General features: G+C 48.2%; 55 protein-coding genes, 1 tRNA gene and 1 pseudogene. 29 read left to right on the forward strand and 28 right to left on the reverse strand.

What is annotated here, in order from left to right:
- Positions 1–402, forward strand: a 402-nt coding sequence (locus P8P30_01005) for a hypothetical protein (protein MDG1286124.1), incomplete at its 5' end; no start/stop codon positions are given.
- 53 nt (positions 403–455) lie between these two features.
- Here the strand turns inward: P8P30_01005 and P8P30_01010 are convergent.
- Positions 456–1,217: a M23 family metallopeptidase gene (locus tag P8P30_01010; GenBank protein ID MDG1286125.1), complete on the reverse strand. Its 762-nt coding sequence runs from the start codon at positions 1,215–1,217 to the stop codon at positions 456–458.
- Between the two features lie 120 nt (positions 1,218–1,337).
- Here P8P30_01010 and P8P30_01015 point away from each other — a divergent pair, with 120 nt between their 5' ends.
- Genes P8P30_01015 through P8P30_01025 form a run of 3 tightly spaced genes read left to right on the forward strand, consistent with a single transcriptional unit; the run spans position 1,338 to position 6,010 of the window.
- Complete coding sequence (locus P8P30_01015) at positions 1,338–3,701, forward strand: tetratricopeptide repeat protein (protein ID MDG1286126.1); 2,364 nt, start codon at positions 1,338–1,340, stop codon at positions 3,699–3,701.
- 36 nt (positions 3,702–3,737) lie between these two features.
- Positions 3,738–4,832: a type IV pilus twitching motility protein PilT gene (locus P8P30_01020; protein MDG1286127.1), complete on the forward strand. Its 1,095-nt coding sequence runs from the start codon at positions 3,738–3,740 to the stop codon at positions 4,830–4,832.
- The gene (locus P8P30_01025) at positions 4,832–6,010 is read left to right on the forward strand and encodes a PilT/PilU family type 4a pilus ATPase (GenBank protein ID MDG1286128.1); all 1,179 of its coding nucleotides are present in this window, start codon (positions 4,832–4,834) and stop codon (positions 6,008–6,010) included. The genes P8P30_01020 and P8P30_01025 overlap by 1 nt, the downstream gene beginning before the upstream one ends.
- On the opposite strand, the gene P8P30_01030 is transcribed toward P8P30_01025, so the two are convergent.
- Both P8P30_01030 and acs read right to left on the reverse strand, forming a co-directional pair.
- Positions 5,999–6,427: a DUF1294 domain-containing protein gene (locus P8P30_01030; GenBank protein MDG1286129.1), complete on the reverse strand. Its 429-nt coding sequence runs from the start codon at positions 6,425–6,427 to the stop codon at positions 5,999–6,001. The genes P8P30_01025 and P8P30_01030 overlap by 12 nt on opposite strands.
- The gene (acs, locus tag P8P30_01035; protein ID MDG1286130.1) at positions 6,428–8,326 is read right to left on the reverse strand and encodes an acetate--CoA ligase; all 1,899 of its coding nucleotides are present in this window, start codon (positions 8,324–8,326) and stop codon (positions 6,428–6,430) included.
- A gap of 57 nt (positions 8,327–8,383) precedes the next feature.
- Between acs and P8P30_01040 the strand changes: the two genes are divergently transcribed.
- Together P8P30_01040 and msrB are read left to right on the forward strand one after the other, a co-directional pair.
- Positions 8,384–9,613 (forward strand): NADP-dependent isocitrate dehydrogenase, encoded by a 1,230-nt coding sequence (locus P8P30_01040; protein MDG1286131.1) that lies wholly within the window; start codon positions 8,384–8,386, stop codon positions 9,611–9,613.
- Between the two features lie 142 nt (positions 9,614–9,755).
- Positions 9,756–10,160 (forward strand): annotated as a pseudogene (gene msrB / locus P8P30_01045) (peptide-methionine (R)-S-oxide reductase MsrB).
- Between the two features lie 5 nt (positions 10,161–10,165).
- Here the strand turns inward: msrB and P8P30_01050 are convergent.
- From P8P30_01050 to P8P30_01075, 6 genes are read right to left on the reverse strand one after another with little or no spacing between them, the layout of a single operon-like run.
- Positions 10,166–10,702, reverse strand: coding sequence for a DUF2155 domain-containing protein (locus P8P30_01050; GenBank protein ID MDG1286132.1), 537 nt, complete (start codon positions 10,700–10,702; stop codon positions 10,166–10,168).
- A 2-nt stretch (positions 10,703–10,704) separates the two neighbouring features.
- Positions 10,705–11,178: an outer membrane lipid asymmetry maintenance protein MlaD gene (gene mlaD, locus P8P30_01055; protein MDG1286133.1), complete on the reverse strand. Its 474-nt coding sequence runs from the start codon at positions 11,176–11,178 to the stop codon at positions 10,705–10,707.
- 3 nt (positions 11,179–11,181) lie between these two features.
- Complete coding sequence (locus P8P30_01060) at positions 11,182–11,541, reverse strand: NADH:ubiquinone oxidoreductase subunit NDUFA12 (GenBank protein ID MDG1286134.1); 360 nt, start codon at positions 11,539–11,541, stop codon at positions 11,182–11,184.
- Positions 11,542–11,572: 31 nt separating this feature from the next.
- The gene (locus P8P30_01065; protein MDG1286135.1) at positions 11,573–12,115 is read right to left on the reverse strand and encodes a hypothetical protein; all 543 of its coding nucleotides are present in this window, start codon (positions 12,113–12,115) and stop codon (positions 11,573–11,575) included.
- 22 nt (positions 12,116–12,137) lie between these two features.
- Complete coding sequence (locus tag P8P30_01070; GenBank protein ID MDG1286136.1) at positions 12,138–12,629, reverse strand: hypothetical protein; 492 nt, start codon at positions 12,627–12,629, stop codon at positions 12,138–12,140.
- Positions 12,629–13,291: a response regulator gene (locus tag P8P30_01075; GenBank protein ID MDG1286137.1), complete on the reverse strand. Its 663-nt coding sequence runs from the start codon at positions 13,289–13,291 to the stop codon at positions 12,629–12,631. The genes P8P30_01070 and P8P30_01075 overlap by 1 nt, the downstream gene beginning before the upstream one ends.
- A 36-nt stretch (positions 13,292–13,327) precedes the next feature.
- Here P8P30_01075 and P8P30_01080 point away from each other — a divergent pair, with 36 nt between their 5' ends.
- Positions 13,328–13,774: a low molecular weight phosphotyrosine protein phosphatase gene (locus P8P30_01080; protein ID MDG1286138.1), complete on the forward strand. Its 447-nt coding sequence runs from the start codon at positions 13,328–13,330 to the stop codon at positions 13,772–13,774.
- On the opposite strand, the gene P8P30_01085 is transcribed toward P8P30_01080, so the two are convergent.
- The 6 genes from P8P30_01085 to P8P30_01110 all read right to left on the reverse strand — a co-directional run bounded on the left by P8P30_01085 (position 13,767) and on the right by P8P30_01110 (position 18,621).
- Positions 13,767–14,681, reverse strand: coding sequence for an FAD:protein FMN transferase (locus P8P30_01085; protein ID MDG1286139.1), 915 nt, complete (start codon positions 14,679–14,681; stop codon positions 13,767–13,769). The two genes, P8P30_01080 and P8P30_01085, sit on opposite strands and share 8 nt — an antisense overlap.
- On the reverse strand, positions 14,678–15,061 hold the full coding sequence (locus tag P8P30_01090; protein MDG1286140.1) for a PepSY domain-containing protein: 384 nt from the start codon (positions 15,059–15,061) through the stop codon (positions 14,678–14,680). Before P8P30_01090 ends, P8P30_01085 begins: the two co-directional genes overlap by 4 nt.
- Positions 15,054–15,569, reverse strand: coding sequence for an FMN-binding protein (locus P8P30_01095; GenBank protein ID MDG1286141.1), 516 nt, complete (start codon positions 15,567–15,569; stop codon positions 15,054–15,056). The genes P8P30_01090 and P8P30_01095 overlap by 8 nt, the downstream gene beginning before the upstream one ends.
- Positions 15,570–15,586: 17 nt before the next feature.
- Positions 15,587–16,840 (reverse strand): porin, encoded by a 1,254-nt coding sequence (locus P8P30_01100; GenBank protein MDG1286142.1) that lies wholly within the window; start codon positions 16,838–16,840, stop codon positions 15,587–15,589.
- 221 nt (positions 16,841–17,061) lie between these two features.
- Complete coding sequence (locus tag P8P30_01105; protein MDG1286143.1) at positions 17,062–17,505, reverse strand: hypothetical protein; 444 nt, start codon at positions 17,503–17,505, stop codon at positions 17,062–17,064.
- A 111-nt stretch (positions 17,506–17,616) separates the two neighbouring features.
- The gene (locus tag P8P30_01110) at positions 17,617–18,621 is read right to left on the reverse strand and encodes a polyprenyl synthetase family protein (GenBank protein MDG1286144.1); all 1,005 of its coding nucleotides are present in this window, start codon (positions 18,619–18,621) and stop codon (positions 17,617–17,619) included.
- Positions 18,622–18,670: 49 nt separating this feature from the next.
- Between P8P30_01110 and P8P30_01115 the strand changes: the two genes are divergently transcribed.
- The gene (locus tag P8P30_01115) at positions 18,671–19,537 is read left to right on the forward strand and encodes a S49 family peptidase (protein MDG1286145.1); all 867 of its coding nucleotides are present in this window, start codon (positions 18,671–18,673) and stop codon (positions 19,535–19,537) included.
- An 11-nt stretch (positions 19,538–19,548) separates the two neighbouring features.
- Here P8P30_01115 and P8P30_01120 read toward each other — a convergent pair whose 3' ends face one another.
- From P8P30_01120 to petA, 5 genes are all read right to left on the reverse strand, one after another.
- Positions 19,549–20,658: a thiolase family protein gene (locus P8P30_01120; protein MDG1286146.1), complete on the reverse strand. Its 1,110-nt coding sequence runs from the start codon at positions 20,656–20,658 to the stop codon at positions 19,549–19,551.
- A gap of 109 nt (positions 20,659–20,767) precedes the next feature.
- The gene (locus P8P30_01125; GenBank protein ID MDG1286147.1) at positions 20,768–22,756 is read right to left on the reverse strand and encodes a fused MFS/spermidine synthase; all 1,989 of its coding nucleotides are present in this window, start codon (positions 22,754–22,756) and stop codon (positions 20,768–20,770) included.
- A gap of 80 nt (positions 22,757–22,836) precedes the next feature.
- On the reverse strand, positions 22,837–23,664 hold the full coding sequence (locus P8P30_01130) for a cytochrome c1 (protein MDG1286148.1): 828 nt from the start codon (positions 23,662–23,664) through the stop codon (positions 22,837–22,839).
- A gap of 15 nt (positions 23,665–23,679) precedes the next feature.
- Entirely contained in the window at positions 23,680–25,095 is a 1,416-nt protein-coding gene (locus P8P30_01135) for a cytochrome b/b6 (GenBank protein MDG1286149.1), read from the reverse strand.
- 6 nt (positions 25,096–25,101) lie between these two features.
- Entirely contained in the window at positions 25,102–25,653 is a 552-nt protein-coding gene (petA, locus tag P8P30_01140; GenBank protein MDG1286150.1) for a ubiquinol-cytochrome c reductase iron-sulfur subunit, read from the reverse strand.
- Positions 25,654–25,696: 43 nt separating this feature from the next.
- On the opposite strand from petA, the gene P8P30_01145 reads away from it, so the two are divergent.
- A complete protein-coding gene (locus P8P30_01145; GenBank protein ID MDG1286151.1) occupies positions 25,697–26,137 on the forward strand; it encodes a tRNA (cytidine(34)-2'-O)-methyltransferase in 441 nt (146 codons plus the stop codon).
- Between the two features lie 5 nt (positions 26,138–26,142).
- Here P8P30_01145 and P8P30_01150 read toward each other — a convergent pair whose 3' ends face one another.
- Entirely contained in the window at positions 26,143–26,451 is a 309-nt protein-coding gene (locus P8P30_01150; GenBank protein ID MDG1286152.1) for a hypothetical protein, read from the reverse strand.
- A gap of 87 nt (positions 26,452–26,538) precedes the next feature.
- Between P8P30_01150 and rpmE the strand changes: the two genes are divergently transcribed.
- From rpmE to P8P30_01220, 14 genes are all read left to right on the forward strand, one after another.
- Positions 26,539–26,817, forward strand: coding sequence for a 50S ribosomal protein L31 (gene rpmE / locus P8P30_01155; protein MDG1286153.1), 279 nt, complete (start codon positions 26,539–26,541; stop codon positions 26,815–26,817).
- Positions 26,818–26,922: 105 nt separating this feature from the next.
- Positions 26,923–27,759, forward strand: coding sequence for an MBL fold metallo-hydrolase (locus P8P30_01160; protein MDG1286154.1), 837 nt, complete (start codon positions 26,923–26,925; stop codon positions 27,757–27,759).
- A 136-nt stretch (positions 27,760–27,895) separates the two neighbouring features.
- Complete coding sequence (locus P8P30_01165; protein MDG1286155.1) at positions 27,896–29,353, forward strand: UDP-N-acetylmuramoyl-L-alanyl-D-glutamate--2,6-diaminopimelate ligase; 1,458 nt, start codon at positions 27,896–27,898, stop codon at positions 29,351–29,353.
- Positions 29,350–30,699 (forward strand): UDP-N-acetylmuramoyl-tripeptide--D-alanyl-D-alanine ligase, encoded by a 1,350-nt coding sequence (gene murF, locus P8P30_01170; protein MDG1286156.1) that lies wholly within the window; start codon positions 29,350–29,352, stop codon positions 30,697–30,699. Before P8P30_01165 ends, murF begins: the two co-directional genes overlap by 4 nt.
- Positions 30,700–30,712: 13 nt before the next feature.
- A complete protein-coding gene (gene mraY / locus P8P30_01175) occupies positions 30,713–31,801 on the forward strand; it encodes a phospho-N-acetylmuramoyl-pentapeptide-transferase (GenBank protein ID MDG1286157.1) in 1,089 nt (362 codons plus the stop codon).
- Positions 31,802–33,193: a UDP-N-acetylmuramoyl-L-alanine--D-glutamate ligase gene (gene murD / locus P8P30_01180; GenBank protein MDG1286158.1), complete on the forward strand. Its 1,392-nt coding sequence runs from the start codon at positions 31,802–31,804 to the stop codon at positions 33,191–33,193.
- Between the two features lie 51 nt (positions 33,194–33,244).
- A complete protein-coding gene (ftsW, locus tag P8P30_01185) occupies positions 33,245–34,363 on the forward strand; it encodes a putative lipid II flippase FtsW (protein MDG1286159.1) in 1,119 nt (372 codons plus the stop codon).
- Positions 34,360–35,457, forward strand: a complete 1,098-nt coding sequence (locus P8P30_01190; GenBank protein ID MDG1286160.1) for a UDP-N-acetylglucosamine--N-acetylmuramyl-(pentapeptide) pyrophosphoryl-undecaprenol N-acetylglucosamine transferase — start codon at positions 34,360–34,362, stop codon at positions 35,455–35,457. The genes ftsW and P8P30_01190 overlap by 4 nt, the downstream gene beginning before the upstream one ends.
- Positions 35,458–35,466: 9 nt before the next feature.
- Positions 35,467–36,909 (forward strand): UDP-N-acetylmuramate--L-alanine ligase, encoded by a 1,443-nt coding sequence (gene murC / locus P8P30_01195; protein MDG1286161.1) that lies wholly within the window; start codon positions 35,467–35,469, stop codon positions 36,907–36,909.
- 6 nt (positions 36,910–36,915) lie between these two features.
- On the forward strand, positions 36,916–37,809 hold the full coding sequence (gene murB, locus P8P30_01200; GenBank protein ID MDG1286162.1) for a UDP-N-acetylmuramate dehydrogenase: 894 nt from the start codon (positions 36,916–36,918) through the stop codon (positions 37,807–37,809).
- A 34-nt stretch (positions 37,810–37,843) separates the two neighbouring features.
- Entirely contained in the window at positions 37,844–40,129 is a 2,286-nt protein-coding gene (locus tag P8P30_01205; protein MDG1286163.1) for a CHASE2 domain-containing protein, read from the forward strand.
- Positions 40,130–40,230: 101 nt separating this feature from the next.
- Positions 40,231–41,727, forward strand: a complete 1,497-nt coding sequence (locus tag P8P30_01210; protein MDG1286164.1) for a M23 family metallopeptidase — start codon at positions 40,231–40,233, stop codon at positions 41,725–41,727.
- A gap of 4 nt (positions 41,728–41,731) precedes the next feature.
- A complete protein-coding gene (ruvC, locus tag P8P30_01215) occupies positions 41,732–42,217 on the forward strand; it encodes a crossover junction endodeoxyribonuclease RuvC (GenBank protein MDG1286165.1) in 486 nt (161 codons plus the stop codon).
- A 62-nt stretch (positions 42,218–42,279) separates the two neighbouring features.
- Entirely contained in the window at positions 42,280–43,323 is a 1,044-nt protein-coding gene (locus P8P30_01220) for a lipid A deacylase LpxR family protein (GenBank protein MDG1286166.1), read from the forward strand.
- Here the strand turns inward: P8P30_01220 and P8P30_01225 are convergent.
- Entirely contained in the window at positions 43,320–45,791 is a 2,472-nt protein-coding gene (locus tag P8P30_01225; GenBank protein ID MDG1286167.1) for a valine--tRNA ligase, read from the reverse strand. The genes P8P30_01220 and P8P30_01225 overlap by 4 nt on opposite strands.
- A 106-nt stretch (positions 45,792–45,897) precedes the next feature.
- Between P8P30_01225 and P8P30_01230 the strand changes: the two genes are divergently transcribed.
- Positions 45,898–45,982: transfer RNA gene (locus P8P30_01230), tRNA-Leu, on the forward strand.
- Positions 45,983–46,011: 29 nt separating this feature from the next.
- Here the strand turns inward: P8P30_01230 and P8P30_01235 are convergent.
- Positions 46,012–47,703 (reverse strand): flagellin, encoded by a 1,692-nt coding sequence (locus P8P30_01235; GenBank protein ID MDG1286168.1) that lies wholly within the window; start codon positions 47,701–47,703, stop codon positions 46,012–46,014.
- A gap of 236 nt (positions 47,704–47,939) precedes the next feature.
- Here P8P30_01235 and argH point away from each other — a divergent pair, with 236 nt between their 5' ends.
- Positions 47,940–49,331: an argininosuccinate lyase gene (gene argH / locus P8P30_01240; GenBank protein MDG1286169.1), complete on the forward strand. Its 1,392-nt coding sequence runs from the start codon at positions 47,940–47,942 to the stop codon at positions 49,329–49,331.
- Here argH and P8P30_01245 read toward each other — a convergent pair.
- Positions 49,328–50,467 (reverse strand): hypothetical protein, encoded by a 1,140-nt coding sequence (locus P8P30_01245; protein ID MDG1286170.1) that lies wholly within the window; start codon positions 50,465–50,467, stop codon positions 49,328–49,330. The two genes, argH and P8P30_01245, sit on opposite strands and share 4 nt — an antisense overlap.
- A 101-nt stretch (positions 50,468–50,568) precedes the next feature.
- On the opposite strand from P8P30_01245, the gene P8P30_01250 reads away from it, so the two are divergent.
- A complete protein-coding gene (locus P8P30_01250) occupies positions 50,569–52,170 on the forward strand; it encodes a lysine--tRNA ligase (GenBank protein ID MDG1286171.1) in 1,602 nt (533 codons plus the stop codon).
- Positions 52,167–52,985, forward strand: a complete 819-nt coding sequence (locus P8P30_01255) for a TIGR01459 family HAD-type hydrolase (GenBank protein ID MDG1286172.1) — start codon at positions 52,167–52,169, stop codon at positions 52,983–52,985. The genes P8P30_01250 and P8P30_01255 overlap by 4 nt, the downstream gene beginning before the upstream one ends.
- Here P8P30_01255 and lysA read toward each other — a convergent pair.
- From lysA to purF, 3 genes are read right to left on the reverse strand one after another with little or no spacing between them, the layout of a single operon-like run.
- On the reverse strand, positions 52,980–54,227 hold the full coding sequence (gene lysA, locus P8P30_01260) for a diaminopimelate decarboxylase (protein MDG1286173.1): 1,248 nt from the start codon (positions 54,225–54,227) through the stop codon (positions 52,980–52,982). The genes P8P30_01255 and lysA overlap by 6 nt on opposite strands.
- The gene (locus P8P30_01265; GenBank protein ID MDG1286174.1) at positions 54,227–54,325 is read right to left on the reverse strand and encodes a lipoprotein; all 99 of its coding nucleotides are present in this window, start codon (positions 54,323–54,325) and stop codon (positions 54,227–54,229) included. The genes lysA and P8P30_01265 overlap by 1 nt, the downstream gene beginning before the upstream one ends.
- Before the next feature lie 9 nt (positions 54,326–54,334).
- The gene (purF, locus tag P8P30_01270; protein ID MDG1286175.1) at positions 54,335–55,798 is read right to left on the reverse strand and encodes an amidophosphoribosyltransferase; all 1,464 of its coding nucleotides are present in this window, start codon (positions 55,796–55,798) and stop codon (positions 54,335–54,337) included.
- 52 nt (positions 55,799–55,850) lie between these two features.
- Between purF and P8P30_01275 the strand changes: the two genes are divergently transcribed.
- Both P8P30_01275 and P8P30_01280 read left to right on the forward strand, forming a co-directional pair.
- Entirely contained in the window at positions 55,851–56,504 is a 654-nt protein-coding gene (locus tag P8P30_01275) for an O-methyltransferase (protein ID MDG1286176.1), read from the forward strand.
- A 58-nt stretch (positions 56,505–56,562) separates the two neighbouring features.
- Positions 56,563–56,967 carry a hypothetical protein gene (locus P8P30_01280; protein MDG1286177.1) on the forward strand — a complete coding sequence of 135 codons (405 nt, stop codon included), beginning with the start codon at positions 56,563–56,565 and terminating at the stop codon, positions 56,965–56,967.
- On the opposite strand, the gene P8P30_01285 is transcribed toward P8P30_01280, so the two are convergent.
- Positions 56,951–57,057: IS1595 family transposase (locus P8P30_01285; GenBank protein ID MDG1286178.1), on the reverse strand; the 107-nt coding region annotated here is incomplete at its 5' end. The two genes, P8P30_01280 and P8P30_01285, sit on opposite strands and share 17 nt — an antisense overlap.

The following is a 57,057-nucleotide window of genomic DNA, read 5'->3' on the forward strand; positions in this document are numbered from 1 at the left end:
AAGAATATTATTAGGTGTCAGCCCCTTATTTTTTATCTTATATTTTTTTATTATCAAAAAATTTCTATGAAAACTTTAAAAAACCTTTCAAAGGTTACGGCTGATTTCTTTAAACTTAATATTCAAATTTCTTACAAAGAAGAGGATGAGAGTTTAGCTAAAACAATTTGTGCAAATATCGAACAAATTCGCTCTCAAAGATTTTACACTTTTGACAGAGATGAAGCAGATTCTCAATCCAGCTCTATGTTTGGAGTGAGATTGAGAGCTAGCTGTTTGCATGTAAAACTTCATTTACCTCTATCGCAAAAGGAGAAATTCTTAGAGATTGAGAAAGCAATTGATGCACAACTTCAAGGGATTGAGGTTTCATCTGATGCTGAAGTCCAGAAGTTGAGTTGAGTAATTCGCAAAATTTTGTAATAAGATTAGAGGTCGTTCCGGTGGGACGACCTCTAATTGTTTAGAGCGATATTTTTCGTGCCTGAGCGTTTTAAGTGCTTGGCTGGGTCGATGGGTTCGCCATCTTTGCGTAAGGAATAATCTAAATGGGGGCCAGTGGAGCGCCCGGTACTGCCAACTTCGCCAATTTTTTGGCCCTGGCGGACTTTTCTGCCCGGGTGGGCGGTAATTTTGCTTAAATGGCCATAGAGGCTGTAGCTGCCATCTGCATGTTCTACTTTCACATAATTTCCGAGATTTTGGTGTTGGCCAATATCGCTTACTTCGCCTTGTTCAGAGGCCAGCACGCTTGTGCCGGTCGGTGCGGCGATATCCAATCCAGCATGGAAGGCGTATTTCCCGGTTACGGGATGGGTGCGATAGCCGAAAGGCGAACTGATGCGTGATTTCACATTCTCATCGACCGGCCAGATATGGTCGATTGTTTTCGAGGCAGGTTTAATCGCCGTGATAAGTTCTTCTTGGGTCTGTTTGGGCTCTTGTTTTAGCGCCTCGCGTGATTCGAGTCGTTGCTCTTTAATCGGTTTCGGTTCGACATAAGTGGGTGCGGGAAGAGGGTTTAATTGTCTGCGTAAACTAAAGAAATCTTGCCTCTCTTGCGCCAGTCTAATCGGGTCTTTGCCGCCGCCTAATCCCATAAAATGCTTGCCGTTAATGAGGGTATGTTCCGCCGGTTTAAGTGTCATGAACTTGTTTCCTGCATGCGCAGGAATACTCGCAGCGAGTGCAAGTAGTAAGACTGTGATGTATTTCATACAATTTTTCATGGCGTTTCTCACAAAATTACTTTGCAAGCCTCGTGCCACATTAATAAGGCGTGACCGTAACGGTTTCAACGGCTTAGCTGAAATTAGAACGGTGGGAAAGCTGTATCAATGGATAAAAACAAGAAAAACATCCACGAATTACGTGGTTACATGGTGCCTTTATTGGCTGGAGTTGCTTTATGTGCGATCTCCTCAACAACCGTTTATGCGGATGATGCCGAGCCAGAAGTGGTGCCGGCTTATAAAATTTCTGACCAGACGTCTGGCGCGAGTCCTTATCTAAAAGATTCGCCTTATGTCGCGCGTAATCGGAAGCTGGAGGCGCAGAAAATAGCGCCGATTCGTCGCCGGCCCATGCGTTTTAGTAAGGGTGGAGCATTGCCTGCTGCGCCAAAATTTGATGATGGTTTTGGAGAGCCGCTCGTAACGGTTGGTGATGCTGTCCCTGCAGTGCTGGAGCCATTACAGCCTGCTGAGCTGGATCCCGTTTTGGAGAAATCTATCGGAGCAGGTATTCCTTCGGTTGAAACGCAAGTGGTGCCTATTGCTCTGCCAAGCGAAATTGATGATGTTGAGATGCGAAATGTTGAAATGGTTGCTCCACTTGAGATAGAGCAGCCGGTTGATGACATGGCCGAATTTGTTGAAGAGATACATCCAGTTGAAATGGAAGTTCCTTTCGAGGGAGAGTTTTCTGCCGAGGTGGTTCCCGCAATGGTGGCCGAGCCCACGGTTACTGTTCAGGCAGCAGAGGTGGAGGGGGGCGTTCCGGAATCTTTCATGGATACTATTCTTTCTGTTTTTGATAGCGAGAAAGAACCTGAAGTTAAGGCCGACATTGCGATGCCTGAAGGCTTGAGAGTGAAGCCTATCGTGAATCCTAATCCGTCAGCGCCGATGATGGTTCGGCCTAAAGCGACGGGTCTGGGTGCGCCGTTAAAGACGATTGTGATTGAAAGAGCGCCTGAAGAGCATAGCTCAATTGAGCGGACGCGCCAGATTATCATTCCGCCGGAAATCCAAAAAATTGAACGTGAAGAGAGAATGGCGCACGCGGGGGTTCCTCCGCTAGTGCTTATGCGCGAACGGTTTCAAGAGAATTTAATAAATGTACCGCCCGTATCAAATCTCGCTTCTATTTCAAAAGAAGTTGCGAAACCAATGGCAGCCAAAATTCCTGTAGCGGCAGCTGTAGAAGAATTGCCAGAAGTTGCGGCAATTGTGGAGCAACTAGAGGAAGTGGCAACTCAGCTGCCTGAAGAACTTCCTGTAGAAGCGCTTGCTGTTGCTAGTGTGGAAATGCCATCAGAGAAACCTACTACAATTTTAGCACAAGAAGTTGTGCCTGTTGTTGAGCAAGCACCTATGCCTGTGATGTCTGAAGAGATGGCTGCTATAGAGCCTATAGTGGAGGAAGTCGCTAGCTCTTCTATTGCTGCGGTTGTGCAAGAAATTGTAGAGGAACCTGCAGCTGTTATAGCAGAACCTGTAGCCGTTGTGGCAGGAACGGTTGAAGCGTCTGAACCTGTAGCCGTTGTTACAAAAGCGCTTGAAGTGACTGAGTCTGTGCAGGAGATGGCTGCAAAGCAGGCGCCTGTGCCGGTGAAAAGTGAAGTCATTATGCAAAAGCTTCCAGGGGCTCATAAGTCTATTGCAAAGCTGAGTGATGCGAATGTGGTGATTGAAGAAGCCAAGCAAGTAGAACTCGCTAAAGAGAGCAAGATGATGCTCAGGAATTTTCCAAGCGGGCTAAATGCACCGCAAGTGAAAATGGTTGATGAGAAAGTGGAAATTTCACGTGCGACAGTGCCTGATTTAGAAATTTCAAAACCGCTTATCAGAAAACATGAAGCATTGGGTATTTCGATCGAAATTAAAAAGCCGGATCTAAATGTGAATGATTATTTAGTCATGGCTTATGAGGCGATGCAAGGGGAGAGATTCTCTCTCGCATCGCAATATTATCAGGCTATTTTGGATAATGATGCGAGCCACGAAGATGCAATCTTAGGGCTTGCGACGGTAAGTCATCGTCTGGGTGATAATGATACTGCGCGCGCTTTGTACCGTAAGCTTTTAATGAGCTCGCCGCGTAACACAGCGGTGCTGAATAACTTCCTTGTGCTCGTCAGCGAAGAAGCGCCTGAAAAAGCCTTGCGTGAGTTGTTGGACTTAGAATCTAAAAACCCGCATTATGATGTTCTTCCGGCGCAACTTGCGACGATCTATGCCAATCAAGGTGACATGGAAAATGCGATCGAGAAGATCGCCCGTGCGATTGAGTTGAATCCAGAGCATTTGCTCTATCGTTATAATCTGGCGGTCATGCTGGATCATGCGGGTCAGAAGAATGAAGCGATTCAGGTTTATTCTGCAGTGAAAAGCGCGATTGAAAAAGGCGATAAAATCCCAACTGATATCTCACATATTCAGGAAAGATTAACCTTTTTACTGTCTAATCAGTCCAGCTAACAAGGGGTAATCCCTAAAAAACTGGAGTAGATCAACGTGGATATTACCGAACTTTTAATGTTCGCTCAGAAGAACAAAGCGTCAGATTTACATCTTTCGACGGGCAATCCGCCTCTATTACGTATCAATGGCGATATGGTGGCGATGAAAATGGATGCATTGGAAGCCGATGTCGTCAAGCAACTGCTCTATTCTATTTTGACAGAAAGCCAGCGTACAAACTACGAACGTGATTTAGAGTTGGATTTTGCCATTACCTTTGGCGATGGTATGCGTTTTCGGGTGAATGCATTTAATACGCTAGCCGGGCCTGCGGCTGTATTGCGAAGTATCCCCTCAACCATCATGTCACTTGATGAGTTAAATGCTCCGCAAATTTTAAAACGTCTGGTTGAATTACCGCGTGGTTTGGTTCTCGTAACGGGGCCAACAGGTAGCGGTAAATCAACGACATTAGCCGCAATGGTTAATCATATTAATGAGACTTCTGCGAAACATATTCTGACAATCGAAGATCCCGTTGAATTCATTCATGATTCAAAAAGATCATTGATCAATCATCGTGAAGTGGGGGTTTCAACCAAGTCTTTTTCACAGGCGCTGAAGAGTGCTCTGCGTGAGGACCCTGATATCATTCTGGTAGGTGAGATGCGTGATTTGGAGACGATTCAATTAGCGATGACGGCGGCAGAAACTGGTCACTTGGTGATGGGTACATTGCATACAAGCACTGCGGCTAAAACGGTGGATCGTATTATCGATGTTTTTCCTGCAGAGGAAAAAGAGATGGTGCGCGCGATGCTTTCAGTCTCCATTGAAGCGATTGTGACGCAGACGCTTATTAAGCGTGCCGATGGAAAAGGGCGTGTTGCGGCACATGAAATTTTGATTGGAACGTCAGCCGTACGAAATTTGATTCGTGAAAATAAAATTCCACAACTTAATTCAATGATCCAAACGGGCAGTAAGTCTGGAATGATTCTGATGAAAGATGCGATTAGAAACTTGCTGGAAGAGGGGGTTATTGGTTCAGAAGAAGCACGTCGTTTATTGCTGACCGATGCAGATGAAGATAAAAATAGTGGCGGACATACGCCAAAGCCCATTACGGCTAACCCAGGGCAATTCTAATGAGCGAGCAAACACTGAATCGTGATGTTTTACTTCAGACCATGTTGGAGCAGCAGGCTTCGGATCTTTATATTACCGTTGGTTGTCCGGCGAGTTTTCGCTCAGAAAAAGGCATTCAAGCGATTGGTGAGCCTCTGACACGTGATATTATTTATGGCTTAATTGACGAAATTCTAACGCCGAAGCAGCGTGCGGAATTTGATGAAGTCATGGAATTTAATTCCGCTTACGGGTGGCAGGATAAAGGGCGTTTTCGTATCAATGTGTTTATGCAGCAGCATGAACCGGGTATGGTGATTCGCCGTATCAACACCGTCATCCCAACTTTTGAAGATCTTAATCTAGGGGAGGCCTATCGAGATTTAGTCATGCATAAGCGTGGTCTTGTATTGGTTGTGGGGCCCACAGGTTCAGGAAAATCTTCGTCATTAGCGGCGATGATTGGGCATCGTAATGAAAAGGGATCAGGCCATATTATTACCGTCGAGGATCCGATAGAGTTTCAACATTCGCATAAGGGCTGTATCGTGACCCAGCGCGATGTGGGGATTGATACGGCCTCTTTTGAGGCTGCTTTGAAGAATGCGCTACGTCAACGTCCAGATGTCGTGTTGGTCGGAGAAATCCGCGATAGGGATACGATGGAACATGCGATTAACTTTGCGGAGACGGGGCATTTGTGCCTTGCGACGCTGCATGCGAATAACTGTCCGCAAACGATTGAGCGTATCCTCAGTTTCTTCCCAGAAGAAAAACACCGTCAGGTGCAGATGAATTTAGCATTGAACCTGAAGGGAATTCTTTCGCAACGTTTGGTCAAGAACCGTATGGGAGGTCGTTGTATTGTGAGTGAGGTTATGCTTAATGAAGGTCTCATTCGCGAGCTTATTGAAGAAGGTAACGTGAAGGAAATGCGCCAAGTGATGGAGCGTAATAGCGACATTGGTATGCAGACATTCGATCAGGCATTGTTGGCGCGTTATATCCGCGGCGAAGTGACAGAGGAAGTGGCTTTGGCGGAATCAGATAACCCGCAAAACTTGAAACTGAAAATGAGGCAAGCAGCGGGCGCGGTTACGACGGCAGGTCTCGTAAATGCTGCTAATGTGAGTCCTACTAATAATACCGAAGATAGTAGCGACGGCGGTGGCGCGGCCAGGCATCATTTAGAAATTTGATATCCAAATTCCTAATCCCACTGCGATCACTTGCATTATGACGACCGCGACGAACATCTGTTTAAAGGCCCCTTTAATGGTTTTATGTCGGAAGAATTTACTGCCCGCAAGGGCACCTAAGGTGCCGCCGATAAAGGTGAGTGCATGGAGGGTTTTTTCAGGCACACGCCAGCCACCCCTTTGGGCCTGCCTTTTATCCCATCCATAAGCCGCGAAGGTGATGAGTGTGATAAGCACTAGATGTGATAGTCCGAGGAAATAGATATAATAAGGGTGCCAAATTGTGATCTCTAAACTGGGGAAGCGCCACCAGCTAATGGCTGCCAGTAGCACTATATGTATGCCATAGAACCAGTGACGTAATCCAGAAAGGAGGCCGGCTAAAGGTAGAAAAATAATCAAAACAGTGAGTAGCATTTAGAGTTGTCCCTCTACTAATTTATCGACGGCTTCGGGGTTTAGCAGGGTGGAGATATCGCCTAGTTTACTAAAATCAGCATGCGTTTTAATGTCACCTGCCGCAATCTTACGCAAGATGCGACGCATAATTTTGCCGCTACGGGTTTTGGGTAGGCCGGTGGTCGCATCTTGAATCTTGCTGCAAAGCGCAATAGGGCCGATATCGGCGCGAATTTGTTGATTCAGGCTACGACGTAATTCATCGTCCAATGTGAAGCTGTCGTTTAGAATAACATAGGCGTAAATGCATTGACCCTTAATATCATGCGGATAGCCGACGACGGCAGATTCAACTACGGCAGTATGGCCATTTAAGGCGGCTTCCACTTCTGCTGTGCCAATACGATGGCCAGATACATTGATCACATCATCCATGCGACCTTCAATCCAGATGTAGCCCTCCTCATCTTTGCGCGCGGCATCGCCGCTAAAATAATATCCCGGATAGGCGCTGAAATAGGTCTCAACGAAACGTTGATGGTCGCCCCAGATGGTGCGAGCCTGTCCCGGCCAGCTATCGGCAATGCAAAGCGCGCCTTTCGTTGGGCTCTCAACACCTTCCGCGTCAAATAAGCGCGGTTGAATGCCGAAATAGGGGAAAGTCGCGGAACCCGGCTTCGTTTCCCATTCACCGGGCAGTGGCGTAATCATATGGCCACCGGTTTCGGTCTGCCACCATGTATCGACAATGGCGCAGCGCTTCTCGCCGACGACTTCGTTGTACCAGTTCCAAGCCTCAGGGTTGATGGGTTCGCCAACGGAACCAAGGATACGCAGCGAGCTTCGGTCAGTGCCTGTTACATGTGCATCGCCTTCCTTCATTAACATACGGATGGCCGTGGGCGCGGTGTAGAAAATCGAGACCTTATATTTATCGACCACCTGCCAGAAGCGCGAGGCATCTGGGTAATTCGGGACACCTTCAAAAAGGAGTGTCGTGGCACCGGCGGCGAGTGGGCCGTAGATCATGTAGCTATGGCCAGTAATCCAACCGACATCCGCCGTGCACCAAAAGACCTCACCTTGCTTATAGTCGAATACATTTTGGAACGTATGCATGGCGTAAAGTAAATAGCCGGCGCAGCTATGCTGCAGCCCCTTTGGTTGTCCGGTCGAGCCTGAGGTGTAGAGAATGAAAAGCGGATGCTCTGCATCGAAAGGCTGCGGCGGGCATTCATCGCTGACCGTCGCTTCCAGTTCATGCCACCAGATATCACAATTTTCGATCCAGTTAATATCGCTGCCCGTACGTTTGAGGACGAGGGTTTTTTGCTCGCTTAACCCTTCAATCGCTTTATCGACATTGGCTTTTAAGGGAATGTGTTTACCGCCACGCAATCCTTCATCGGCGGTGATTGTCAAATGGCTATCGCAATCTTCAATTCGGCCGCGTAAAGCGCTGGGCGAGAAGCCGCCAAAGACGACGGAATGAATGGCCCCGATACGTGCGCAGGCCAGCATCGCAATGGCCGCTTCAGGCACCATCGGCATATAAATTGTCACGCGGTCGCCGGATTGCACGTTCAGTTCTTTGAGCATGTTGGCACATTGATTTACGCGCCTGTGCAGCTGTGCGTAGGTGAGGGTGATGTTCGCCTCCGACGGATCATCCGGTTCCCAGATGATGGCAGGCTGATTGGCTTTTGTCGCCAAATGACGATCAACACAGTTCTCAGCTACATTCATTTGTCCGCCTTCAAACCAGCGAATATGCACCTCGTCTTTCGTGAAGGATGTGTCTTTCACCTTTGTCCATGGCCTGTGCCAATGTAGGCCCTCGGCAGCGTTACCCCAGAATTGTTCAGGCTCGGTGCAGCTAAGATTATATTTTTCCTGATAGTGTTCGTGGTTCATCATTGCCTCTTAACGCTATTAAGGTTAACTATAGAGCAACAAAATAAAGAGGCAAAGCACATGGAAAAAATTAAAGTAGCAAACCCAATTGTTGAAATTGACGGTGATGAAATGACACGCATTTTATGGGCGTGGATTAAAGAGCTGTTGCTTGAGCCTTATATTGAGGTGGATACGAAGTATTTTGACCTCGGCATTGAGTCGCGCGACGCGACGGATGATCAAATTACGGTGGATGCTGCCAATGCGATTAAAGAGCATAGCGTGGGCGTAAAATGTGCGACCATCACGCCGGATGAAACACGTGTGGAGGAGTTTGGTTTGAAGCGTATGTATCGCTCACCAAATGGCACTATCCGTAACATCCTTGGCGGTACGATTTTCCGTGCGCCGATTATTTGTAAGAATATCCCGAAATATGTTGGCGGCTGGAATAAGCCTATTATCGTGGGTCGTCATGCGTTTGGTGACCAGTATCGTGCAACTGATATGGTCGTCTCTGAGCCGGGCACATTAACGATGCGCTTTGAACCTGAGGGCGGTGGTGAACCCGTCGAATGGGAAATTTTTAAGTTTGATGCACCGGGTGTAGCGATGGGCATGTACAATCTGGATGAATCGATCAAAGGCTTTGCACGTGCGTGTTTTAATTATGGCTTGTTGCAGAATATGCCAGTCTATCACAGTACGAAAAATACTATCCTTAAGAAGTATGATGGTCGTTTTAAAGATATCTTCCAGCAAGTGTATGAAGAGGAGTTTGAAGCGAAATTCAAAGCGAAAGAACTTTGGTACGAACATCGCTTGATTGACGATATGGTGGCTTTTGCTCTCAAAACTGAAGGTGGATTCGTTTGGGCCTGTAAAAATTATGACGGTGATGTGCAATCCGATATTGTTGCACAAGGCTTTGGTTCGCTTGGGCTGATGACATCGGTGTTGATCACTCCAGATGGAAAAACAATTGAAACCGAAGCTGCGCATGGCACGGTAACACGCCACTTCCGCCAGCATGAGCAAGGTAAAGCGACCAGCACCAATCCGATGGCGACAATTTTCGCCTGGAGTGGGGCCCTACGCTATCGCGGTCAATTTGATAATACGCCCGAAGTAGTAGCCTTTGCCGAAGCGCTAGAGAAAGCCTGTATCGATACGGTTGAGGATGGTCAAATGACGAAAGATTTGGCGTTGCTGGTTGGTAAAGATCAAGGTTATCTCACCAGCCGTGAGTTCCTAAATGCGATCGCTGCGAAGTTGAAAGCGAATTTGAGTGTTAAGGCTGCGGCTTAAACTGTAATGCTTTTCATTTCCTGTACGAAGAATAGGGAAAGGAGTTCATATGTTTAAAGTGATTTTAATGGCAGGGTTGGTGGTCTTAGCGGCCAATTATGTCTTTGCCAAAGAGGAGCCTAGAATGAGTGTAAATGGAACAAAGTTGACAGAAATGCAGGCTTATGTAACGCAAGAGGATGGCACGGAGCCTCCTTTTAAGAACGCCTATTGGGATAATAAAGCCGAAGGCATTTACGTTGATGTGCAAAGTGGGGAACCGTTATTTTCTTCGACTGATAAGTTTAAATCAGGCACGGGCTGGCCGAGCTTTACCAAGCCCATTAAAGCCGAGAATGTTGTCAATAAAACGGATTTTAAATTGTTCTCGCCGCGTACAGAAGTGCGCTCTCAAGGAGCGGATTCGCATCTAGGGCATGTGTTTGATGATGGTCCTGTTGATGCAGGTGGTAAGCGTTTCTGCGTTAATTCAGCGGCGTTACGGTTTGTGGCTAAAGCAAATTTAGAAAAAGAAGGTTACGGTGAGTTTTTGAACTTATTTGAATAGGGTTCTTATTCAGCGGTTTCTTTGATTTTCTCAACGGCGGATTTGATTGCGTCAGGCACTTCGTTTGGACTCTCTTTGGGAACTGCTTCTGTTTCACCTGCCTCGGCAGGCTCTTCTTCAACCTCCTCAGCGATGCATTCAAGCATCGTGATATCATAGACAGGGTGTTTGAGCGATGACAGGGCAGGCGAGCTGCTAAACATCCAGCCATAGAATACGAGTGAAGGTTTCTCGCCTTGTTTCCAATACCACACTTCCATCAGGCCTGCTTGTTCAGGGCGTTTGTCGGGGGGGGCGATCCAACAGCCACGCGGGATGATCTCTAAATTACCAAAGCGGGTGACGGTGCCCATGGTGGCTTCAGTCTCTTGCGAACGGGTGGTGACTTTATTTAAGCCACGAAAGCGCATGCCGGTATAATTTTTCTGGATAATGGGTTCTTCTTCGAAGATTTCATCTTCGCTCTCTTCAGCAATGATGGTTTCCTGCGCCTGCACAGGCAGGGCGAAAAAGAATAATAAGCAAAGTAGGTAGCGTAGCACGCTTACTCACTATCGTCGGAAGATTGTGCTTCCACGCCGCCGCCGCTATGGACCATTTTACCAATTAGAGATTCAAAATTCACGGAAGATTGCGTGAAAGATATTTCATCGCCATCGCCGAGCATATCTTCCATGCCACCTGGCTCAACGCTGACATACTTTCCACCAAGTAGGCTGGCGCTTACGATGGCTGCGGTTGAATCTTCCGGTAATTTGATATCTTCACGTAATTGTAGGCTCACCACGGCTTCGTAGCTTTTAGGGTCTAAATCCATTTCCACCACTTGGCCGATTTTAATGCCGCCAATGCGCACTTCAGAGCCGCTGCCTATGCCATCGACGCTGTTAAAGCGAGCATTCACCGTATAGCCCTCAATCTCTTTGAGGTTACTGCTATTGTAAGCGAAGTAAGAAAAAGAAAGTGCGATACCGATAACGGCTGTGCCGACCAGTGTTTCAAGTTTTGTTTTATTCATTTGTTAGGGTCTCCATGCTTCGTAATCGCCACTGGCAGACGCGTCACGTTGACCGCCTTTATCTAAGTGGCCCGGGGGTAGGTAGCGTTCAGATGTTCCGGTCATATTCGGACGATGCGGCTTCTGCCAAAAGAAACGGCGAGCGTTATCATTATCTGGAATTTCGTTGCTGGTATAATGTAGCCAGCCATGCCAGTGCGCGGGCACTTGGCTTGGTTCAGCCAGTCCTGCGTAAATCACCCAGCGTTTACGGATGCCGTCCGCTGCTTTGCGACGACCTTCAAAATAGCGGTTTCCGAACTCATCGAACCCCACTTGTGTGCCCTTCAACCATGTGAAGAGATGTGTACCTATTGTTGCCATGCATCCTAATTACTGCAGGGCGCCTGTAGAATCAAGTATAACGCTTGCCGCGTCCCAGTTCTTTTGACAATCGTGCCTGAGTTTGTCCACGTGAGGCTTTATAGCGGTTGCTGGAATCTTGCGAACGCTCTGTTTCATTGCGAGTGGTTTTATCGCGATTAAAAAGGCTCTCGAATAGCTCCTTAGTGGCTTTCCGCGTGATACGCGATAGAGAGCTGGAAAGCGTGTTCTGGCTGTTATTGCGAGATTGGGTGGTTAGGTTACCTTCAGTTTCCTCGGTGAGGATATCGACGAGTTGGCTCAGTGCGGTTAGGCTTTCGCGGATTTCCTTATCGGTATTACGCAGCCAGTAATCGAGGGCTTTATCGGCGGTGTGGCGAAAACTCTGCTCCAACTCATTCTCAAATTGGGTGAGCCATAGGCCGTTACCTTGCATCACCTCCAGCACTTGCTCGGGGGTGAGTTGAAATCCGTCGGTTGAATTATCGAGAGATAAGCCATTTATCTGGCGGCCACTTTGGACAATGAGGTTGGCAACTTCACGTGCCACGATTTGAGTAAAAGCATCAGTCATGCCGTTACGGTATGTTTAATGGCTATTTGCCGGAAGGGTGAAAATGGGCGATGAGTTCCGGCAGTGCTTCGAGAATTTCATTGCTGGTTTTGCTGCCATCCCCCACGACTTTCTCGCGTAAGGCAATTTCTAAAAGATCGATATGTTTGCCCACGATAATAGCGGCATGTTTGTCGTCAGGAAGGTAGTTCTGGCTATATTCGCTGAGTGAATTGAGAGTGAGGGCGAGTACTTTATAACCAAGGCTTTCCGCCTTCCCTTTTTGGCTGGCAGCGGTTGAAATAAACAATCCCCTCGCTCTGGCAGAATTAGGGTTTTTGCGGCCCATTTCGATGAGAGGGGTGATTTGCGCTGTCATATCGCTGATGAAGTCATCTTGCACTTCTTGAATGGCTTGTTGCCCTGCAGCAATCCGCTCCTCGTTAAAGATATTTTTCAAATTAACATTTTTTCCGAGTTTATTCTTCAGCGAAAGATCGGCTGTAATTAACTGCGGGTGAGGCTTCTTCGTCATTACTCGCTCATTCCTTTATGGTCTTGAAATTTTATTATCTCAATGCGGTGAGTTCGGCGCTCTTCGCGTCCGCCCCAACCCATTTCTTTGCGGCGGCGGCATGGGCCTTGATAGCCGGTACCGGTAACAAAGGGGCGTGGTTTCTCAATGATGTTGATGATGCGGTTACACAGATTGCGTGAATCGAGTGGTTTCATCAAGACTTCGTTCACCCCAGAGTCGCGTGCATAAATAACGGCGTCAGGTTTGGTGGGCCCCGTTAACATGATGATAGGGACAAAGCGGTTAGGTGACCTTACATTGCTGCGAATATGTTTTACAAAATTGGCGCCATTATCGGGCGGGAACTCACCCCAATCCATTTCCAGACTATCGGAAGATTCCTCTTCTTCCTCTTTTTCTTTCGGAAAGGGGGAAGGTTTTTCTCCTGTTGCTGAAAAACTCAATTCCCAGTCGGTGACGATCAAATCAATGCGTTTGCTTTGCATAATTTTAATGGCTTCAAAGCCATCTGTCGCTTGGTCTATCATCTTGAAACCCAAGTGGCCGAGAACTTTGGTGACCAATTCGCGGATAGTTTCGTTGCCATCGACAACGAGCACGGAAAGCTTGCGTAATGCAGATTCAGCTCTTTTTTCAGATAATGTAAGTGGAATAGACATTGTTGTGACTCGTAATAAGCTCTACTAACGCGTGTAATGCAAGCAAAACAGAAACTCTTATTTGTCTGTACGGGAAATATTTGTCGTTCACCGACGGCTGATGCAGTGATGCGTCAGGAGGTAATGTTCGAGGGGATCAAGCATGTTGAGTGCGATTCCGCTGGGACGCAGTCTTTTCATCGTGATGAAGCGCCTGATTCGAGAGCGCAACTGGCGGCGCAAATGCGTGGTTATGATATGTCGATGCTTCGCTCGCGCAAGGTGACGCCGCAAGATTATACGGCGTTCGATTATCTTTTAGCGATGGATGGCTCTCATCTGAAATGGTTGCAGGATAATCGCCCCGGCGGCGCTACGGCTAAGGTCGAGATGTTTACGGATCGCGATATGCCGGACCCCTATTATGGCGGGGATCAAGGGTTCGAACTGGTGTTAGATTTGGTCGAAGCCGGTATACGCGAATGGATTCGCAAGCTTAGCTAAAGCGCGCTTCGACATTGTCCAATGTATGGATAATGGCTCTTGCTTGCGCATAAGGCATGATGGAAAGGCCTGTGGATAGAGCATCGGCTAAAGTCGCATTGGGCGCGAGGATAGACACGCTCGTATGATGCTTGGCGCTCTTACCCGTGTGTGGGTTGAGCAAATGGTGATGCTGACCCAGCGCCGTTCCATAAGCGCCAGAAGTGGCGAGGGCGCGGTTATCAAGGCTTACGATATCGCTAATATCACCGGCACTATCACGCAAACCGATATTCCAGTTCCGACCATCTGCATGGCCCCCAAGCGCGCGAGTCTCACCGAGTTCGACCAGTGTGTTGGTAATGCCTTCGGTTTTGAGCATTTGCGTGATGTGATCGGTGATAAACCCTTGTGCGATTCCATTGAGGGTGATTTGTGATTGGTGGGCTAAGCGTAGGGAATTCTCATCAATTTCGACATGGCGATAATCAATTTTCGCGAGCGTCTCTTGCAGTTGTTTTGGTGTGGGCGAGGGGTGCTTACTATAGAGCTTCCAGAGCGGCTGGACGGTCACATCAAATGCGCCCTTGGTAAGCTGACTATAGTGATTTGCCTGTGTTAAGAGGGTTGTGAGCTCATTCGGCGCTTCGTGCAGATAACCGTCTCGGTTCAGTTTTGATAAAGCGGAGTTTGCTTGATAGAGGCTGAAGATGCTCTCTAGCCGCTGAATTTCGCTGACGGCTTTGTCGATGAGCGCTTTGGCAGCACCCGCTTCCTCATGGTAAAGTTGGAAACCGGTCTCTGCGCCCAGTAAAATACCGCGCCAGCGATAGAGTTTTTGGTCTTTGATCGCTGCAAGTAACGGCATGGGGAGCATTGCCGTGCCCGCGGTCGCACCCATCAATGTTAGGAAGCGACGGCGGTTCATTTCTTCATCCTGCGTGGGCTGCGGTACCAATTATAGATGCCGGTAAAGGTAAGCAGCAGCAAGATAATCGCCGCCGCATCCATCATGATCGTACCGTAGCTGCCAAAGAAACTTCCTGTATGTAAATCGAGCATCACGCGGTCAAGCGAGAGGGGGGCGGTATAGCCTTCTGCCACTTGTGCAGGGTCGATATCATACCAATTCATCAGCCACTCACTGCTGATTTCCTGATGTTGTAATTCGAGTGCGCTATTATGGTTTAGGATAATACCGGTGACGGCCAGCAGCACCATGAGCAGTGATGCGGCAAGGCCGATTTGGCGATGCCAGCGTAGTACGCGTAAGCGCCATCCCATTTTGCGGCGAGGTTTTTTATCCATTTTCCATTACCTGCTTATGGAAAAAGAGTGCGAGCTGGCCAAGGCGCGTCAGTGCCTTTACCGAAAGGGTCGCACCAGAGATGCCGTCAATAGGTGTATCGAGCTTATTATTGTTTTTGAGTTTCGCGTTTTTAAACTGATCGGTGAAGCTAGGGTAGCGCACTTCCCAGCCATGACTTTCGCGGTAGACCAATACTTTGAGCGTTTCAATCACACCCTCTTTTACCACAATGCCGGTGGTGATGGGTTTATATTTCCCAATTTCTTCTAAAATCCAAACCGTGCGATCACCTTTGCGCCAGTAAGGAAATGCCCGCAATTTATATTTATGGCGCATGATCTTATTGATTGGTTTCTGTAGCTCTTCGTCTGGAAGATAGCGCTGCATTTTAGGCGCCTTATCGTCAAAACTCTCCGCAACGAATGTGTCAGGGTCTTGATAGACATCTTTTGCTGATGCCGTCAATGGCATCAGCAAAACTGTCACGAGTAGGAGTAAAAATTTCACGTACCCTTTGTACATGCTTAGAATTGGAAGCCAACGCCCAAATTCACAAGCTCATCATCGGCGGTGCCAGACGGATTATCCAGAATCGCATAATCTGCTTTCAGCACCACATTGGGGTGAGGCCAGTAATTTACACCGAAATCAACTTGGGTAAATTTGGTGTCGGTGCTGGTGCTTGCGCTGTTATCATATTCGTTATAACGCGCAAATAACCCGATCTCATCTTCGTCCGTCACTGCAAAGCGGTACGATGGTTCAACATACCAACCATATTGCTCGTCTTTGCCCGCAGCGGCGGCGTCAGCACCATTGATATCCCAACGCGCATAGAGAGCACGTAGGCCAAAGCCATTTTTGTTGATCGCGGCATGGGTTTCCCACAATGTCGCATCTGCTGACTCCGTCAAAGAACCTTGTGCCACATCTTGCTGATATTGAAGTGAGGTGGCGAGTTCAACGCCCGGCAGGCCTGTCCATTTGATACGACCCGTTGCTGCACCATCTTTTGCAGAAGCTTTCGCCACTTTTTGACGACCCGAACGGATGTTAAAGGTTTTGCTGCCCGTGGTTGGCGTGTTTAGGCCAGAGTGAAGCGCGACATCATAGCTGAAGCCTTCGCCAAGCTCACCATTGAGGCCAACACCCGCTTCCCACCATGTGGCCGGGATGATGTTTTTCTCAATAGGGTTACGCTCAACACCGTAGAAAGTGTTCGGTTCGTGTGTTTCGTTCAGGATACCAACAGGAAGCAAGAATAGACCGGCTTTCGCATGTTGCGTATCCGTGATGTTATATTCGAGGAAGGCTTGTTCTAGCTCTACTTCGCCGGGCTTGCCTTCGCCTGCAAGCGCATGTTCTATTTCGAGTTCACTAAAGAAACGTAGGCGGTCGTTAAACTCATGACCTACGAAAAGGACGAAGCGGTGGAAGTCGATTTCGTCTGTATCGCCGCCATTATAGTGAAGCTCGCCGTAACCGCCGAGGGAGGTTTTATCCCACCAGCCCATGCTGCTATCATTAGAACTGTAGCTTCCAGCATTGGCGATTTTTTCGACGTTCTGAACTTTCTTTTCTGCTTTTTTAACCTGCTTAACGGTCTTTTCTACGGTCGCCTCTGTTTGCTTTTGGCCTTTTTGTAGGGCTTCAATCTGCTTTTGCTGGAGCTGGATCATTTTCCAAAGTTCAGCTTTAGAAGGCAGGGTATCTGCCGCGTAAGCAAAAGAAGAGGTAAGCATAAGGCTCGTGGCGGCCAGAGTAGAAAGTTTAAGCATGGGGAGGGCTCCTTTTAGTTTTAGTAGTGAGAATCATTCTCAATTAAGAAAGATGGATGTATTGGGTATAGGTAAGGGTGTCAATAGTTAAATGAGAATCATTCGCATTTTATTGTCATCGTATTTGATGCGAATGTTATGTAGCTTTCTGTCAACCTGAGCGTAAGCGAAGGATCAAAAGATTCTTCGGCGCAGCCTCAGGATGATAGAAGTGCAGCGCTTTAAAGTTTACCTGAAGCGGTCACTAACTTACCGAACCATTCCCGTGTTACGGCTTCTTCATGGTTCTCCGAGGCGTAATGTAGAGCTTGAATTGCTTCATCTGCTGCGTCAATAATTTTTTCCTCAGCGCCTTTATCGGCACGGATTTTATCAATTGCCGTTTCGAGCGAATAGCTATGCTCATGGATGCTCTCTAAATCAGCACCTTCTAATTTTGGTTTGGCGATGATCTTGCCAATCCGCATGATCTTTTTATTCAGGAGGGCTTTAGCCATTTCGGTCGTTGCAACGACCTCGCCTTCATAATGCTGCAAGCGGGTTTCGGTCGATGCATGCTCTATCGGTTCGGCTGGTTTTTCAACTTCCGTGAGTTCAGGGCCAACGAAACGGATTAGGGTAGAAATCGCGAGAATAGCGATAATGAGTTTGAATTTAAACGACATGGTAATCCCTGTAATTGATAATCATTCGCATTTTCTAGGCGCAATGGAAAGAAGATGCAAGTCTTAATCTTTCGTCATGAGCCGAACAAGTCGGGTAATGACGTTATGGGTTTAATACGCGCGTTTTATACAGAAATCGGTGATTTCAAGCAGTGCTTGCTTTTCTTCACTCTGCGGAAGGGCGGCGATCTCTTGTAGCGCTTTGTCGCAATATTGGCGTGCGACATTCACCGTATGTTCAACCGCATCGTATTTTCTAAGGAGTTTTAACGCCGTCATGAGGTCAGCTTCCTCTTGCTCCTGTTCACCCATGGTACGTTCCCAGAACGCCTTCTCCTCATCGGTTCCATTGGCGAAAGCATGGATGACGGGCAGGGTAATTTTTCCATCGCGGAAGTCGTCGCCGATGCTCTTTCCGAGGGCTTCTTGCTTGGCGCTATAGTCGAGTGCGTCATCCATCATTTGGAAGGCAATGCCGAGATTCATGCCGAAGCTGCGTAACGGCGCTTCCCATTCATCACGCTCTGTCACTACGGCGCCGAGTTCGCAAGCAGCGGCAAAAAGCGTCGCCGTTTTACCGATAATTACTTCAAGATATTGCTCCATCGTCGTCTCTAGGACATTGGCGGTGGTTAGCTGTAGTACCTCGCCTTGCGCGATAATAGCGGAGGCATCGGAGAGAATCTTCAGCACTTTGAGTGAGCCGTCGGACACCATCAGCTGGAAAGCGCGGCTAAGCAAATAATCGCCGACAAGCACGCTGGCAGAATTTCCCCAAACTTCATTGGCCGTATCTTCGCCACGGCGTAACGCAGATTCATCTACTACATCATCATGCAGCAAGGTAGCAGTATGGATAAACTCAACCGCAGAGGCGAGGGCGATATGGCGGGTACCGTCAGTATTATAGCCCATCATGCGCGCGGAGAGCAAGGTAAGGGCCGGGCGTAGGCGTTTGCCGCCGGAAAGTACAACATGGCGAATCATTTGCCCGATCAGCGGAATATCGCTTTCAGCATAGGCAATGATCAGCTCATTAACACGCCCAATATCGCCTGCAACGAGCGCACGCGTGTGGGCAAGTTCTTGTGGAGCATTGGTAGCAGTCGCAGTCATGGGCGATTATGTATAGACTTCTGCGGGTTGAGGCAATAAGTAAGGCAGCATGAACCCAGCAAAACGTTGTATTGGCTTTTTATGTAAAGTCGCCGAACCGGTGCAGAGAAAACTTATCTCACCTCCAGGAAATGTTGTCGTGGTCCGCCTTGAGGGCGTGATTGGTCAAGGTGGACGCTTTAGTAAAGGCGGTCTTACGGCGGATACTTACGCACCGCTTATCAAAAAAGCATTCTCAGTTGGGAACCTAAAAGCGGTCGCGGTGGTGATTAATTCGCCCGGTGGTTCACCGGTGCAATCCGCACTTCTTGCACAAGAAATTCGCTATCATGCAGATAAGAAAAATGTACCAGTACTTTGCTTTATTGAAGATTGTGGTGCGTCAGGTGGCTATTGGCTGGCCTGTGCAGGCGATGAAATTTTTGCGATGGAGGCTTCCATCGTCGGCAGTATTGGCGTGATCGCGGCAGGCTTTGGTTTCCAAGACTTGCTGGCTAAGCATGGCATTGAGCGCCGAGTGCATACATCCGGCAAGAGCAAAGCGTTGCTTGACCCCTTCCAGCCGGAAAAACCGGCCGATGTGAAAGTACTTAAAGAAGCACAAACTGATATTTACGAAGGCTTTGTTGATTACGTGAAAGAGCGTCGTGGCGATAAACTTAAAGGCACGGATGCGAAGTTATTTTCCGGTACGATCTTCTCCGGTAAAAAAGCACATGAGTTGGGCTTGGTCGATGGCTTAGGCGATTTCCGTTCAGAGTGTCGCGATCGTTTCGGCGAAAAAGTAGAGTTCAAAACGCTCATCGTCGCCAAAGGTTTCTTTGAACGCAAAATGGGTATGCTAGCGCCAAACGTATGGGCCGATGCCGTGGTCGATGCGATTCAGCACCGACTGACCCAAGTGCGTTTATTTTAGTTCGAACGGCTTTAGATTTTTTCTAATACCGTCGCAATGCCCATACCGCCGCCGATGCACATGCTAGAGACGGCGTAATTGCCGCCTGTATCATGCAAAAGCTGTGCGGCTTTACCGGTGATACGCGCGCCTGATGCGCCGAGTGGGTGCCCAAGGGCAATCGCACCGCCATCAATATTGAGTTTGTCGGCAGGGATGTTTAACTCCGCTTGCACAGGGATAGCTTGCGCGGCGAATGCCTCGTTAATTTCCCAGATATCAATATCAGCGGCAGTTAAACCTGCGCGTTCTAAGGCGAGCTTGCTGGCGGGGATGGGGCCGAGTCCCATAATCTCAGGCTCCAAACCTGCCACTGCCATCGATTTAATGCGGGCGAGTTTGGGGAGGCCGAGTCGATCTGCGGCTTCTTCGCTAGCGACGATAACCGCTGCTGCTCCATCGGTTAGAGGCGAGCTCGTGGCTGCAGTTACACGTCCCTCTGCGCGGAAGGCTGGGTTCAATGTCGCCATTTTCTCAACGGTGGAATCACCACGTATGCAGCCATCTGTTGTGACGCCGTTAACGGGAATGATCTCTTTGCTGAAATCTGCCGCCGCTGCTTTTTGATGGCTAGTGAGTGCGAATTGCTCCATCGCTTCGCGGGAGACATCTTTGAGCGTGGCCACTTCTTCCGCCGTTTCGCCCATATTCATATAGGCTTCTGGATAGCTTTCATAAAGCTCAGGATTCGGCATTGGGTTAAAGCCACCGATCGGAATACGCGTCATGCTTTCTACACCGATAGCGATGAAAATTTCACCGGCGCCTGTTGCGATACTGCCTGCAGCCATATGGATCGCTTGCATAGACGATCCACACCAGCGGTTAACGGTGCTACCACCGGTTCTATTTTCGAGTTTGCTTAAGAATACCAGTTGGCGGCCTAGATTGAAGCCTTGCTCTCCTTCAGGAAAAGCACACCCGCAAACCACATCTTCAACTAATGCTGGATCGAGACCTGTTTTTTCCAATAAACCATCAATCACGGCAGCGCCGATATCATCTGGGCGGGTTTCAATTAACTCGCCTTTATGGGCTGGGGTGAAGGGGGAGCGGGCATAGCCACAAATTACGGCACTCATAAATCTATCCTGTCAGTTTATCTTTTCTCTATAGTGTGCAGGTATCACCGAAAAATCTAGTATAAATGTAATCTTACGGTGTTTCGGAGGGAAAGAATAAAGTGGAGGGTTATTTCATACGGATGGCTGGAATGATGTGTGAGTAGTTATCGGTCCAAAGCGGTGTATCAGGATCACTGGTTTGTAATTTGAAACCAAGTTCCGTAATTTGTGAGGTCCATGGGGAATTTGCAGGGACCACGATCACCCAATCAGAAGTGAAGCTGAGTTCGTTTGAGTTAGACTTAAATCTATTTTTATAGGCCAGCACTCCCAGCTCTTCAGAAATTCGTGTGATAAAGGGAGTGAGGTTATAGTAGCGATTTGAAACATTGAAGGCGAGCATGCCAGTTTTAGGACTAAGCTTCTTCAAGTATAGTTCGGCTGCTTCTTTGGTCACTAAATGCATTGGAATTGCATCCGAAGTGAAGGCGTCTATGACGAGTAAATTATAGCCGATCGTGTTCGGTTGTTGGTCCAGCATAATGCGCCCATCCCCTTCAATAATACGGATGGTGGGAGGGCATTGATCAAGATAGGTGAAGAGGTTGGGGGCTTGGGAAATTTTTATGACATCTGGGTCAATCTCGAAGAAGTCGAAACTCTGACCTTTGCGTCCGTAGCACGCCGTCGTGCCTGTTCCTAAGCCAATAACTGCAAAGGGTTTCTTGTAATAACTATCAGGGAAATGTTTGATGAGTTTGGCAATTGGTGAATAATAACTGGTGGGTTCTAAAGCGAGTTCAGGGACTGTTGACTGCATGCCATGAAGAGTGGTGCCGTGTAGATATCTGTTAATAAAATGGCCGTTTTCTAGAGGAGTTTGCTGCACTTTCGAAACGCCGTAGAAATTACGTGACTGGTATAATGTTTTTTCAAATCCAGTAGTGGGTGGGTCAGAAGGTAACCAAAAGGTGGTAATAGCGATTCCGATAATACTGAACCCACCAAGGATTTTCAATTTTTCCTGTTTAGGAAGTGCAAAGAGATCTGAGACTTTTCTTTTTGCGGGTAGTGCAAGTAGCGAAATGATAACTAAACCAGCATATTCATACGTGTCATTGAAAAGGCTAGGAGCGAGTACGTTAAAGAACCCGCCTAAGGCACCGCCCAAAGAAACGAAGAAAAAGAAGAAGGTAAGTTTTTCGGGAGTGGGACGAATACGGGCGAGCTGGCCATGACAACTGATGGCAATAATCATAAACGCCAGAAAATGCATGATAATAATTTCTGGCATAGGGGGGAGCAAGGTGCCGACAACCGCCATCATCATAGCGATAGGGTGGAATTTCTGACATGCCAAAATAACGTTTTCTCCCCAGGCGGCAAAGGCAATCACAAAGCTAAGCAGGTAGAGGGCTAAAGGGATGATCCAGATCAGAGGGAAAGACCCAAGATCGGTGGTGATATAGAGGGTCAGTGCGAGGAAAAGCGCCGAGGGTAGAAAGGCGCAAAAAAGCGTATGCAGTATCACAAGAGCGCCTAAAGAAGAGGAGGTTTTTTGCTTTGAATTTTTTTCAAGATCCGCTTTTAACCAGAGGTAAAGCCCTGAAAAAAGTAACAACAGCAAGATAAAACCATAACCGAAATAAAGCAATTGCTGTTCAAGATCGAGTACCCATTCAAGCAGAAGCGGATAAGAGAATAAGCCGAGAAAACTCCCTGCGTTACTTGCACTAAAAAGGAAATAAGGTTCCTCACCAGTAGAGCTATGATACCAGCGTTGTAGTAAAGAAGAGCTAGCGGATAAAATGAAATAGGGAGCGCCAATGGTAAAAGTCAGGCTCAGAAGTACCCAACTAACAGGCTGGCCAGTTGCTGAAAACTCAGGCAGCTTGAGTGCGACGGGAATAGCAATAGCGATGGCTGCAACGAATAATCCGAGATGAAATTTCCATTGGGTTTTTGAATCTAAGTAACGGGTGGTTAATGCAGCATAACCATAGCCTGCGAGCAACATGGTTTGGAAGAAAAGCATGCTTGCGATCCAAACAGAAGGAGCACCACCGACATGAGGCAAAAGCATTTTCGCCAACATGGGTTGAACGAGTAAAAGCAAAAACGCGCTTACTAAAATGGTTAGAGAATAGTAAGCGCGCATTGATTATTTCCGATGAATAAAAATGTGAAGGGTGGTTATTATTGGACGTCTTTCCAAACACGTTTCTTAGCAACGTAGAAGAAGCCAGAGAAGACGAGTAAGAATAAGAGAACCTTCAGGCCCATGCGCTTACGCGCTTCCATTTCAGGTTCAGCCGCCCATTGCAGGAACGTCACGACATCTTTCGCCATTTGATCCATGCTGGCATCGGTTTCATCTTCGTATGACACTTGACCATCCATCACGAGTGGCGCAGCCATCGCAATCTGGCGACCTTCGAAATAGGGATTGTAAGATTGACCTTCACCCAGTGCAAAACCTTCCGGTGCATCTTCGTAACCAGTGAGCAGCGAGTGCATGTAGTTTGCCCCATCCGGGCGAGCTTTCGCCATCAAGCTCAAGTCAGGAGGGAAGGCGCCGTTATTGGCTGCACGTGCGGCATCTGCATTCGCGAAGGGGCTAGGAATACGGTCAGACGGTTTGCCTGGGCGTTCAATTTCTTCGCCTTCACCATCCAATGCCGCGTAGCTATATTCAGCCGCAAGAGATTTCACTTCTGCTTCTGAGAAGCCCACTTCTTGCAAGTTACGGAAGGCGATACGTGACATGCCGTGGCAGGCTGAACAGACTTCGCGATAGACTTGGAAACCACGTTGGATAGCAGCACGGTCAAATGTACCAAAATGGCCGTCAAATGCCCAGTGGCTTTGTTTTGCATGGCGAGCAGTTTTGGTTGCTGGGAGTTCTTCGCCATCACCATGTCCGCCGCTGAACACCGCATAAGCGAGGCTCGCCACGATGACTAAGCCGATAAGCATGGCAACGCCTTGGAGTTTTCCGTTTAGATCTTGCTGTTTTTTAGCCATGGTCTTTTCTCTCAATTACGCGCTTGCACGCTTACGTGTGATGACAGGTTTATTAATGCTATCGGGCAATGGTAGCGGTTTTTCGAAGTAACTTACCAACGGCATAACCACAAGGAAATGTGCAAAATAATAAGCCGTTCCGATGATTGAAAGTATGACATAGATACCTTCAGCCGGTTTCGCACCGAGGTAGCCTAGTAAGATGCAATCAGCCAGCAATATCCAGAAGAAGAGTCGGTAAACCGGACGGAAACGCGCTGAACGAACTTTGCTGAAATCTAACCATGGGAGGAAGAAAAGTACAATCAAAGCGCCGAACATAGCGAGTACACCCCCAAGTTTTGATTCGATAACCGTACCTGTGAAGCACATGATGATGGCGAATGTTACGCCCCCTGCGATTAAGCTGGCTTTGCCACCTTTAGTCAGTTCGATCGGCAGTTCAATGCCAATACGTTCAAGCATTTTAATGCCGAATGGAATGGCTGCAATACCTGCACCGATTAACCATAATGGAATATCGAATACGACGGCACGAAGGATCGCGTAGAACGGTAAGAAATACCACTCAGGCACGATATGCGCCGGTGTGACAAGTGGATTTGCTTCAATATAGTTATCCGGATGACCTAAGCTATTGGGTGCGAAGAACAAGAACCATGCGAAGATAAGGAAGAAGATGCCAAAACCAAACATATCTTTAGTCGAATAGTAAGGGTGGAATGGAATTGTGTCTTTATCCGACTTTACATCAATGCCAAGCGGGTTGTTTGAACCATGCGCATTCAACGCAAGAATGTGCAGTCCAACCACGCCAATGAGTAAGAATGGCATCAGGTAGTGAAGCGAAAAGAAACGGTTCAATGTTGCATTATCAACCGAGAACCCGCCCCAAAGAAGCTGTACGATACTTTCGCCCACCAATGGGAAGGCCGAGAATAAGTTGGTAATCACCGTCGCACCCCAGAAGCTCATTTGGCCCCATGGTAGGACGTAACCCATAAACGAAGTTGCCATCATTAGAATAAGAATAATGACACCCATCCACCAGAGAACTTCACGTGGTCCTTTATAAGAACCGTAATAGAGTCCGCGGAAAATGTGGATATAGACGACGATAAAGAACATCGAGGAACCAACGGCGTGCATGTAACGAATCAACCAACCGTAATTGACGTCACGCATAATGCGCTCAACTGAATCGAACGCCATATCAACATGGGCGGTATAATTCATCGCCAAGAAAATACCGGTGAGAATTTGCACCATGAGGCAAATGCCCGCTAGTGAACCAAAGTTCCACATATAATTGAGGTTTTTCGGCGTTGGATGACGTGTTCCCACGACTTTATCAGCCGCATATAAAACAGGAAGTCGTTCGTCGAACCAGCCAACCCAGCCCTTATAAGGAGATTTGTGATTTAGTGCCATAAGTCGTTATCCGATTTTAATGCGTGTATCGTTTAGGAAAGTGTATGCTGGAATTGCAAGGTTCGTCGGAGCAGGGCCCTTACGAATACGGCCTGCGGTATCATAGTGCGAACCGTGACATGGGCAGAACCAACCGCCAAAATCACCTGCTTCACCGAGTGGAACGCAACCCAGATGCGTACAAACACCGACCATAACAAGCCATTCAGGCTTGCCTTCGGTGATGCGTTCTGCATCGGTTTGTGGATCCGGTAGGTCAGCCATCTCAGTGGCTTGTGCATCCGCAATTTCTTGCGGCGTACGGTGACGGATAAAAACAGGCTTGCCGCGCCACTTAATGGTAATGCTTTGGCCTTCTGCAATTGCGCCAAGGTCTACTTCAGTTGAAGCGAGAGCCAAGGTATCGGCTGCCGGGTTCATGCTATCGATGAACGGCCAAATGGCACTCGCGCCACCCACAGCTGTGAGAGCCGTTGCTGTTAGTACCATAAAGTCACGACGGGTTTCGCCTTCGTGTTTCTTTTTAGAGTTTTTAGCGCTTGCGCTTTTTGTAGACATGCTTAAATCCAGAATAGATTAGTTTATTGGAGACACTAATAGGATGCAGCTCGCAGTTTTTCAACCGGATATTCCACAAAATCTCGGAACCTTGATACGTTTTTGTGCATGTATGGGGTTGCCGTTGCATATTATCGAGCCTTGTGGCTTCCCCTTGGATGAGAAAAAGATGCGTCGAGCGGCGATGGATTATTTCGATAAAGCTGAGGTTATCCGCCATGTTGACTGGAATTCATTCCAAAAATCGACGGAAGGTTCGAGGCTTATTCTAGCGACGACCAAGGCGGCGAAACCTTATACGGAAATAAATTATAAAAAAGATGATATTCTTTTAATGGGGCGCGAAAGTGCGGGCGTTCCTGATGAAGTGCATGCTGCTGCAGATGAAAGAGTGCTCATTGAAATGCAAAATGAGTGTCGTTCGCTCAATATTGCTGTCTCTGCTTCTATGATCGCTGGCGAGATGATTCGGCAGGCGGGCTGATACTTTTACCAACCGTGGCCCATACCAATATGACCGCCACTGCGTCCGCCGATGCCATAACCGATGCCGAAACTTGGGCGTAAATCACGTCCGCGGCGATTTGCTTCGATATTATATTTCCAATCTTGAGCGAGGTCTTTGCGGCATTCGGCCATGGCGGGGGTGCTATCTTGAAAGCCAAGAACAAGGCACTCGGCTTTCATACGTTCAAGTATTTCAGGGTGCAAAGTACCATGCTTATAGTAGTGAGCATTATGTGGGTTTGCACAGGCTGCTAGCAAAAGAAGTACGAAAAGTGATAGAAACTGTCTCATAAGAACTTAAAACTAACGCTTTTTTACTTGATTGCAAAGAGATTAAGCGTTAGACAACCGCCTCGAATAAAACATTAGGAGCGCGCCATGAAAGAAGGCATCCACCCGAAATACGAAGAAATCACTGTTGAAATGACAGATGGTACGAAATTTAAAACACGTTCAACGCTTGGTCAAAAAGAGATGCGTCTCGATATTGATCCTTTAACTCATCCAGCATGGGTGGGTGGCGTTCACTTTAAGAAGACCGGTCAAATGGAGAAATTCAACAATAAGTTCTCTTTCCTTGGCAAAGGTCCTGGTGAGCAACAAGAAGCAAAAGCTGAAGCTAAAAAAGACGATGCATCAGGTAAAGAAGACGCATAGTCAAGGTTTCTTATATAGATACAAAGAGAGCATCGATTTAATCGGTGCTTTTTTTTTGCATGGATGTTAAGTATTTGTACATAAATAAAGAGTAGTTTAGGCCCAATGTCAGATAAAGGTAAGTTTTTGGTGAGTTTTTGGGGAGTGCGTGGGTCCATCGCATGCCCAGGAGAAGATACGCTTAAATACGGGGGGAATACCTCCTGTGTAGAGGTGAATTGCGGCGATTTTAACCTGATTTTTGATGCGGGTACGGGCATGAAAAATTTAGGTGATAAGCTTTCCGGTAAAGAACTCAACTATGATATCTTCATGAGCCACACCCATATTGACCATGTGGTGGGGTTCCCTTTTTTCAAGCCGGCTTATTCTGCGAAGAGTCGTTTAAAAATGTGGGCGGGGCATTTAAAGCCACGTGGCCGTACGTTAAAAGGCGTGATGGAATCAATCATGGATACGCCGCTCTTTCCAATTGGAGTCGATGTTTTGGAAGCAACGATCATCTGGACGGATTTTGAAGCCGGTGAAACCATTTTTCTGAGCAATGATGTAACGCTTGAAACTGCGCCGCTGAATCATACGGAAGGCGCAACGGGCTATCGTGTGAATTTCGATGGTAAAGCCGTTTGCTATGTGACCGATACGGAGCATACACCAGGCAAGCTAGACGAAAATATTTTAAAATTGATCCAGGGTGCAGATCTCGTGATTTACGATTCCACCTATACGGATGAAGAATACCCAACCTACACAGGTTGGGGGCACTCGACCTGGCAAGAGGGAGTGCGCTTATGCGACGCTGCCAATGTGAAGCAATTAGCGGTGTTCCATCATGATCCAAGCCATACAGATGGATTTATGGATGGGGTCGCGCGCGAGCTTGAACAGATGCGTCCGGGTGGCGGTCTTGTAGCCCGTGAAGGTGTGACCCTAGAGATTTAATTTTGCACCCGCTATCGCGACATACTGTCGCTCACATGGCACGCCGCTTCGCGGGCTGATGGCTCGCTTGCCTACTGACTCGCTTCTTTTATGACTCATGCTTGCGTGTAGGTTACTAGTTGCATAAGCTCTTCTTATGCCATTATTATCTCAATTGCTTGAAGCTTTCCCGCGTGAATTAAATCGAATCGATAAAGGCCGTAAGGATCCCGAAATTACGGCACTTACCGCTGACTCGCGCAATGCTGAAGAAGGCTCGCTTTTTGCGGCGATTCGCGGGGTTGAACAAAATGGTGAAACGTATATCCCGCACGTGAAGAAAGCAAAAGCGGCAGCGGTGCTAACCTGTGATGATGTGGAGCCGCTCAAAGGCATCGCCCATGTGGTTGCGCAGAATGAGCGTCAGGTTTTGGCAAAGTTGGCGGCGCATTTCTATCCAAGCCCTGCGCTTAAAATAGTGGCGATTACCGGGACGAATGGCAAGACTTCAACGGCTGAATTCTTCCGTCAATTATTAGAAATTGAAGGCGTGAAGGCCGCGAGTATCGGCACCATGGGACTGGAGACGAATAGCATTAAGCGGTTGAATGTTCCGGTGCTTAATACCTCGCCTGAACCCATCCTGTTACATAAAACGTTGCAGTATTTAGAGAAAAAAGGCGCGCAAGCGGTTGCATTAGAGGCATCAAGCCACGGATTACATCAGCATCGTATGGATGGGGTCAATCCGGTAGCGGCGGCGTATACGAATCTATCGCGCGACCACCTAGATTATCATAAAACGGAGAAATCTTATTTCGAGGCAAAACAAAGACTCTTTGCCTATGTGCTACCGCGTGAATCAACCGCAGTGCTCAATAAAGATGATCGCTATTTTGACGCGCTGAAGAAAATGTGCGAGTTGCGCAAACATAAAGTGGTGAGTTTTGGTTCAGATGATTCGGCCGATTTGTTTATTCGTCGAATTGATCGCACTCCGCACGGGATGGAAGTGCGTTTGAACCTCTATGGGCAGGCGGTCGAGGCTTCGTTGCCATTGATCGGTGATTTTCAGGTGATGAATTTACTCGCGGCACTCGGACTTGCCGAAGCATGCGGGCATGATATGTTAGGGCTGACGCATGGTTTGCGTGAACTCAAACCCGTGCGCGGGCGGATGGAGCAAGTGGCAACGGGCATTTATGTTGATTATGCGCATACGCCGGATGCGTTGGAAAAGGCACTCAATACCATGCGCGCGCATTGCAAAGGCAGCTTAGGTGTTGTGATGGGCTGCGGCGGTGATCGTGATGCAGGTAAGCGTGTGCCGATGGGTCGTTTAGCGTCTGATCTCGCAGATTTCGCCTTCATTACCGATGATAATCCGCGTCACGAAGATGCCGCCGAAATTCGCAAGCAAGTGATGGCAGGTGCGCAAGGCAAGCATTGTAAAGAAGTGGCAGGTCGTCGAAATGCGATTGAGGCGGCGATGAATGAAATGAAGTTAGGTGATATGTTATTGGTGGCCGGTAAAGGCCATGAAACGTATCAAATTATCGGCGATGAGAGGCATGATTTTGACGATGCCGCCATCGTGCGGGAATTGATAAAGTGAGCTTTTGGACGTCCGATAGAATTACCGAAGCGACAAACGGCAAGTTAATCGGCAAAGCGTTTACGACGGGTGCCGTTAACACAGACACGCGAACGATCGGGAAGGGTGAGTTTTTTATCGCGCTTGCGGGCGAGAATTTCGATGGTCATCAGTATTTAACGAAAGCCGCTGAGCGTGGTGCAGTGGCGGCGCTTGTATCCTATATTCCAGACGAGGTGCCGCAAGAGTTAGCGTTGGTAAAAGTCAGTAATACGCTCGAAGCTTTGCAAGAAATGGCGCGCTATCGTCGGGCGCATACGGAGACGAAAATTCTGGCTATTACGGGCAGTGTGGGTAAGACCTCGGCTAAAGAAATGCTCAAACTTGCTTTGTCCGAGTATGGCGAAACCTATGCGACGAGCGGCAATTATAATAACCATATTGGTCTGCCGATTACGCTGTGTAATATGCCGGAAACGAACGATTATGCCATCCTTGAAATGGGGATGAACCACGCCGGTGAAATTTCATTTCTTTCGAAAATTGCAAAGCCTGAGGTTGCCTTAATTACGAATGTTGAGGCGGTGCATCTAGAGTTTTTCGACTCGGTTGAAGCAATAGCCCATGCAAAAGCGGAAATCTTTGAGGGAATGGCAAAGGGCGTTGCAGTGTTACCTATTGATAATGTGTATTATCAAATTCTGAAATCAGCGGCAGCGCATTGTGAGGTTTTGAATTTCGGTGAAAGTGTGCAGAGCACTCTGCGTTTAGTATCGGCCGATGTGGAATATGAATATGCCAATCAACTTCGCAGTTTTAAACTTGCGACGCATGGGGCGCATTGGCCAAAGGCAGCGCTGGGTGTGTTGGCCTGTGTTGCAGCGCTAGGCTTGCCGTTAAAAAAAGCTGAGCATGCATTATCTTGCTATCAAGAGCAAAAAGGCCGTGGCGCGGTGGTTGAATTGCCGTGGTCGGGCGGAAAAATTACCCTGATGGATGATGCCTATAATGCCAGTCCTGTTTCGATGGCAGCAGCACTTGCGACCTTGGCGACATTAGGGCAGGGACGAAAGTTGGCGATTCTAGGAGAGATGTTAGAGCTGGGAGAGACCTCCGCTCAATTGCATGCCTCTATGGCAGAACCGATCGCGCAGAACCGCATTGATGCGGTGGTTACGGTGGGGGCAGGCATGCAGCCATTGACTGATATTTTGCCGTCGCACGTTCATCTGGCGCATTTTGCCAATGCAGAAGATGCATCCGCGCGCATAGAAACACTGGTCAAAGCAGGGGATGCTGTGTTATGCAAAGGGTCGCATGGAAGCGGAGTGCATCGCTTTGTCGGAGTACTGAAACAACAACAATAGTAAGAGATTGTAAATGCTCTATAATTTCCTCTTTCCACTCGCAGATCAATTTCCGCTATTTAACCTGTTTAAATATCTGACTTTTCGTAGCGGTGGCGCGGTTCTCACTGCATTGCTGATTAGTTTTATTTTGGGCCCGAAAATTATTCGTTGGTTGAAAAATAAGCAAACGCATGGCCAACCGATTCGCGAAGATGGACCGGAATCTCATTTGCTAACCAAGCAAGGTACGCCCACTATGGGCGGCGTGATGATCTTGCTGGCGGTGGGCCTCTCGACGATTCTTTGGGCTAATTTAGCGAACCCTTACGTGTGGATTACGTTATTTGTGACCATGGGTTACGGTACGATTGGTTTTATTGATGATTATATCAAACTGACGAAACGTCACCATGCCGGGCTGCCGGGGAAGGTGAAGTTACTGCTGCAATTTATCATTGGTGTTGCCGCCGTCTTATGGATTCAAAAAGTGTCCAATCCTGAGTTTTCGAGCCATTTAGCCTTCCCGTTTGTGAAAGACTTTATGCTGGATTTAGGCTGGTTTTATATCCTGTTCGCATCCGTGGTGATGGTGGGCGCAAGTAACGCAGTGAACTTAACCGATGGCTTAGATGGTCTCGCAATTGTACCGATTATGATTGCAGCAGGCTGTTTTGCGCTGATTGCTTATTTAATCGGAAATACCGTTTTCGCAGATTATTTGCAAATTACGCATGTTAAAGGTTCCGGGGAATTGGCTATTTTCTGCGCGGCATTGATTGGCGCAGGTTTAGGCTTCCTATGGTATAACGCGCCGCCAGCGATGGTGTTTATGGGCGATACAGGTAGCCTCGCTTTCGGGGGTGCGCTTGGCACGATTAGTGTGATTGTGAAGCATGAATTAGTCCTCGCTATCATAGGCGGATTATTCGTGATGGAGGCGGTTTCGGTCATCTTACAAGTGGCTTCGTTTAAGTTGACGGGTAAGCGTATTTTCCGCATGGCGCCGATCCATCATCACTTTGAGAAAAAGGGCTGGGCTGAGCCCACGATCGTGATTCGGTTTTGGATCATTGCCGTTATTCTGGCGCTCATTGGACTTAGCACGTTGAAGCTTCGTTAGATGATTTTGCTTCCCGCATATAAAGGCAAAAAAATTGCTGTGATGGGTCTGGGTATTTCTGGCCAAGCCACGGTGGCGAGCCTTTCTGCGAGTGGCGCCGAAGTTTATGCATGGGATGAAAGCGAAGCGAATCTGGCACTCTGTCAATCAGCGCATCGTGATGTGGTTTATGCTGACTATCGCAAATGGCCATGGAAGGAAATTGATGCTCTGGTGTTGAGTCCAGGGGTTCCGCTGCACTATCCGCAACCGCATCCGATTGTCGGTATTGCGATGGTTTATGGCTGTGAGATATTTGGTGATGTTGAGTTGCTAATGCAGGCACAGCCTGACGCTAAGTTTGTGGGCATCACCGGTACGAATGGAAAATCGACCGTGACGGCTTTAACGGCACACCTTTTGGAAAAAGTCGGCGCGAAGGTGCAAATGGGAGGCAATATTGGCAATGCGGCCCTGTCATTGGAGCCTCTAGGTAAGGGCGGCATTTATGTGATTGAGATGTCTTCTTACCAAAATGATTTAATGATGCGCAGTACGTTTAATGTGGCGGTTTTATTGAATATTAGCCCAGACCATTTGGAGCGCCATGGTGGTATGGAGGGGTATGTTGCCGCGAAAAAACGCATCTTCGATGGGATGGGGGTGCAAGATACGGCCATTATTTCAGTCGATGATGCGCATTCAAAAGGGATATTGAAAGACCTTAGAGACGGTAAAAATCTCTATAGTTGGCAAAATATGAAACCGCAATTTGTTGAGTTGAAGCTGGATGAATCATCGGATCGAAAACTGCCGGTTGATCTATCCGTTATTTCTACGTTGCAGGGTAAACACAATAAGCAAAATGCTCTAGCGGCAATCGCCATTTGTGAAGCGCTTGGTTATAAAGCGTCGAAGCTTGCATCGGGTTTGCGTAGCTTTAGCGGGTTGGCGCATCGCATGCAGCCTTTGGGTAAGAAAAATGACGTGAAATTTATCAATGATAGTAAAGCAACGAATGCTGAGGCCGCCGCGCGTGCCTTGGATACCTATGATGATATTTACTGGATTTTGGGGGGGATTGCGAAAGAGGGCGGTATTGAATCTCTGACTGAATATTTTCCTAAAGTGACCAAAGCTTATGTGATTGGTGAAGCGGCAGATGAGTTTGCTGAACTACTTAAAGAACATAAGGTGCAATGCGTAAAATCTGCAACGTTGGATAAGGCAGTTGCGAGCGCGACTGAAGATGCAATGCAAGCCGAGCAGGGAGTTGTTTTGCTTTCGCCGGCCTGCTCCTCTTTTGATCAATTTCCCAATTTTGAGAAACGGGGCGAGTATTTTGCCACACAGGTGACCCAAATTTTGAAAGGCAAAAATACAGATAGTGCCTCAAAGAGTGACGTTGCCTAAAAAAGGGCAGATGATTGTTAAGCATAATTATTGAATGGTGACGAGAGTTTTATGGCGACTGTAAGGCGCATAAATCATCCATTAGGCCGTTGGTGGTGGACTATCGATCGCACATTAGTGGCGGCGTTGTTTCTATTGATGGCGATTGGTGCGGTTTTAGTGACTGCCTCTAGCCCGCCTGTTGCGGAGCGTATCAATCTGGATTCTTTTTATTTCGTCAAACGTCAGCAGATTTATTTGACTCTAGCCTTTGTTATTATGATGGGGCTTTCGGCGCTTTCGTCCAAAACAATTCGACGCATTAGTATGATCGGCCTGACGGGGAGTCTCCTGCTATTGGTAGTACTTCCCTTCGTAGGCACCGAAATTAAAGGCGCGACGCGGTGGATTAATTTCTTTGGCGCCTCATTGCAGCCATCGGAGTTTGTAAAACCTTTCTTTGCGGTGGTTACGGCTTGGATCTTTACGGTGCAGCAAAAGCAGCAAAATTTCCCCGCCTTTAGGTTTTCACTGATGCTCTATTTACTCTTTGCTGCATTACTTATCGCGCAGCCCGATTTCGGAATGACGGTGACGCTCTCGGTTATTTGGGGCGTGCAGATATTTCTTGCGGGCTTGCCGCTTATTTGGGTGGTTGGATTGTTAGGGTTAGGCATTTTAGGCGGCATTGCAGCCTATCAACTTTTACCCCATGTAACGGCTAGGATTGATCGTTTCCTGGATCCGACAACGGGCGATAATTTTCAGGTAGAGAAGTCATTAGAGGCGTTTCAAAATGGCGGACTGCTTGGGCGTGGGCCGGGTGAAGGGGAGGTGAAAATTCATCTTCCCGATTCGCATACGGATTTCATTTTTGCCGTCGCCGCTGAAGAGTTCGGCGTGATCTTTTGCTTATTGATTGCAGGGTTATTCCTGTTTGTGGTGATCAAAGCGGTCTTGCGCCTATGGGATGAGCAGGACACGTTTGTGATTATCGCAGTGGCAGGCTTACTGACTCAATTTGCCATGCAGGCACTTATTAATATGGGGGTATCGGTGCAGATGTTTCCCGCCAAAGGTATGACCTTACCCTTCCTGAGTTATGGGGGGTCCTCAGCAATTTCGATGGCGCTTTGCATGGGAATGGTGCTGGCACTTACACGCAAACGTATTGGTGGGCGATTATCATGAGTCAGACGATCTTACTTTCTGCAGGAGGCACAGGCGGCCATCTATTTCCAGCGATTGCTTTGGCGCAAGAGTTGTACAATCGTGGGCATAAACCCGTGTTGGCGACGGATTCTCGCACGGCAAATTATGATTTTCCGGAGTGGCTAGAGGTGCATGTGCTGGCGGCGAAAAGCCCGGCCGGTGGGCTGACTCAAAAAGTAAATGGCGTGTTAGGTTTGCTGAAATCTTGTGTGCAAGTTTGGGGTGTCATGCGTAAGATAAAGCCAGACACAGTCGTGGGTTTTGGTGGTTACCCGTCTTTCCCGGCAGTTGCGGTGGCCATGGCGCGCGGCACGCCCCTCGTTTTACATGAGCAAAACCGTTATTTAGGTAAAGCGAATCGCATGGCGGCAAACCGTGCTAAAGTGATCGCTCTTTCATTTCCGCAGACGCAAGGCATTCGCGAAGAAGATAAAGATAAGTGTCTTGAGATCGGAAACCCCACGCGCCCAGAGATTTTGGCGTTACGAGATATTCCTTATAATGCTCCACAGATTGGTGCGTTGGAGCTATTAATCTTTGCGGGAAGTCAGGGGGCAACCCTGTTTAGTGAAGTCGTGCCCGCCGCAATCGGTCTATTACCAACAGAGATTCGCTCGCGCTTACGCATTACCCAGCAATGCCGCGCAGAGGATGTGGCGCGTGTGACAGCTGAATATGGAGATTATGGTATTCAGGCCGAGATCAGCCCTTTCTTCGAGGATATGGCCGAACGTTTGAAGAAAGCCCATTTGGTGGTGAGCCGTTCTGGGGCCTCGACCGTCACGGAAATGATGGTGGCGGGGCGTCCAGCGATTTATGTGCCCTTGGCGCTCGCGGCGGATAATCATCAATATTTGAATGCAGAGTATTTGGAAAAGAATAATGCCGGTTGGTTGCTGCCTTCTTCGCAATTTGAAGCGGAAGCGTTAGCCGCCCGTTTAGAATATTGCCTGAGCTATCCAGAAATACTGGAAAAGACCGCAAAAGCGGCTTATGATCTCGCGAAAGTCAATGCAGCCAGCGCCTTAGCCGAAGCTGCCTTGAACGTGAATAAGAAATTTAGAGTGATGTAATCCCAGAGAATGTCTAGTCCTATGAACGCAATGAAAATCCTTCCTTTATCCCACACCATGTCTTTGGAAGTGGGGATTATCCATTTTATCGGTATCGGTGGTATCGGCATGAGCGGCATTGCCGAAGTGCTGCATAACCAAGGCTATAAGGTGCAGGGGTCTGATCTTTCTGACTCAGCGAATGTGGAGCGTTTGCGCAGCAAAGGGATTGAGGTCTTTATCGGTCAGAAGGCTGAGAATATTGAAAACGCGGATGTGATCGTAAAATCCACGGCGGTAAAGGAAGATAATCCAGAAATTATTGCCGCACGTGAAATGCGTATCCCGGTTGTGCGTCGTTCGGAAATGCTGGCCGAAGTGATGCGTCTGAAAATGTGTGTCGCTATTGCAGGCACGCATGGCAAAACTACGACGACGTCAATCACGGCGACCTTGTTGGAGGCGGGTGGCTTGGAGCCAACGGTTATTAATGGCGGTATCATCAATGCTTACGGCACCAATGCGAAAGTAGGCAAGGGCGAATGGATGGTGGTTGAGGCCGATGAGTCTGATGGAACCTTCACACGCCTGCCAATTTCGGTCGGCATCATCACGAATATTGATCCTGAGCATCTTGATTACTATGGTGATTTTGAAACGCTTAAGGGCGCCTTCGCGCAGTTCTTAGATAATCTCCCATTTTACGGATTTGCGGCACTTTGTGTGGATCACCCTGAAGTGCAAAAGCTAGCGGCATCCGTGCGTGACCGTCGTATTATCACCTACGGAACGAGCCCGCAGGCGGACATCCGTGCGGATAATATTCGTGGCAATGTGCACGGGCAGACATTCGATCTCTACATGAATAAGTCGAGCGAAGAAGACGAGCAGGTGTGGCATGGTATGCACCTTCCGATGCATGGAAAACATAACCTCCTGAATGCGATGGCATCGATTGCGGTGGCGGAAGATCTCGGTATGCCAATGCTGGAAATTAAAGACGCTCTGGCCGGCTTTGCGGGAGTGAAGCGTCGTTTCACTTTTGTGGATGAGATTGATGGCGTGCGCATCATTGATGATTATGCACATCACCCGGTGGAGATTGCCGCGACGTTAAGTTCCGCGCGTCAGGCCGTATCGGAAAATGGTGGACGGGTGATTACCGTCGTGCAGCCGCACCGTTACACGCGTGTAGAAAGCCTGTTTGAGGAGTTTTGCACTTGCTTTAACGATGCTGATACCGTGTTTGTGACGCCGATTTTTGAGGCCGGCGAACAGCCGATTGAAGGCATTAGCAGAGAAAGTTTGGTCGATGGCATTCGTGCAGCGGGACATCGCAATGTCATGCCGGTTGATGCGCCAGAAAAGCTAGCCGAAACGATTAAAGCACATACGCAGCCTAATGATATTGTCGTGTGCATGGGCGCAGGCAGTATTAGCCTTTGGGCGAATAAATTACCCGAAGAAATGTAATCTCGGATGGATGAGTCTCAACTTCCCAAGGTTCGTGGGCGCTATCGTTTTGGTGCGGATCTTTCAAAGACCAATTGGTTCCAAGTAGGTGGTCCGGCTGAGGTGATGTTTAAGCCCGAAGATGCTGAAGATTTAGCCCTATTTATGCGCGAAAAACCGGCTGATTTACCCGTAACGGTGATTGGCGTGGGCAGTAACCTCATCGTGCGTGATGGCGGTATTGAGGGGGTGGTTATTCGCCTAGGGCGTGGCTTTGCTAAGATGGAACGAGAGGGTGATATCCTCACCGTCGGTGCGGGTTGTTTGGATGTGAATGTCGCGCATTATTCGGCGGAATGTGCCTTAAGCGGTACGGAGTTTCTCTCTGGCATTCCGGGAACCATTGGCGGCGCGCTGGCGATGAATGCCGGAGCCTATGGCAGCGAGATTAAAGATGTGCTGGTTGAAGTGCAGGTGGTGACGCCGGAGGCGCAAGTGAAGTGGGTTTCACCTGAGTTATTCAATTATGCGTACCGTCATGCTGATCTGCCAGAAGGCTGGATTTTTACCGCCGCGAAGTTACGAGGTGTGGCGGGGGATTCGGCTACAATCTCAGCACGTATTGATGAAATTCAGAAAGCACGCGAGGAAACTCAGCCGATTCGCTCCAAAACGGGCGGCAGCACCTTCCGTAATCCGGAAGGTCATAAAGCATGGGAGTTGGTGGATAAAGCAGGCTGTCGCGGCCTTACCATTGGTGACGCTCAAGTTTCAGAGAAACATTGTAACTTTATGATTAATATTGAGAATGCGACGGCTAAAGATATCGAAACTTTAGGCGATGAAGTGCGCAAACGCGTCAAAGAAACCAGCAACATTGACTTGCATTGGGAAATTAAACGTATCGGTAAAGTGCAGTAACGCTTTTTTCATATTTACCTTCTATGCTGAGCTCATGATCAAATGGCTGACATCGCATTTCTTTTTAGGGTTCTTGATGCTCGCGGCATTATTGGTGCTTCACCGAACCAATATGGATTGGATTGAGAGCCTTCGCCACCATACGTTTGACTTCTATCAACAGACTCAGCCACGCATTCCGACTCCAGATAAGCAGGCCGCTCCGGTGCATATTATTGATATTGACGAAAAGGCGTTACGTGAGGTGGGGCAGTGGCCTTGGCCTAGGACAAAGCTAGCGGAGCTTGTTGAGAAACTGACTGCTTACGGCGTCGCGGTGACCGGATTTGATATTGTTTTCGCCGAAGAAGATCGTGCCTCGGCGCATCAAATTTTGAAACAGCGTGATGATATTCCGCAAGTGGTTGTTACTGCGCTTGAGGCCTTGCCAAATAATGAGAAAGTCTTTGCTGAAGCGATTAAAAAGGCGCGTGTCGTGGCGGGGCAGGTCGGTGTATTTGAAGAGATTCAAGATCATGAACTTCCGCGAAAAGTAGGATTCGGTATTCTCTCACCCGATGGGGATAGGCTCGTTAAGCCGATGCTTAACCGTTATGCAGGGGTCGTTGAGAATCTCGAAATTATCGAAGATGCGGCAACAGGTATCGGGTTATTCTCGACGCGCTCCGGCTATGGGGGGGCGATTCGTAAAGTTGCTTTGGTCGAGAAAATTAATGACACACTTTATCCGTCACTGAGTTTGGAAATGCTACGCGTGGCGCTGGGGGGTAAGGATGATTATCTCATTAAAGGCCTTAAAGACGGTACGCCCGGGATTCAATCGATCTTGGTGAAGGGCGCGACGCCGCAAATGAAGTTTGAAATTCCGACCGACATTCATGGTCGCGTCTATGTTCATTTTGCGAAATATTCGACCGCCAAAGAGCCGCTTTATATCTCGGCCGCAGATGTGCTGAACCCAAAAAACGAGGCAACACATAAACGAATGGCGAATTTGTTAGCGGGTTCACTCGTGGTGATTGGGACCTCTGCGGTGGGTTTGAAAGATATAAGAAAGACGCCAATCAATCCGGTATTGCCAGGGGTGGAAGTGCATGCTCAATTGCTTGAAACTATTCTCTCAGATGCGCATCTAACGCGCCCATTCGAAGTGGTGATGATTGAGTGGGCTATTATCTTTATCGGTGGCATGATGATGATTTTGTTCATCCCTCTTTTGAATTCTTTGTGGACCTTTATGCTAACGAGCACGATCATTAGTGCCGCTGTGGCGGTTGCATGGTATTATTATACGCAACATAATCAGCTGCTAGATGCGAGCTATCCGATAGTGTCGCTCTTTAGTTTATTCCTCGTTTTAGGGTATCTCAATTATGCGCGTGAAGAGAAAGAGCGAAAGCAAGTAAAGGAGGCTTTCAGCCATTATGTTTCTCCGGATTTGCTAGATCAGTTGGCTGATAATCCTGAGCAGCTAGTGCTCGGCGGTGAGACCCGAAATATTACCGTGCTCTTTAGTGATATTCGCGGGTTTACGACGATCTCTGAACGGTTCAATGCGCAAGAGCTGACACGTTTTATTAATAGTTTCCTCACGCCGATGACCAATGTAATTTTGGATCGAAAAGGCACGATTGATAAATATATGGGCGATGCCATTATGGCCTTCTGGAATGCGCCATTAGAAGTGAAAAATCATGCGCATCACGCCTGTCATGCTGCGTTAGAAATGCAAGCGGCGGTCAAAGCGCTAAATGCTAAATTAAAGGCTGAAGCCGATGCGGTTGATTTGCCAGAGGGTTATAGCCGTCGCCGTTATGCTCCGATCGCGATTGGGGTAGGGGTGAACACGGATGATTGCTGTGTCGGCAATATGGGCTCTGATCAGCGGTTTGATTATTCTGCCTTGGGCGATGGTGTTAATTTAGGCGCGCGGCTTGAGGGGCAATCGAAGATCTACGGCGTGGATACGATCTTGGGCTATAATACAGCAAAACAGGTGATTGATGATTTTGCGGTGATCGAACTGGATCTTTTGCAGGTGAAGGGAAAGACGGAGCCGGTCCGCATTTTTGCGCTTCTAGGCGATGCTGAAATCAAAGTATCTGAGAGTTTTAAAAAGACAGAAAATTTGGTGAATGACTTGCAAAACTCGTATCGTGCGCAGAAGTGGGGTGATGCAAAGGCGTTTGCAGAGGAATTATCGAAGCATAATAAGGACTTGCAAAAGTTTTCAGAATTGCTTATATCGCGCATAGTGGCTTTTGAGCAACAACCTCCCGGCGCTGACTGGGACGGCGTTGCCATAGCTTTAAGTAAATAAATGAACAAATTTAGCTGAAAAGCGATGAATAACTAAGCCGCTGTTAAGGTTTGAGCTACTATACTTAAATAACGCAAGCTTAAGATTTCGGAGAAGCTGATTTGACGGATAGGTTAGGGCGCTTTGATAAAGAGCGCATTGAAAAGATGTTACGAAAAGCAGATGGCTCGTTAAATGACGCCGCCTTCATGGGTGTTGGCGCTGTGTTCAGCGCGATGTTGATGGTGGTGACATTGTCGATTGCGACTTTAGAACAGTCAGGTGCTGTGATGGAGATGGAATTCGCTGATTCGCAAGAAGCGGTAGCCGAAGAACAAACCGTCAATATCCGTGATGCGCTGGTTGCGGCGTGGAAGAATCTCGAGCTAAAAGATCCTATCCAGCAGACGACAGTAACCGAAGAAGTAATAGAAATTACTGCAGATGAGATAGCCGCCCAGGCCGTGCCGGCGGCACCAGAAATTATTTATCCCGTTGATGAAAAATTGAGCGTGAAAGTTAACTCTGGCGATACGATGGCTGAGATTTTTCAGCGTCAGAATATTGGTATTGATGATACAAATTTGATCATTAAAGCGATGAAGAAGCATTTTAATCCGCGCAATATTCGTGTTGGGCAGACGTTTGATTTAGAGCTAACACGCCAGTCGGCAGAAAAGTCGATCCTTACTAAATTTGAAGTCAAAACTGGTAAGTTGACGCATGTAGAGGTCTTGCTAAAGGGTGAAACGTTTGCGGCTAAAAAAATCACGGTCGAAACGAATAAGCAGATTGCGCGTGCCGGTGGAGTCATTAGTTCTAGCTTCTATGAAGCCGGTGACGATGCAGGCTTGCCGCGTGCGATTACCTCGGAGCTTGTGAAAGCCTACAGTTACGATATTGATTTTGGTCGCGATATTAAGCCGGGCCAAACGCTTGACGTATTGTTCGAGCAATTAGTATCGAAAGATACAGGTGAAGTAGTCGGGCATGGGGATCTCAAATATGCGGCTTTCAAGTTGAAGACCAAGCCGGTTGAGATTTACAAATACACCGATCGCAAAGGCAATACCGGATATTACAAACCTAATGGTGAGTCTGTGCGAAAAGCACTCCTGAAAACGCCAGTAAATGCGCGTATCTCTTCGAAATTTGGAATGCGTAAACACCCTATTTTAGGCTATTCAAAAATGCATACGGGTATCGATTTTGCTGCCCGTAGTGGCACGCCCATCTATGCGGCAGGCGATGGCCAGATCAATTATGCAGGTCGCAAGGGTGGTTACGGTAATTACATTAAAATCAAACATAATGGTAAATACGAAACCGCTTATGCGCATATGAAAAATTTTGCTAAAGGCATGCGTAATGGCCGTCGCGTCAAGCAGGGCCAAGTGATTGGTTATGTTGGATCTACCGGGCGTTCTACGGGCCCTCATTTGCATTATGAGATCCTCAAAAGCGGCAAACGTATCAATCCGAATGGTGCAAAATTCCGCACGGGTCGTGTGTTGAAAGGCAAAGACTTGGTGGCTTTCAAAAAAGAAAAAACCAAGCTGAAAAACCAGTTAGCGGCGCTTCCAAGGATTCGCGAACAAGTCGCCCAAGCGAGCGAGTAATCGGGTGCGTATTCTCGGTATTGATCCCGGCCTTCGTTATTGCGGAGTCGGGTTGATTGAGGTGGAGGGCTCCAACCTCCGTTACCTGCATAGTGCTACGATTAAGCCGAAAACGACCCTCCCATTAGAGCAGCGCTTGCTTATCTTGAATGAAGAACTTCGCAAAGTGATTGAAGCCTATCAACCAGATGAGATTGCATTGGAAGAAACCTTTGTTTCGGTAAATGGACAATCGACCTTGAAGCTTGGGCAAGCGCGTGGCGCGATTATGCTTACTATTTCGCAAGCCGGATTTTCGGTGAATGAATATGCTGCGAAGCTCGTAAAGAAATCGCTTACCGGCTCCGGCGCGGCGGATAAAACCCAAATGATGCATATGGTAAAGTTACTGCTGCCAAAATCCGATGCACAAACCGAGGATGAGGCTGATGCATTGGCCATCGCCATTACTCACGCCCATCACCGTAATGCGCCTGGGGTGGCGGCTTAAGCGACGGTCATAAAATCGAACCCGTTTCTCGACACTATCTCTATTTTACGCTACGCAAGCCTATGCGATTTTTGCTCCTCTCTCTGTTTATTATGTTCGGTACGGTTTCGTCGGCGATGGCACAACCGGCTGCGGCCCCAAACTTCCATGATAAAATCCCTAAGGAATTATTCGAACGCAAGGATACTTCTTTCATCACTTTTACCAGTGAGAATGATCTCTATAGCGGCAATGGGGCGGATGAGAATTATACGAATGGCGCTCGATTTACCTATTACGATACAGGCCGCAGCGCTTCGCGTTTGATCGAAAAGTTAGATAAATTTCTTCCCTTCTTCAACGTCAATGAAACGACCAATACCTATTTCTCGTTAGGGCAAAATATGTATACCCCGCGCGATATTACTGCGCGTATCCCGGATAGTGCGGATCGGCCTTATGCTGGTTTCCTCTATGGTTCGGTCGGATCGAACACCATTAATGAAAACCATATGGATGATGTGGAAATCACGTTCGGCGTGGTTGGGCTATGGGCGTTAGGTGAGCCGATTCAGAAATTCGTGCATCAGCAGATTGATTCGCCTGATCCGAAAGGATGGGATCATCAATTGGAAAATGAACCCGGATTGATGGTGGCCTATCAGCGTAGTTGGCCGGAAGCTTTTGCCGCAGACTTAAATCCATTTTATGTGCGCGTGGCGCCCCATCTCGGGGCGACGCTCGGTAACATCTATACGTATGGTGCGGCTGGGGTGACGTTGCAGATCACGCCGAGTCATGCCATTTGGCAGGCGCCGCCGCCACGCGTTCGACCGGCTATGCCGGGATCAGGCTATTTCGCCGTGCCGGATGGCAGCTTTGCGTGGTCGCTGTTTGCCGGAGTAGAAGGTCGCGCTATGGCCCGCAATATTTTTCTCGATGGTAATACCTTTCGCGACAGTGCGTCGGTCGATAGAGAGATTGGCGTGTTAGATGCCAATGCAGGCTTAACCCTCGCTTATGATAGCGTACAGGTGGCCTACACGCTTAATTGGCGCTCACGCGAATATGAAGGCCAACGTGATAATTCGCTCTTTGGTTCCGTCTCGCTAGGTTATCGTTTTTAAGCGGCGTCGCTCTCTGCAGCGAATTCTAAAGATAGGCTATGTTGTTCAGATTCGGTTTTCGTATCGCCTTCGCCCTGTGTGATTAGGGCGATGTTACCGGCACCGGCTAAATCTGCTTTCGCAGAATCACTCAAGTCGGCTGAGATTGTTGCCTGTGTGATGGGCCATTTGATCGACACGCCTTTTTCTGACTTGGCTTTGCGCACGGCTTCGAGCAAATCAACGACGGCGATGCCTTCGACTTCTGCCGCTTCATCGAGCAGATAATCGCTCGCTTTTGGCCAGTTCCCACGTGCATGGATAGAGCCCATTGCTTGTGCTTTAGCATCAAAAATATGGCTCCAAAGCTCTTCGGTGACATGCGGCACAATCGGCGCGAATAGACGTAAAATGCCATCCAAACACTGGTGGATGGTGTACACAGCGCTCATTTGACCGTCTCTATTCTCACCTGCTTCATCGTAAGCACGCTTCTTGACGAGCTCTAAATAGTTATCGCAAAAATCATTCCAGAAAAAATCTTCAATCGCGCGAAGGGCAGAGGCATATTCGTATATTTCAAATTCTGCAGTCGCTTTTTCCGTTGCATGGTGCAGGCGTGAGATGATCCATTTATCCAGCGTTTCTGTCACTTCACCCGGTTCACCCTCTAGCTTCTCGAGGTGAATGGCAGCGAACTTCGTCGCGTTCCAAAGTTTATTGACGAGCTTCTTACCAATCTTGAGCAGATCACGAGAAAAGGCGGTATCTTGGCCCAGTTTCGACGTACTCGCCCAATAGCGAACCACGTCAGAGCCATGCTCTTCGATCAGCGCAATCGGTGTCACCACATTGCCTTTAGATTTCGACATTTTGGTTTTATCTTCCGCCAAGCACCAGCCGGAAATCATCAAGTTTTTCCACGGAATCGTATCGCCATGTAAGTGCGCTTTAACGACTGTGTAAAACGCCCAAGTACGAATAATTTCATGCGCTTGCGGGCGTAAATCTGCCGGGAATAGTTTGCTGTGGCGTTCTGCATCAATGGCCAATTCAGGCGTGATTGCCTTACTGCTAAGCTGCGGCGAGATGGACGAAGTTGCCCATGTATCCATCACATCCACATCTGCGTCGACCTCGTCGCGGCTATAGCCTTCAGGTAAATCGACCAGCGGGTTGCACGGTAGCTGATCGGCTGAGGCGATCAGCACTTTGCCTTCTTCGCTAGCACGATTGGAATACCAAATAGGGAACGGAACGCCGAAATAGCGCTGGCGCGAGATGCACCAATCCCAGCTTAGACCGTCAATCCATTGATCCATGCGTTTGCTCATCCATTCAGGATGCCAGTTGCATTCGGCGGACTTGGCTTTGAGAGCTTCTTTCTTATCCATCACGCTCACGAACCATTGTGGCGTTGGTAGAATTTCCAACGGCGCGCCCGAGCGTTCTGCACATTTCACAGCATGGGTGATCGGTTTTGATTCAACGAGAACTCCCGCTTCATCGAGTTGTTTGATGATTTCTTCGCGCGCCATTTTGGCTTTCTTATTCGCCATCCATTCAGGCGCGCCTTCAAACTCAATCTTGCCATATTTATTGAGGATAAGCTTGAGCTCTAAATTATGCTTACGCCATTTTTCGATATCGGCTTCGTCACCAAAGGTACAACACATCATGATGCCGGTTCCTTTATCGATCTCAACGGAGTCATCCTCCAAGATAGGAACCTTTACGCCGAAGAGAGGAGTGATCGCCACTTTGTCTTTTAAATGCTGGTAGCGGGTATCTTCAGGGTGGTAGAAGATGCCGACACAAGCCGGGATAAGCTCAGGACGAGTGGTCGCGATCGTGAGTTTCTCATCGGAGCCCTCCACACCAAAATAAATATCGCAAAAATGCGAGGGCAGCTCTTTATCTTCAACTTCGGCCTGCGCGATGGCGGTTTGGTCGATCGGATCCCACAGCATCGGCTCTAATTTACGTGTCACATGGCCTTTTTGGAAAAGATCTAGGAACGAAAGTTGCGACATTTTACGGCTATCTTTGGACACCGTATGATACTCCTGATTCCAGTCTACCGAAAGGGCGGTAGATTGAAACAATGCGCGATAGGCTTTGCGTGATTCATCCGATACACCCATGCAGGCTTCGATAAATTCTTCACGGCTGGCGAAATCAACGGCCCGTTTTTTGGTCGCTTTTTCAACGAGGCGTTCGGTTGGTAGGCCGTTATCGTCAAATCCCATCGGATAGAATACGGTTTTGCCATTCATGCGCTGCCAGCGCGCGACAAAATCGGCCTGAGTGTAGCTAAAGACATGCCCCATATGCAGGTGGCCAGAGACGGTAGGCGGCGGTGTATCAATGACGAAGGTTTCGTCGCGTGGCGCGCTCTCATCCCAATTGTAGGTTCCAGCTTCAAGCCAATGTTCCTGCCAGCGTTTTTCGGTCGCAGCAGTATCGTATTTTTGCGGTAATGTTTTCATGCTGCACAGATAGCCTGACTGCGGTTTTTACGCAAGAGTGCAGTTAATTTCTATTATAGCAGTAGACAAAGAAATTTTTTATGTTATCAAGCTGATTCCAATTTGTGCGGATGTGGTGGAATTGGTAGACACGCTAGATTTAGGTTCTAGTGCCGCGAGGCGTGAAGGTTCAAGTCCTTTCATCCGTACCATCTTTTCTCTTAAACTTTGTGAGTTGAACTTATCCTCCGCTTGGAGAGATAATCGTTCCTTCATTTAAGAGTTCCAGTAAGATATCTGATTGTAGCTGATTGGTTTGCGCCGCGACGGCGATCGCTGCACTATTTTGCACCTGTAATGATGCAAATGTAGTGGAAGTTGCCGCGATATCGGTATCGCTTAAGACGGCCTTAGCGTCGCTCTGGTTTTGGATTAACTGTGCAGCATTATTCGTGATATAATCAGAGCGTTCGGCCAGTGAGCCGACATAAGCGCGCATTGCGGTGACCGCCCGGGTCGCTGTTTGTAGCTCAGTGATGGCAAAACTGGCTTCTGCGCGGGTTCGCACCCGTATATCTCCTGGTATGGTGAAGAGCGAATCGAGTGTTGCATCCACAATATCATATTCAAGCACTTCTGAACCCACGCCTGAAATATCGAATGAGAGCGTTTCAGTACCTGCCAGTGCGCTACCAAGGATAAAGCCACCATCGCTAAATTGAAGTTGTTCGACATTACTGAGCACGTCGGTTCCGTTAGGGCTACCCGCGCGGTTATCGGTAACGATATAATCACCCTTATAGTTTTGAGAAATACTGTAATCTGCTCTGGCACCATCGAACGAGACAATGTCCGTTCCGGCGCCGCCATCTATCGTGTCATTGCCGTCGAGGCCTCCTGCGCCTGAGGTGCTGAGTACGGCGCTAGTGACGATACCTCCGCCTGTTAACGAGCTGACGACTTCTAACCCTTCGCCGCCACCATTTTCCCAATAAAGAACACGTATATCATGCAAGCCTGCCGTTAGGTTTACATTGCCATTTGAAAAAGCGAATCCGCGGTTGGTGGTTCGTTCTGTTACTGTCGTGCCATCAATAGAGAGGTTGAACCCATCGTCTGATCCGACGCTGAAATTATAAATTCCCGCAGCGGCTACATCAATTTGACCGTCAAATACAAAAACCATCCGGTTGGTAATGCTCGCGGCTAATACGGGGTCGCCTAACGAAGCGGTATCAACACCAAGAAAATTTGCGACGGTATTATTATGGCTGTTAATGGCTCCGTTTGGATAGTCGAGCGCGGTGGCAATAAAGCTCCCGGAAAGAGGTTGACCGCCTGCGACGATTGCCTCCGCCTGAGCTAAGGAGGTAATAGCGCCGGGGTTCCGGTATAAGCTTCCCGTCAATCCAGGAATCGTATTGGCGCCGGACATGATAAGATCATCGCCCGCTCCGGCTAAAATCGTATCATCGCCGCCAAAGCCTGTGATGGTTTCGCTTAATTCGCTGCCAAAAATCGTTTCATTTGTATTGTCACCGGTAATGATTTGGGTTTCATTTTGGTAACGATAGCCGTTAAGCACTTCAACGCCGTTAAAGTTGGTGGTTTGGGCGATGCGCTCAATCTCTTGTTTGAGGTTTTGAAACTCAGTATCTAAATAAATGCGTTCGTTTCCAGTAATGCCATCGCTATTGGCTTGGGTGGAAATCGCTGTCATTCGTAGTAAAATATCTTGAATGTTTGAGAGCCCGCCCTCTGCGACCTGAAACAAGCTGCTTGCTTGTGCGACATTCGTTTGTACGGAGCGTGTTGATTCAATTTGATTGCGTAATGTTGAGGAAATGGAGAGACTCGCCACATCAACCTGTGCGCTGGTAAGCCGGTTACCAGACGAAAGTTGATCAATCGTCGTTTCAATCTTCTTCCTCAAACGTGAAGAAGAAAAGTTTGAACGACTATTTAGTGATGTAAGGTCCAAATTTCTCTCATAAAAGTTACAAATATTTTTACGTGAGAGGGAAATCTCACATTAAATATAAGCAAAAATTGTGCCAAAAAGAGGGATTGAGCGGTATTGGCTTTACATTGCTAAAATAAAGGCGAGGGGGCGGCTTTGCTTAAATCAAAGCTTTGGCATTTGTGAAAATTCACGTTAGAACAGCTCCTATGACAGAAAAATCTTCAAATCCGATGTGGGGTGGGCGCTTTAGTGGCGGTCCTGCCAAAATTATGGAACAGCTTAATGCGTCGATCGATTTCGATAAGCGTATGGCCGGACAAGATATTGCAGGCTCGCTTGCGCATGCAGAAATGTTGGCGAAAACCGGTATCTTAACCGAAGAAGAAGCGGCGGAAATTAGTCAAGGTTTGCGCGAAATTTTGGTGGAAATTCAGGCAGGAGACTTTACTTTTAGACCTGAGCTTGAAGATATTCATATGAATGTCGAATCGCGTTTGCGTGAAAAAATTGGTATGGTTTCAGGTAAGCTACACACGGCGCGTTCGCGTAACGACCAAGTAGCGACCGATTTTAGGCTCTGGGTGCGTGATGCGATTGATGGATTGGATAGCGATCTGCAATTGGTGCAAGCGGCTTTGCTTGGTCAAGCGGCGGTACATGCAGAATCGGTTATGCCCGGTTTCACCCATTTACAGCCCGCACAGCCCGTGACGTTTGGCCACCACCTGCTCGCTTATGTTGAAATGTTTGGACGAGATCGTTCTCGTTTGAGCGATGCGCGTGTGCGTTTGAATGAATGTCCGTTAGGTTCTGCCGCTTTGGCCGGTACTGGTTTTGCGATTGATCGTGATCAAACCGCCAGTGCATTAGGCTTTGATAGGCCCACCGTGAATTCACTCGATGCCGTGTCCGATCGTGACTTTGCGCTAGAGTTTTTGAGCGCCGCAGCCATTGCGGCAATGCATCTTTCACGTCTAGGCGAAGAGCTTGTCATGTGGGGTGCGCCTGCCTTTGGCTTCGTGACCCATTCCGATAGTTTTTCGACCGGTAGCTCTATCATGCCGCAGAAAAAGAACCCAGATGCCGCGGAATTAGTGCGCGGGAAAATGGGCCGTATTGCGAGCCAGTTTGACCGTTTACTCTTTGTGATGAAGGGGCTGCCATTGGCCTATAATAAAGATACGCAGGAAGATAAAGAACCGGTATTCGAAGCGGCTGAGCAGCTCTCGCTTTGCTTGCAAGTGACGGCGGGAATGATCGAAGAACTCACCGTGCATCCGCAGAAAATGCGCGCCGCATGTAATGCCGGCTTTCTTACGGCAACGGATCTAGCCGATTGGTTAGTGCGCGAGTTAGGCTTGCCTTTCCGCGATGCGCACCATGCGACGGCCGCCGCCGTACAAAAAGCCCAAGCCGCCGAGTGCGAGCTACATGAATTGCCACTCGCCGCCCTTAAGGAAGTGCATGCGGATATTACGGAGGCGGTGTTTGAGGTGTTATCGGTAGAGGCGTCAGTTGCAAGCCGTACGAGCTTCGGCGGAACCTCGCCCATGCGTGTGAAAGAATCCATTGAAGCGGCGATTGCGCGTTACCTTTAAACGGTTCGGTCAGTGCCTGCAGGTGCTTGGTTTGAACGATCAACCCAGTTATCAGCCTTTGCTTCTTGGCTGAGTGCTTGGGTGATTTTATCCACGACTTCTTCCGTGTTCATCTGACTGAAGCCTAATTCGCGATTCTGTATCAAGTATCTTGAGGTTCTCTCAATCAGTTCCGTTTGCTCGGCTTTAGGTAAATTAGCGAGCATTGAAGCCGCTTCTTGTATGATCCCATCTTTGGCATCATCGCCTTTCTTGCCGGTGCCACTTTCTTTGGAAGTGAGGCCAAGCACACTTGCACCAAAAAGGTAGGTGGCTAAAGCGCCCGCGCGGACCTGCCATACATTATGGAAGGCGGTAGATTGCTTGGCTGTGCCTTTCCAGTTTTTTTCAGAGAAGTCCTTTTTATCATCCATGACGCGTTTTGCAGAAAAGCCATTATTTGCCAAATAAAGACCAGAAGTTGCCTTATTTGCATGCTGTTGTAAGAAGCGTCCCGCTTGTTCAAGTTTGGTACGAGCAGGGGGCATTTTTGCAATTTGTTCAGCAGTCTTTTCGGGCACAAATATCCCGATTAAGGCGCCGATAAGGACTGATACCCCCATGCCGAGTGTGCCGATGTTGTTTTTCTTTCCGTCTTTGCCAATACCATTGGCGATGACTCCGACAGATCCTACAGCGAAACAGGTATGCATAATTTCAGAAGGAAAACGGTACGCAAAGTCGGTGACCTTATCGAACAGATTTTTATTCTTTTCTTCCATGGCGCGTGCTAATGCGTCGCCTTCAAGGTTCACGCCTTCATCTTTTAGATAAGCCGCTAATTTGTTCGAGAGTGCTTTCATCTCTTTGGCGGTTGATCGATTGCCAAAAAGAGCCATGGTAATGCCGCCAGCTGCCCAGAGGCCCATGCCAGCTACTTCTTTTATCTCACCTTTACGAGCTACATCGAGCTCTTTATAGCGTTTAGAGTTCTTGTCTGTAATGGCTTTCATCTCTTCTTTATAGCCATGTGCTAGGATCAAAGAGCGCGCGCCATAAGCACCGTCCGCGACGACGTAAGACGCGCCAACGACGCGTCGTAAATTATCGGCGAAAAGATTGCTCTTTGCTTCTATCTCTGTGTTCTGTGAGTTCATCTCATGCTAAATATAGCATTTCTATGTTACGGTCTTGTGAAGGTGGAGCGAATTTGTTAGATATAACACCTTATTTTCGCTGCATTTTTTAAGGATACCCCATGACAGACTCAAAAACACTCGCGCTACAAGCCAAAGCGTGGCCCTTTGCCGAAGCTCGTAACTTAGTGAAGCGCTTTAAAAATAAAGCTCCTTCAAAGGGTTATGCGTTATTTGAGACCGGGTATGGGCCGTCTGGCTTGCCGCATTTGGGCACGTTCCAAGAAGTGGCGCGTACCTGCTTGGTGATGCGTGCTTTTGAGGAAATGAGCGACATTCCGACTAAACTTTTCTGTATTTCGGATGATATGGACGGAATGCGTAAAATTCCGGAAAATTTACCGCAGCAAGAAATGCTAGCAGAACATCTCCATAAGCCGCTCACGCATGTGCCAGATCCATTCGGCACACATAAGAGCTTTGGCGATCATATGAATGCGAAATTGAATGAATTTTTGGATCATTTTGGCTTTGATTATGAGTTTAAATCGGCCACCGATCTTTACAAAGATGGCACGTATGATGCTATGTTGAAAAGGGTGTGTCAGCGTTACGATGCGATCATGAAGGTGATGTTGCCAAGCTTAGGCGAGGAACGTCAGGCGACTTACAGCCCCTTCCTGCCGATCTCGCCTTCAACAGGCCGCGTGCTTTACGTACCAATGAAGCGTGTTGATAAAGAAAATTACACCATCACCTTTGATGATGAAGATGGTACCGAACATACGATTCCTGTGACGGGTGGCCAATGTAAGCTACAATGGAAGCCCGATTTTGGCATGCGTTGGGCGGCGTTGGAAGTTGATTTCGAGATGTATGGCAAAGATCACCTCGTTAACGGAAAGCTCTATTCAGCCATCACACATATTCTGGGCGGAAACCCGCCGGAGCAATTTAGTTACGAGTTATTTTTGGATGAAAAAGGCGGTAAAATTTCGAAATCCAAAGGCAATGGCCTGACGATTGATGAATGGCTGACTTATGCGCCGCGTGAATCACTTGCTTATTATCTCTACCAATCACCGAAGAAGGCAAAACGTCTTTATTTCGATGTGATTCCCAAAGCGGTGGATGAGTATCGTACTCATCTTGCAAAATATCAAAGCCAAGATGAGTTGGTGAAGTTAGAGAATCCCGTTTGGCATATTCACGCTGGAAATCCGCCAGAAGTGGAGCTAGCAGATGTGAGTTTCGCATTGCTGCTTAACTTGGCAAGCGTCTGTAATCCTGAGGATAAATCGGTTTTATGGGGCTTTATTGGTCAATATGCAGAAGGCGCAACACCGCAAAAATATCCTGCATTAGATGCACTTGCGGGTTATGCAGTACGCTATTATCACGACTTCGTGAAGCCGATGAAATCTTACCGCGCGGCGACGGAGAAAGAGCAAAATGCGCTTCGTTATTTAGTGGAATTATTGTGTGCAGAGACCTCTCCTGAAGAAGGTGAAAGCATGTCTAGCCACTATATGAACAAGGTCTATACCGTTGGGCGCGAGCATTATGGCAAAGAGAATATGCGTGAATGGTTCGGCGCGATGTACGAAGTGTTACTTGGCCAAATGCAAGGCCCGCGCATGGGGAGTTTTATCGCCCTTTACGGCAAAGATGAAACGCTTGGCCTCATTGAAAAAGCCCTAAAGGGCGAGGATATGGCGGCGTGAATTTTCTAACGATTGCCGAAAATTATGATGCATTCCTTTGTGATCTTTGGGGGGTTATCCACGATGGAGATGAGCTGTATGATGGTGTGTTAGAATCGCTCGAGGCGTTGCATGCGATGGGTAAGAAGCTTCTCTTTCTATCCAATGCACCGCGACTGGCGGAGACGATCTTTACCCGTATGGATGATATGGGTGTAAAGCGCGAATGGTATCTCGGTGGGATGACATCGGGCGAAGGTGCTGTCAAATACTTGCAGCAAATGCCAGAGCCATTCACCGGAAAATATTATTATCTAGGTCTTGAAAAAGATACAGGCATGTTGCCGTTAATTTCTCAAACCCGCGTTGGTTCGGTTGATGAAGCTGATTTTATTCTCAACGGTAATTTTGAGGCGTTGGGCCAGACCTATCCCGATATCCAGTCTATTGTAGAAGCCGCTGCTGCGCGCAAATTGCCGATGCTTTGCATCAACCCCGATATGGAAGTCACCAAAATGGATGGCACGCAGATTCTATGTGCGGGCCTGATCGCAGAGAAATATATCGAGCTGGGCGGACAGGTCGAATATATCGGCAAGCCTTATCCTTACGTGTTTGAGCTGGGGATGCAGATGCTGGGTAATCCGTCCAAAGACCGCGTGTTGATGATTGGCGATAATGTGCTGACCGATATTAAAGGCGGGAACGTGGCCGGTATCGACACCGTGTTTATCACGCAGGGGATCTTGCAGAATCAGAAATCAGGCGAGCAAACGGCGCAAGAATATTGTGTTGAGCGCGGTGTTACGCCGACGCATATTGTGAAAAGCCTATAGCCAATCCGGCATTTGCTGATTGGCAATCATCTCTTCGTAGCTTGGGCGTTTGCGAATCACGGCCCAGTCGGCGCCATTGACCAATATTTCAGGAATCATCGGGCGTGAGTTATATTCATTGCTCATGCTGCCGCCATAAGCTCCGCAAGAACGGATGGCGATCAGGTCCTCTGATTTTGGATTAACGAGCGGGCGATCTTTACCGAAAATATCACTGCTCTCGCAAACAGGGCCTACGATATGGTGAGGCGCTGGCGTATCGTTACTCTCAACAACCGGCACAATCTCATGGTATGAGTCGTAAAGGGCAGGGCGCATGAGGTCATTCATTGCCGCATCGACAATCACGTATTTATCTTTGAGATAGATCACTTTGGTGATCATAATTCCGGCATTGGCAGCGATCATGCGGCCTGGCTCGAACAGTAAAGTACCCTCAAATTCGCCGATCTCTTCACGTACGGCTTTGGCGTAATCGGTCGGCAGGGGTGGGGTTTGCGTTTCATCGCCGTAAGGCACGCCGAGGCCGCCGCCTAGATCGAGCGTTTGGATACCATGACCGCTCGCGCGTAACTCATTCGTCATTTGCAAAATAGCGCGGAAAGCTTGGCGGAACGGCGTGAGTGAGGTGAGCTGCGAGCCAATATGCATCGACACGCCTTGTACTTTTAAGTGCGGTAAGCTGGCAGAGTAATCATAAGCCTCGCGTACCACATCAAAGGCGATCCCGAATTTACTTTCTTTTTGCCCGGTCGAGATTTTCTCGTGCGTTTGTGGGTCAACCGCCGGGTTTACGCGTAATGCAACAGGCGCTTTTAAATTTAGCGAACCGGCGACTTCATTCAGTGCATTTAACTCGGCCTGAGACTCGGCGTTAAATTGGAAGATGCCTTCTTTTAACGCATAAGCCATTTCGTCTTTGGTTTTGCCGACGCCAGAAAATACGATATCGCAGGCAGGGATACCCGCTTTGCGTGCGGCACGAATTTCACCAGCAGAAACTGTATCGGCGCCGCAACCTTGTGCGGCAAGCGTTTTCAGAATGGCGAGATTGCTATTGGCTTTGACAGCGAAACAAACCTTATGATCATAATCGCCGAGCACATCGTTAAACACGTTAAAATGGCGGATGAAGGTCGCGCTAGAATAGCAATAAAACGGCGTGCCAACTTGCGCTGCAATTTCGTGCAGCGCTACATTCTCCGCATGGAGTTGGCCATTTTTATAAGTGAAATGATCCATTAGCGAGTCGCCGTTTGTTGCGTTTCAGGCAATGCTAGATCGGTCTTATGGCCGCAAGCGGTGAGGGATAGGATAAGGATGATGAGTAGAAATCGCATGGCTAGCCTTTAAGCAGTTTTGAATAAATCAGCTTGAGTTTTACCACTCTTCCCAGCTTCTTGGTCCGTCAGTGGGATCGCATATTCGCCGGTGAAACAGGCATCGCAATATTCAGGCGATTCATTGTTGCGGCCTTCGGCTTTTCCGAGTGCGCGATAAACGCCGTCAATACTAATAAAGGCGAGCGAATCAACACCGATATGTTCGGCCATTTCTTCGATAGATTTATTGGCCGCGAGCAGTTTATCGCGGCTTGGAGTATCGACACCATAGAAGCAGCTATGGGTGGTTGGTGGGCTGGCGATGCGCATATGCACTTCTTTTGCCCCAGCTTCGCGCACCATATTGACGATCTTTTGGCTGGTGGTTCCGCGCACGATAGAATCATCGACGAGTATCACCCGTTTGCCTTCTAATATCACGCGGTTAGCATTGTGCTTTAGCTTGACGCCAAGGTGACGCACTTGGTCGGTCGGTTCAATAAAGGTGCGGCCCACATAGTGATTACGGATGATACCAAGTTCGAAAGGCAAGCCTGCGGCTTCCGCATAACCGATGGCAGCAGGTAGGCCAGAATCTGGTACAGGAGCCACGAGGTCCGCTTCCACCAAGGCTTCTCTTGCGAGTTCAGTGCCGATGGCTTTACGCGCGGTATAGACGTTATTATTATCGACGTAAGAGTCAGGGCGGGCGAAATAAATATACTCAAATACGCAGAAGCGGCTTTTCGTGCGTGCTTCAGGCGTTGTATCAAAAGGGCGGTAGCTTGTGATTTCGCCCTCTTTAATCACGACCATTTCACCGGCCTCAATATCGCGCACCAAAGTCGCGCCGATAATATCCAATGCGCAGCTTTCACTTGCGAGCACGTAAGCATTGCCGAGTGTTCCCAGTACGAGCGGGCGAACGCCATGCGGGTCGCGCACGCCAACCATGCCGTCATGTGACAGTGCAACGAGCGAATATGCGCCTTGAATTTGTTTTAAACCGTCAATGATACGATCTGCGACAGAGGCTTTTTTGCTGCGTGCGATCAGGTGGATCATGACTTCCGTATCGGACGTAGATTGGAAAATTGCGCCGCCCTTGATGAGTTCTTCGCGCAAGGTGTAAGCGTTGGTGAGATTACCGTTATGCGCGAGCGCTAAGCCGCCAAATGAAAATTCAGCGAAGAGCGGTTGCACGTTGCGAAGATGTGGTTCGCCGCTTGTTGAGTAACGGTTATGGCCGATCGCCATATGGCCTTTGAGGCGTTCGATGGTGCTTTGTTTGTTGAAGTTATCGCCAACAAGACCGAGTGCGCGATGGGTGAAAAACTGGTTTCCGTCAAAGCTGACAACGCCAGCGGCTTCCTGTCCGCGATGCTGTAATGCGTGCAACCCAAGGGCGGTGTGTGCCGCTGCCTCATCTGTTACACCGCTAATGCCAAATACACCGCACTCCTCATGGAGTTTATCATCATCTAAAAACATGGCCATGATTTAACCCATTGCGCAGCTTTTGTCATCCCAATAGAGTAGGTAAATGAGACATGATGATAAAATTCTAGATTATATTCGTTCCACCTTCGCGCCGGAGGATGAAGTTTTGCAAGAGGCTAAGGCACGTTTATCCGCACATGATGACCATTTAGTCGGGATTCAGGTGGGAGCCGAAGAAGGCAAGTTACTGCAATTTCTGATTAAACTCGCCGGGGTTGCGAGCATTGTCGAGATTGGCTCGCTCGCCGGATATTCCGCCGTTTGGATGGCGCGGGCGCTCCCGCAAGGTGGCGTGGTTCATGCCATCAACAAAGATAAAGCGCATTATGATCTGCTGTGCGAGACGGTGGAACGTTCCGGCCTAAATATCCAACCGCATTTAGGCGATGCGAATGCGGTGTTGCAGCAATTAGAAACGGAGGCGCCCTTCGATATGGTGTTCATTGATGCGGATAAGGGCGGCTATACCGGATATCTCGATTGGGCGGAAAAGCACGTGCGTAAAGGCGGGCTTATTGTGGGGGATAATAGCTTGTTATTTGGCCATGTCATTGCACCGATAAAACCAGAAGGAACCAGCCAAAAAGCGTGGGTTGCTATGCGTGAATTTAATCAGAGATTGGCCGATGAGAGCCGGTATGAGTCGATATTAATTCCGACCGCAGAAGGGCTCACAGTCGCGCGGAAGTTGTTTTGATTTCATAACCTTAACAGTTCAGTAATATTTTGGTGCTAGGGTTACTGAGGATGTAACTATGAGCACGCGACAAAAAGAATTGAGAGAAAAATTCCAGCAAGGTCTTGCTGATTCAATTGCGCTATTGCAGGGCGATGGCGCTCAGGATGTGTCCGCACAGCTCAACACCCTCATTAGCTCCTACGAACAACCCCACCGATATTACCATGATCTTGAACATATCTATACGTTATTGACTCCGCTACGGAAGACCGATGATAAAAAAGAGATTGTGGAAGCATTAGCATTAGATGGCAGAAATGCTAATCAAGAACAGAAATTTAATGCCCTCAAATTTATAGCAGCCCTTGGCCATGATTGTGTTTATCAAGGCACGGATGGTGGCCTAGGGGGCTGCGGGCCGCTGTTAGCGCCTTATGTTAAAGAAAAAGAGATGGGGCTGACACCTAATAATATTCTTTGAGCAACTTTTTCAGGTCTGCCAGTAAGTCACTTGGTGTGCCCATATTAAACCTCCACTCACATTCTTTCAAGAACAGATTAAAATGCTCTT

The sequence above is a fragment of the Rickettsiales bacterium genome, assembly GCA_029252805.1.
Taxonomy (GTDB): Bacteria; Pseudomonadota; Alphaproteobacteria; order Rickettsiales; family JALZUV01; genus JALZUV01.

What these genes read in the sequence shown, in the direction of transcription:
- P8P30_01025 (MDG1286128.1), top strand. Translation starts at nt 4,832, where the DNA reads ATGAGCGAGCAAACACTGAATCGTGATGTTTTACTTCAGACCATGTTG.
- P8P30_01190 (MDG1286160.1), top strand. Translation starts at nt 34,360, where the DNA reads ATGAGTCAGACGATCTTACTTTCTGCAGGAGGCACAGGCGGCCATCTA.
- P8P30_01145 (MDG1286151.1), top strand. Translation starts at nt 25,697, where the DNA reads ATGCAGCTCGCAGTTTTTCAACCGGATATTCCACAAAATCTCGGAACC.
- P8P30_01080 (MDG1286138.1), top strand. Translation starts at nt 13,328, where the DNA reads ATGCAAGCAAAACAGAAACTCTTATTTGTCTGTACGGGAAATATTTGT.
- P8P30_01165 (MDG1286155.1), top strand. Translation starts at nt 27,896, where the DNA reads ATGCCATTATTATCTCAATTGCTTGAAGCTTTCCCGCGTGAATTAAAT.
- lysA (MDG1286173.1), bottom strand. Translation starts at nt 54,227, where the DNA reads ATGGATCATTTCACTTATAAAAATGGCCAACTCCATGCGGAGAATGTA.
- argH (MDG1286169.1), top strand. Translation starts at nt 47,940, where the DNA reads ATGACAGAAAAATCTTCAAATCCGATGTGGGGTGGGCGCTTTAGTGGC.
- P8P30_01030 (MDG1286129.1), bottom strand. Translation starts at nt 6,427, where the DNA reads ATGCTACTCACTGTTTTGATTATTTTTCTACCTTTAGCCGGCCTCCTT.
- P8P30_01015 (MDG1286126.1), top strand. Translation starts at nt 1,338, where the DNA reads ATGGATAAAAACAAGAAAAACATCCACGAATTACGTGGTTACATGGTG.
- mraY (MDG1286157.1), top strand. Translation starts at nt 30,713, where the DNA reads ATGCTCTATAATTTCCTCTTTCCACTCGCAGATCAATTTCCGCTATTT.
- ftsW (MDG1286159.1), top strand. Translation starts at nt 33,245, where the DNA reads ATGGCGACTGTAAGGCGCATAAATCATCCATTAGGCCGTTGGTGGTGG.
- P8P30_01040 (MDG1286131.1), top strand. Translation starts at nt 8,384, where the DNA reads ATGGAAAAAATTAAAGTAGCAAACCCAATTGTTGAAATTGACGGTGAT.
- P8P30_01090 (MDG1286140.1), bottom strand. Translation starts at nt 15,061, where the DNA reads ATGGATAAAAAACCTCGCCGCAAAATGGGATGGCGCTTACGCGTACTA.
- P8P30_01225 (MDG1286167.1), bottom strand. Translation starts at nt 45,791, where the DNA reads ATGAAAACATTACCGCAAAAATACGATACTGCTGCGACCGAAAAACGC.
- P8P30_01085 (MDG1286139.1), bottom strand. Translation starts at nt 14,681, where the DNA reads ATGAACCGCCGTCGCTTCCTAACATTGATGGGTGCGACCGCGGGCACG.
- P8P30_01115 (MDG1286145.1), top strand. Translation starts at nt 18,671, where the DNA reads ATGAACCCAGCAAAACGTTGTATTGGCTTTTTATGTAAAGTCGCCGAA.
- murD (MDG1286158.1), top strand. Translation starts at nt 31,802, where the DNA reads ATGATTTTGCTTCCCGCATATAAAGGCAAAAAAATTGCTGTGATGGGT.
- P8P30_01130 (MDG1286148.1), bottom strand. Translation starts at nt 23,664, where the DNA reads ATGGCTAAAAAACAGCAAGATCTAAACGGAAAACTCCAAGGCGTTGCC.
- P8P30_01220 (MDG1286166.1), top strand. Translation starts at nt 42,280, where the DNA reads ATGCGATTTTTGCTCCTCTCTCTGTTTATTATGTTCGGTACGGTTTCG.
- P8P30_01070 (MDG1286136.1), bottom strand. Translation starts at nt 12,629, where the DNA reads ATGACGAAGAAGCCTCACCCGCAGTTAATTACAGCCGATCTTTCGCTG.
- P8P30_01075 (MDG1286137.1), bottom strand. Translation starts at nt 13,291, where the DNA reads ATGTCTATTCCACTTACATTATCTGAAAAAAGAGCTGAATCTGCATTA.
- P8P30_01265 (MDG1286174.1), bottom strand. Translation starts at nt 54,325, where the DNA reads ATGCGATTTCTACTCATCATCCTTATCCTATCCCTCACCGCTTGCGGC.
- P8P30_01275 (MDG1286176.1), top strand. Translation starts at nt 55,851, where the DNA reads ATGAGACATGATGATAAAATTCTAGATTATATTCGTTCCACCTTCGCG.
- P8P30_01250 (MDG1286171.1), top strand. Translation starts at nt 50,569, where the DNA reads ATGACAGACTCAAAAACACTCGCGCTACAAGCCAAAGCGTGGCCCTTT.
- P8P30_01105 (MDG1286143.1), bottom strand. Translation starts at nt 17,505, where the DNA reads ATGTCGTTTAAATTCAAACTCATTATCGCTATTCTCGCGATTTCTACC.
- P8P30_01100 (MDG1286142.1), bottom strand. Translation starts at nt 16,840, where the DNA reads ATGCTTAAACTTTCTACTCTGGCCGCCACGAGCCTTATGCTTACCTCT.
- P8P30_01065 (MDG1286135.1), bottom strand. Translation starts at nt 12,115, where the DNA reads ATGACTGATGCTTTTACTCAAATCGTGGCACGTGAAGTTGCCAACCTC.
- murB (MDG1286162.1), top strand. Translation starts at nt 36,916, where the DNA reads ATGGATGAGTCTCAACTTCCCAAGGTTCGTGGGCGCTATCGTTTTGGT.
- murC (MDG1286161.1), top strand. Translation starts at nt 35,467, where the DNA reads ATGTCTAGTCCTATGAACGCAATGAAAATCCTTCCTTTATCCCACACC.
- P8P30_01120 (MDG1286146.1), bottom strand. Translation starts at nt 20,658, where the DNA reads ATGAGTGCCGTAATTTGTGGCTATGCCCGCTCCCCCTTCACCCCAGCC.
- P8P30_01135 (MDG1286149.1), bottom strand. Translation starts at nt 25,095, where the DNA reads ATGGCACTAAATCACAAATCTCCTTATAAGGGCTGGGTTGGCTGGTTC.
- P8P30_01245 (MDG1286170.1), bottom strand. Translation starts at nt 50,467, where the DNA reads ATGAACTCACAGAACACAGAGATAGAAGCAAAGAGCAATCTTTTCGCC.
- P8P30_01110 (MDG1286144.1), bottom strand. Translation starts at nt 18,621, where the DNA reads ATGACTGCGACTGCTACCAATGCTCCACAAGAACTTGCCCACACGCGT.
- petA (MDG1286150.1), bottom strand. Translation starts at nt 25,653, where the DNA reads ATGTCTACAAAAAGCGCAAGCGCTAAAAACTCTAAAAAGAAACACGAA.
- P8P30_01150 (MDG1286152.1), bottom strand. Translation starts at nt 26,451, where the DNA reads ATGAGACAGTTTCTATCACTTTTCGTACTTCTTTTGCTAGCAGCCTGT.
- P8P30_01280 (MDG1286177.1), top strand. Translation starts at nt 56,563, where the DNA reads ATGAGCACGCGACAAAAAGAATTGAGAGAAAAATTCCAGCAAGGTCTT.
- P8P30_01205 (MDG1286163.1), top strand. Translation starts at nt 37,844, where the DNA reads ATGATCAAATGGCTGACATCGCATTTCTTTTTAGGGTTCTTGATGCTC.
- purF (MDG1286175.1), bottom strand. Translation starts at nt 55,798, where the DNA reads ATGTTTTTAGATGATGATAAACTCCATGAGGAGTGCGGTGTATTTGGC.
- P8P30_01060 (MDG1286134.1), bottom strand. Translation starts at nt 11,541, where the DNA reads ATGGCAACAATAGGTACACATCTCTTCACATGGTTGAAGGGCACACAA.
- P8P30_01010 (MDG1286125.1), bottom strand. Translation starts at nt 1,217, where the DNA reads ATGAAATACATCACAGTCTTACTACTTGCACTCGCTGCGAGTATTCCT.
- acs (MDG1286130.1), bottom strand. Translation starts at nt 8,326, where the DNA reads ATGATGAACCACGAACACTATCAGGAAAAATATAATCTTAGCTGCACC.
- P8P30_01160 (MDG1286154.1), top strand. Translation starts at nt 26,923, where the DNA reads ATGTCAGATAAAGGTAAGTTTTTGGTGAGTTTTTGGGGAGTGCGTGGG.
- rpmE (MDG1286153.1), top strand. Translation starts at nt 26,539, where the DNA reads ATGAAAGAAGGCATCCACCCGAAATACGAAGAAATCACTGTTGAAATG.
- mlaD (MDG1286133.1), bottom strand. Translation starts at nt 11,178, where the DNA reads ATGAATAAAACAAAACTTGAAACACTGGTCGGCACAGCCGTTATCGGT.